This is a genomic window from Antrihabitans spumae (assembly GCF_043944905.1).
In the GTDB taxonomy this organism is placed as follows: domain Bacteria; phylum Actinomycetota; class Actinomycetes; order Mycobacteriales; family Mycobacteriaceae; genus Antrihabitans; species Antrihabitans spumae.
Genome location: NZ_JBIMSN010000042.1, coordinates 1 through 57,671, shown reverse-complemented (window position 1 = coordinate 57,671; position 57,671 = coordinate 1). Strand labels below are relative to the sequence as shown.

General features: G+C 65.2%; 50 protein-coding genes (1 of these 50 running past the window's edge). 16 read left to right on the top strand and 34 right to left on the bottom strand.

What is annotated here, in order from left to right; all coding sequences use genetic code 11:
- Positions 1–261 carry the end of an ArsR/SmtB family transcription factor gene (locus ACHIRB_RS10205; RefSeq protein ID WP_395123544.1) on the top strand. The gene continues 501 nt to the left of window position 1, outside the view, so 261 of the gene's 762 nt are visible here — the last part of the coding sequence; its start codon lies beyond the left edge, outside the window; the stop codon is at positions 259–261.
- A 5-nt stretch (positions 262–266) separates the two neighbouring features.
- Here ACHIRB_RS10205 and dnaE read toward each other — a convergent pair whose 3' ends face one another.
- Together dnaE and rarD are read right to left on the bottom strand one after the other, a co-directional pair.
- Positions 267–3,803, bottom strand: coding sequence for a DNA polymerase III subunit alpha (gene dnaE, locus ACHIRB_RS10200; protein WP_395123543.1), 3,537 nt, complete (start codon positions 3,801–3,803; stop codon positions 267–269).
- An 85-nt stretch (positions 3,804–3,888) separates the two neighbouring features.
- Entirely contained in the window at positions 3,889–4,725 is an 837-nt protein-coding gene (rarD, locus tag ACHIRB_RS10195) for an EamA family transporter RarD (RefSeq protein WP_395116942.1), read from the bottom strand.
- A gap of 157 nt (positions 4,726–4,882) precedes the next feature.
- Here rarD and ACHIRB_RS10190 point away from each other — a divergent pair, with 157 nt between their 5' ends.
- Positions 4,883–7,291 (top strand): cation-translocating P-type ATPase, encoded by a 2,409-nt coding sequence (locus tag ACHIRB_RS10190; protein ID WP_395116805.1) that lies wholly within the window; start codon positions 4,883–4,885, stop codon positions 7,289–7,291.
- 8 nt (positions 7,292–7,299) lie between these two features.
- On the opposite strand, the gene ACHIRB_RS10185 is transcribed toward ACHIRB_RS10190, so the two are convergent.
- The 3 genes from ACHIRB_RS10185 to lspA are packed head-to-tail and all read right to left on the bottom strand — an operon-like array spanning position 7,300 to position 9,505.
- Positions 7,300–7,938: a hypothetical protein gene (locus tag ACHIRB_RS10185; RefSeq protein ID WP_395116807.1), complete on the bottom strand. Its 639-nt coding sequence runs from the start codon at positions 7,936–7,938 to the stop codon at positions 7,300–7,302.
- 13 nt (positions 7,939–7,951) lie between these two features.
- Complete coding sequence (locus tag ACHIRB_RS10180) at positions 7,952–8,878, bottom strand: RluA family pseudouridine synthase (protein WP_395123542.1); 927 nt, start codon at positions 8,876–8,878, stop codon at positions 7,952–7,954.
- Positions 8,879–9,505, bottom strand: a complete 627-nt coding sequence (gene lspA, locus ACHIRB_RS10175; protein ID WP_395116811.1) for a signal peptidase II — start codon at positions 9,503–9,505, stop codon at positions 8,879–8,881.
- Between the two features lie 34 nt (positions 9,506–9,539).
- Between lspA and ACHIRB_RS10170 the strand changes: the two genes are divergently transcribed.
- Positions 9,540–10,469, top strand: a complete 930-nt coding sequence (locus tag ACHIRB_RS10170; protein WP_395116813.1) for a hypothetical protein — start codon at positions 9,540–9,542, stop codon at positions 10,467–10,469.
- A 2-nt stretch (positions 10,470–10,471) separates the two neighbouring features.
- Positions 10,472–11,203, top strand: coding sequence for a sensor domain-containing protein (locus ACHIRB_RS10165; RefSeq protein ID WP_395116815.1), 732 nt, complete (start codon positions 10,472–10,474; stop codon positions 11,201–11,203).
- Between the two features lie 67 nt (positions 11,204–11,270).
- Here the strand turns inward: ACHIRB_RS10165 and ACHIRB_RS10160 are convergent, their stop codons facing one another.
- The 4 genes from ACHIRB_RS10160 to ACHIRB_RS10145 all read right to left on the bottom strand — a co-directional run bounded on the left by ACHIRB_RS10160 (position 11,271) and on the right by ACHIRB_RS10145 (position 14,197).
- Positions 11,271–11,762 (bottom strand): WKL family lipoprotein, encoded by a 492-nt coding sequence (locus tag ACHIRB_RS10160; protein WP_395116817.1) that lies wholly within the window; start codon positions 11,760–11,762, stop codon positions 11,271–11,273.
- Between the two features lie 92 nt (positions 11,763–11,854).
- Positions 11,855–12,400 carry a WKL family lipoprotein gene (locus ACHIRB_RS10155; protein WP_395116819.1) on the bottom strand — a complete coding sequence of 182 codons (546 nt, stop codon included), beginning with the start codon at positions 12,398–12,400 and terminating at the stop codon, positions 11,855–11,857.
- Between the two features lie 67 nt (positions 12,401–12,467).
- The gene (locus ACHIRB_RS10150; protein WP_465254666.1) at positions 12,468–13,841 is read right to left on the bottom strand and encodes a DNA polymerase IV; all 1,374 of its coding nucleotides are present in this window, start codon (positions 13,839–13,841) and stop codon (positions 12,468–12,470) included.
- On the bottom strand, positions 13,838–14,197 hold the full coding sequence (locus tag ACHIRB_RS10145; protein ID WP_395123541.1) for a TfoX/Sxy family protein: 360 nt from the start codon (positions 14,195–14,197) through the stop codon (positions 13,838–13,840). Before ACHIRB_RS10145 ends, ACHIRB_RS10150 begins: the two co-directional genes overlap by 4 nt.
- Positions 14,198–14,329: 132 nt before the next feature.
- Between ACHIRB_RS10145 and ACHIRB_RS10140 the strand changes: the two genes are divergently transcribed.
- Positions 14,330–15,229, top strand: coding sequence for a TIGR03619 family F420-dependent LLM class oxidoreductase (locus ACHIRB_RS10140; protein WP_395123540.1), 900 nt, complete (start codon positions 14,330–14,332; stop codon positions 15,227–15,229).
- On the opposite strand, the gene ileS is transcribed toward ACHIRB_RS10140, so the two are convergent.
- The 20 genes from ileS to mraZ form a co-directional block, all read right to left on the bottom strand.
- On the bottom strand, positions 15,226–18,408 hold the full coding sequence (ileS, locus tag ACHIRB_RS10135) for an isoleucine--tRNA ligase (RefSeq protein WP_395116825.1): 3,183 nt from the start codon (positions 18,406–18,408) through the stop codon (positions 15,226–15,228). The genes ACHIRB_RS10140 and ileS overlap by 4 nt on opposite strands.
- Positions 18,409–18,635: 227 nt before the next feature.
- A complete protein-coding gene (locus ACHIRB_RS10130; protein WP_395123538.1) occupies positions 18,636–18,893 on the bottom strand; it encodes a hypothetical protein in 258 nt (85 codons plus the stop codon).
- 46 nt (positions 18,894–18,939) lie between these two features.
- Positions 18,940–19,782: a DivIVA-like cell division protein Wag31 gene (gene wag31, locus ACHIRB_RS10125; RefSeq protein WP_199706798.1), complete on the bottom strand. Its 843-nt coding sequence runs from the start codon at positions 19,780–19,782 to the stop codon at positions 18,940–18,942.
- Positions 19,783–19,949: 167 nt separating this feature from the next.
- Positions 19,950–20,231, bottom strand: a complete 282-nt coding sequence (locus ACHIRB_RS10120) for a YggT family protein (RefSeq protein WP_395116829.1) — start codon at positions 20,229–20,231, stop codon at positions 19,950–19,952.
- A 111-nt stretch (positions 20,232–20,342) separates the two neighbouring features.
- The gene (locus ACHIRB_RS10115) at positions 20,343–20,981 is read right to left on the bottom strand and encodes a cell division protein SepF (RefSeq protein WP_395116831.1); all 639 of its coding nucleotides are present in this window, start codon (positions 20,979–20,981) and stop codon (positions 20,343–20,345) included.
- Positions 20,982–21,070: 89 nt separating this feature from the next.
- Positions 21,071–21,790 (bottom strand): YggS family pyridoxal phosphate-dependent enzyme, encoded by a 720-nt coding sequence (locus ACHIRB_RS10110; RefSeq protein ID WP_395123537.1) that lies wholly within the window; start codon positions 21,788–21,790, stop codon positions 21,071–21,073.
- Positions 21,787–22,512, bottom strand: a complete 726-nt coding sequence (gene pgeF, locus ACHIRB_RS10105) for a peptidoglycan editing factor PgeF (RefSeq protein ID WP_395116835.1) — start codon at positions 22,510–22,512, stop codon at positions 21,787–21,789. Before pgeF ends, ACHIRB_RS10110 begins: the two co-directional genes overlap by 4 nt.
- A 78-nt stretch (positions 22,513–22,590) precedes the next feature.
- A complete protein-coding gene (gene ftsZ, locus ACHIRB_RS10100; protein WP_199706803.1) occupies positions 22,591–23,763 on the bottom strand; it encodes a cell division protein FtsZ in 1,173 nt (390 codons plus the stop codon).
- Between the two features lie 276 nt (positions 23,764–24,039).
- The gene (locus ACHIRB_RS10095) at positions 24,040–24,675 is read right to left on the bottom strand and encodes a cell division protein FtsQ/DivIB (protein WP_395123646.1); all 636 of its coding nucleotides are present in this window, start codon (positions 24,673–24,675) and stop codon (positions 24,040–24,042) included.
- A 134-nt stretch (positions 24,676–24,809) separates the two neighbouring features.
- Positions 24,810–26,327: a UDP-N-acetylmuramate--L-alanine ligase gene (murC, locus tag ACHIRB_RS10090; protein WP_395123536.1), complete on the bottom strand. Its 1,518-nt coding sequence runs from the start codon at positions 26,325–26,327 to the stop codon at positions 24,810–24,812.
- Positions 26,324–27,499 carry an undecaprenyldiphospho-muramoylpentapeptide beta-N-acetylglucosaminyltransferase gene (murG, locus tag ACHIRB_RS10085; protein ID WP_395123535.1) on the bottom strand — a complete coding sequence of 392 codons (1,176 nt, stop codon included), beginning with the start codon at positions 27,497–27,499 and terminating at the stop codon, positions 26,324–26,326. Before murG ends, murC begins: the two co-directional genes overlap by 4 nt.
- On the bottom strand, positions 27,496–28,956 hold the full coding sequence (gene ftsW, locus ACHIRB_RS10080; RefSeq protein WP_395123534.1) for a putative lipid II flippase FtsW: 1,461 nt from the start codon (positions 28,954–28,956) through the stop codon (positions 27,496–27,498). The genes murG and ftsW overlap by 4 nt, the downstream gene beginning before the upstream one ends.
- Positions 28,953–30,434 (bottom strand): UDP-N-acetylmuramoyl-L-alanine--D-glutamate ligase, encoded by a 1,482-nt coding sequence (murD, locus tag ACHIRB_RS10075; RefSeq protein WP_395116843.1) that lies wholly within the window; start codon positions 30,432–30,434, stop codon positions 28,953–28,955. Before murD ends, ftsW begins: the two co-directional genes overlap by 4 nt.
- Positions 30,427–31,506 (bottom strand): phospho-N-acetylmuramoyl-pentapeptide-transferase, encoded by a 1,080-nt coding sequence (mraY, locus tag ACHIRB_RS10070; RefSeq protein WP_199706807.1) that lies wholly within the window; start codon positions 31,504–31,506, stop codon positions 30,427–30,429. The genes murD and mraY overlap by 8 nt, the downstream gene beginning before the upstream one ends.
- Positions 31,507–33,000: a UDP-N-acetylmuramoyl-tripeptide--D-alanyl-D-alanine ligase gene (locus ACHIRB_RS10065; protein WP_395116845.1), complete on the bottom strand. Its 1,494-nt coding sequence runs from the start codon at positions 32,998–33,000 to the stop codon at positions 31,507–31,509.
- Positions 32,997–34,583 (bottom strand): UDP-N-acetylmuramoyl-L-alanyl-D-glutamate--2,6-diaminopimelate ligase, encoded by a 1,587-nt coding sequence (locus ACHIRB_RS10060; RefSeq protein ID WP_395116847.1) that lies wholly within the window; start codon positions 34,581–34,583, stop codon positions 32,997–32,999. The genes ACHIRB_RS10065 and ACHIRB_RS10060 overlap by 4 nt, the downstream gene beginning before the upstream one ends.
- A gap of 154 nt (positions 34,584–34,737) precedes the next feature.
- Positions 34,738–36,522: a peptidoglycan D,D-transpeptidase FtsI family protein gene (locus ACHIRB_RS10055; RefSeq protein ID WP_395123645.1), complete on the bottom strand. Its 1,785-nt coding sequence runs from the start codon at positions 36,520–36,522 to the stop codon at positions 34,738–34,740.
- 158 nt (positions 36,523–36,680) lie between these two features.
- Positions 36,681–37,526, bottom strand: a complete 846-nt coding sequence (ftsL, locus tag ACHIRB_RS10050; protein ID WP_395127684.1) for a cell division protein FtsL — start codon at positions 37,524–37,526, stop codon at positions 36,681–36,683.
- A complete protein-coding gene (gene rsmH / locus ACHIRB_RS10045) occupies positions 37,523–38,488 on the bottom strand; it encodes a 16S rRNA (cytosine(1402)-N(4))-methyltransferase RsmH (protein WP_395123644.1) in 966 nt (321 codons plus the stop codon). The genes ftsL and rsmH overlap by 4 nt, the downstream gene beginning before the upstream one ends.
- 245 nt (positions 38,489–38,733) lie before the next feature.
- Positions 38,734–39,165 carry a division/cell wall cluster transcriptional repressor MraZ gene (gene mraZ, locus ACHIRB_RS10040; RefSeq protein WP_199706811.1) on the bottom strand — a complete coding sequence of 144 codons (432 nt, stop codon included), beginning with the start codon at positions 39,163–39,165 and terminating at the stop codon, positions 38,734–38,736.
- A gap of 182 nt (positions 39,166–39,347) precedes the next feature.
- Between mraZ and ACHIRB_RS10035 the strand changes: the two genes are divergently transcribed.
- Positions 39,348–39,680 (top strand): hypothetical protein, encoded by a 333-nt coding sequence (locus ACHIRB_RS10035; protein ID WP_395127683.1) that lies wholly within the window; start codon positions 39,348–39,350, stop codon positions 39,678–39,680.
- 150 nt (positions 39,681–39,830) lie between these two features.
- On the opposite strand, the gene ACHIRB_RS10030 is transcribed toward ACHIRB_RS10035, so the two are convergent.
- Positions 39,831–40,268 carry a DUF3040 domain-containing protein gene (locus tag ACHIRB_RS10030; RefSeq protein ID WP_395116851.1) on the bottom strand — a complete coding sequence of 146 codons (438 nt, stop codon included), beginning with the start codon at positions 40,266–40,268 and terminating at the stop codon, positions 39,831–39,833.
- Between the two features lie 263 nt (positions 40,269–40,531).
- Positions 40,532–40,990: an SAV_6107 family HEPN domain-containing protein gene (locus tag ACHIRB_RS10025; RefSeq protein WP_395116853.1), complete on the bottom strand. Its 459-nt coding sequence runs from the start codon at positions 40,988–40,990 to the stop codon at positions 40,532–40,534.
- 192 nt (positions 40,991–41,182) lie between these two features.
- Here ACHIRB_RS10025 and ACHIRB_RS10020 point away from each other — a divergent pair, with 192 nt between their 5' ends.
- The 5 genes from ACHIRB_RS10020 to ACHIRB_RS10000 all read left to right on the top strand — a co-directional run bounded on the left by ACHIRB_RS10020 (position 41,183) and on the right by ACHIRB_RS10000 (position 46,231).
- Positions 41,183–41,845 carry a GNAT family N-acetyltransferase gene (locus ACHIRB_RS10020; RefSeq protein ID WP_395116952.1) on the top strand — a complete coding sequence of 221 codons (663 nt, stop codon included), beginning with the start codon at positions 41,183–41,185 and terminating at the stop codon, positions 41,843–41,845.
- The gene (locus ACHIRB_RS10015) at positions 41,842–43,404 is read left to right on the top strand and encodes a phytoene desaturase family protein (protein WP_395116855.1); all 1,563 of its coding nucleotides are present in this window, start codon (positions 41,842–41,844) and stop codon (positions 43,402–43,404) included. Before ACHIRB_RS10020 ends, ACHIRB_RS10015 begins: the two co-directional genes overlap by 4 nt.
- Positions 43,401–44,228: a carotenoid biosynthesis protein gene (locus ACHIRB_RS10010; protein ID WP_395123533.1), complete on the top strand. Its 828-nt coding sequence runs from the start codon at positions 43,401–43,403 to the stop codon at positions 44,226–44,228. The genes ACHIRB_RS10015 and ACHIRB_RS10010 overlap by 4 nt, the downstream gene beginning before the upstream one ends.
- Positions 44,229–44,303: 75 nt before the next feature.
- The gene (locus ACHIRB_RS10005) at positions 44,304–45,089 is read left to right on the top strand and encodes an LppM family (lipo)protein (protein WP_233529933.1); all 786 of its coding nucleotides are present in this window, start codon (positions 44,304–44,306) and stop codon (positions 45,087–45,089) included.
- Positions 45,086–46,231 carry a glycosyltransferase family 2 protein gene (locus ACHIRB_RS10000; protein WP_395116859.1) on the top strand — a complete coding sequence of 382 codons (1,146 nt, stop codon included), beginning with the start codon at positions 45,086–45,088 and terminating at the stop codon, positions 46,229–46,231. The genes ACHIRB_RS10005 and ACHIRB_RS10000 overlap by 4 nt, the downstream gene beginning before the upstream one ends.
- Here the strand turns inward: ACHIRB_RS10000 and ACHIRB_RS09995 are convergent.
- A complete protein-coding gene (locus ACHIRB_RS09995) occupies positions 46,205–47,173 on the bottom strand; it encodes a methylenetetrahydrofolate reductase (protein WP_199706816.1) in 969 nt (322 codons plus the stop codon). The genes ACHIRB_RS10000 and ACHIRB_RS09995 overlap by 27 nt on opposite strands.
- A gap of 68 nt (positions 47,174–47,241) precedes the next feature.
- On the opposite strand from ACHIRB_RS09995, the gene ACHIRB_RS09990 reads away from it, so the two are divergent.
- The 3 genes from ACHIRB_RS09990 (at position 47,242) to ACHIRB_RS09980 (ending at position 51,133) form a co-directional block, all read left to right on the top strand.
- Positions 47,242–48,399 carry a polyprenyl synthetase family protein gene (locus tag ACHIRB_RS09990; protein WP_395116861.1) on the top strand — a complete coding sequence of 386 codons (1,158 nt, stop codon included), beginning with the start codon at positions 47,242–47,244 and terminating at the stop codon, positions 48,397–48,399.
- Between the two features lie 125 nt (positions 48,400–48,524).
- Positions 48,525–50,174 carry an alpha-(1->6)-mannopyranosyltransferase A gene (locus ACHIRB_RS09985; protein WP_395116863.1) on the top strand — a complete coding sequence of 550 codons (1,650 nt, stop codon included), beginning with the start codon at positions 48,525–48,527 and terminating at the stop codon, positions 50,172–50,174.
- Positions 50,171–51,133: a phytoene/squalene synthase family protein gene (locus ACHIRB_RS09980; protein ID WP_395116865.1), complete on the top strand. Its 963-nt coding sequence runs from the start codon at positions 50,171–50,173 to the stop codon at positions 51,131–51,133. Before ACHIRB_RS09985 ends, ACHIRB_RS09980 begins: the two co-directional genes overlap by 4 nt.
- 31 nt (positions 51,134–51,164) lie before the next feature.
- On the opposite strand, the gene ACHIRB_RS09975 is transcribed toward ACHIRB_RS09980, so the two are convergent.
- The gene (locus ACHIRB_RS09975; RefSeq protein WP_199706819.1) at positions 51,165–51,533 is read right to left on the bottom strand and encodes an Rv2175c family DNA-binding protein; all 369 of its coding nucleotides are present in this window, start codon (positions 51,531–51,533) and stop codon (positions 51,165–51,167) included.
- A 60-nt stretch (positions 51,534–51,593) separates the two neighbouring features.
- Complete coding sequence (locus tag ACHIRB_RS09970; protein WP_395123532.1) at positions 51,594–54,548, bottom strand: type II toxin-antitoxin system Rv0910 family toxin; 2,955 nt, start codon at positions 54,546–54,548, stop codon at positions 51,594–51,596.
- A 108-nt stretch (positions 54,549–54,656) separates the two neighbouring features.
- Between ACHIRB_RS09970 and ACHIRB_RS09965 the strand changes: the two genes are divergently transcribed.
- Complete coding sequence (locus ACHIRB_RS09965; protein ID WP_395116869.1) at positions 54,657–55,313, top strand: TetR/AcrR family transcriptional regulator; 657 nt, start codon at positions 54,657–54,659, stop codon at positions 55,311–55,313.
- Positions 55,314–55,500: 187 nt separating this feature from the next.
- On the top strand, positions 55,501–57,600 hold the full coding sequence (gene pknB / locus ACHIRB_RS09960; RefSeq protein WP_395123643.1) for a Stk1 family PASTA domain-containing Ser/Thr kinase: 2,100 nt from the start codon (positions 55,501–55,503) through the stop codon (positions 57,598–57,600).
- Positions 57,601–57,671: the final 71 nt, after the last annotated feature.

Genomic DNA, 57,671 nt, shown 5'->3' with positions numbered 1-57,671 from the left:
TACGAACTCGCGGCGTCGGGACGACGTTTCCTCAGCGATGTCGGCATCGAATTGCCCAATGGGCCAAGGCCGGCGCTGCGGTACTGCATCGACTGGACCGAGCAGCGGCACCACCTCGCAGGCGGTCTCGGCGCTGCGGTGTTGGGCCGCTTCACCTCAGCTCGGTGGATCGAGCGGCCACCACGCGGGCGCGCGGTGATTGTCACCGAGCACGGCCGTACCGCGCTGGCCAACTGCTTCGGTATCGACTGGTCCGACTAGTCGGCTCACACCGGCAAGCAACCTGGTCCGAGTAGCGCTTTCAGATCACCCATCAACGCCGACGACGGCGTGACGCGATAGCTGTCGTCCACCTTCAACATGGTGGTCTTGTTGTTGCTGACCAAACGCAGGTGCACGTCAGCCGTGCCGGGATGGCTCGCCAGAATGCTCTTCAGTGCGCGCACCTTGTCCTCGGTGCAGACCCTCGTCGGAATGCTGACCGCAACCGGCTTCGCCACGCCGACCGACGAAAGGTCCGGCACCGCAAGGTCGTTCGCGATGAGTGAGATCCGGTCGTCGCGTACCGACACTCGCGCCTTCACCAGGACGACGGAGTCTTCGCTGATATCCATGCCGTACACGGCGTAGGCCTGCGGGAAGAACAGCACCTCGATGCTGCCGACCAGATCCTCGATCTGCGCGGACGCCCACGCCAGACCGTTTTTGTTGATCCGCCTGTTGACCGAAGCAAGAATGCCGCCGACGACCACCTGGGTGCCGTCCTTGATGTCACCTTCGAGAATCGCCGCGATCTGAGTGTCCGACTGCGCCGCGAGTACGTGTTCGACGCCGTTGAGCGGATGGCCGGAAACGTAGAGGCCGAGCATCTCGCGTTCCAGGGCAAGACGATGTTTCGTCTCCCACTCTTCGTCAGGGACCTTGACGTTGAAGACGGACGAGATGGATTCGTCGGCACCCTCGCCACCGAACAGGTCGAACTGGCCGATCGCTTCGGCCTTCTTCGTACCCATCACGGCGTCGATCGCATCCGCGTGCACGAGCAACAGGCCCTTGCGCGGATGGCCGAGTGAGTCGAAACCGCCTGCCTTGATCAACGACTCGGTGACCTTCTTGTTGCAGGCCGTCGCGTCGATCTTGTTCAGATAGTCGGAGAAGTCGGTGAAGGCCGACTTCTCCTTGCGCGCTTCGATGATCGCGGCGACCACGTTGGACCCGACGTTGCGCACCGCGCCGAGCCCGAACCTGATGTCGGTACCGACCGACGCAAAGTTGTGCTCGGACTCGTTGACGTCCGGCGGCAGCACCGAGATGGCGAGCCTACGGCAGTCGGCCAGGTACATGGCCGCCTTGTCCTTGTCGTCGCCGACGCTGGTCAGCAGGCCTGCCATGTACTCGGCGGTGTAATTCGCCTTCAGATAGGCGGTCCAGTACGAGACAAGGCCGTAGCCGGCGGCGTGCGACTTGTTGAATGCGTACCCCGCGAACGGGAGGATCGTGTCCCACAGCGCCTTGACGGCCTTCTCGGAGAAGCCGTTCGCGACCATGCCGGCATGGAAGCCCTTGTACTCCGCTTCGAGTACCTCGAGCTTCTTCTTGCCCATGGCCTTGCGGAGCGCATCGGCCTTACCCATCGAGTAGCCGGCGACCTTCTGGGCGATGAACATGATCTGCTCTTGGTAGACGATCAAGCCGTAGGTGTCGCCGAGGATGTCCTTCAGCGGTTCTTCGAGCTCCGGATGGATCGGGGTGATCGGCTGCCGCCCGTTCTTGCGGTCGGCGTAGTCGTTGTGCGCGTTCATGCCCATCGGGCCGGGCCGGTACAGCGCGATGACGGCGATGACGTCGGCGAAAGTGGTCGGGCCCATCCTGCGCAGCAGGTCCCGCATGGGTCCGCCTTCGAGCTGGAACACACCCAACGTGTCACCGCGCGAAAGCAATTCGTAGGTCGCCGGGTCATCGAGCGGCAGGTTGTCCAGGACGATGTCGATGCCGCGGTTCGCCTTGATGTTGACGATCGCGTCGCCCATGATCGTCAAGTTCCGCAGGCCGAGGAAGTCCATCTTCAGCAGGCCGATGGCCTCGCACGACGGATAGTCCCAGCCGGTGATGATCGCGCCGTCCTGCGCGCGCTTCCACAGCGGAATCGCATCTACCAGCGGCTCGGACGACATGATCACCGCGCACGCGTGCACACCCGCGTTTCGGATCAGCCCTTCGAGTCCGCGTGCCGTCTTGTAGATCTTCGCGACATCGGGATTGGAATCGATGAGCGCGCGAACCTCGACGGCTTCCTTGTACCGCTCGTGCGTCGGGTCGGTGATACCTGCGACCGAGATGTCCTTGGCCATGATCGGCGGCGGCAGTGCCTTGGTGATCTGATCCGCGATCGCAAACCCTGGCTGGCCGAACTGAACTCGCGCGGAGTCCTTGATCGCAGCCTTGGTCTTGATGGTGCCGAACGTGATGACCTGGGCGACCTTGTCGCTGCCCCACTTCTCGGTCGCGTAGCGGACCATCTCGCCGCGGCGGCGGTCGTCGAAGTCGATATCGATATCGGGTGCGGACGGACGTTCCGGGTTGAGGAACCGCTCGAAGAGCAGCCCGTACGGAATGGGATCGATGTTGGTGATGCCCAGCGAGTAGGCGACCAGCGAGCCTGCGGCCGAACCACGACCGGGCCCGACGTGGATGCCGACCTCCCTCGCGTGCGACACGAGGTCGCCGACGACGAGGAAGTACGCCGGGAAACCCTTCTGCTTGATGACGTCGAGCTCGAAGTAGGCGCGCGTGTAGTACTCGTCGGGCACACCGTCCGGGAAGCGTCTGGCCAGGCCGCGGTCGACTTCCTTACGCAGCCAAGAGTTCTGGTCTTCGCCGTCTGGCACCGGGAACACCGGCATCCGGTCGCGGAACTCCCACACGTCCTTGTAGGACTCGACGCGCTCGGCGATCAACAGTGTCGAATCACAGGCACCGGGCACCTGGTCGTCCCACAGCGCGCGCATCTCGGCCGCGGACTTGAGGTAGTAACCGTCGCCGTCGAACTTGAAGCGCGTCGGGTCCGACAGCGTCTTGCCGGTCTGGATGCAGAGCAGCGCCTCGTGGTTCTCGGCGGCTTCCTTGGTGACGTAATGGCAGTCGTTGGTCGCGAGCGGCGGAATCTCCAGCGTCTTGCCGATCTCGAGCAGTCCCTCACGAACCCGCCGTTCGATCGAAAGCCCGTGATCCATCAGTTCCAGGAAGAAGTTCTCCTTCCCGAAAATTTCCTGCCACTTGGCCGCGGCCTCGAGCGCCTCACGGTCGTGGCCGAGCCGCAGCCGGGTCTGCACCTCACCCGACGGGCAACCGGTCGTGGCGATGATCCCCTCGGCATGCTCGGCGATGATCTCCTCGTCCATCCGCGCCCACTTGCCGAGCTGACCTTCCAGCGAGGCCCGCGACGACAGCTTGAACAGGTTGCGCAGGCCGGTCGCGTTGGCGGCGACCATCGTCATGTGGGTGTAGGAGCCACTGCCGGACACGTCGTCGGACTTCTGACTGCGATCGCCCCACAGGATGCGTTTGGTGTCGAAGCGCGACGCCGGTGCAATGTAGGCCTCGATGCCGATGATCGGCTTGATGTCGTGCTTGATGGCCGAGTTGTAGAACTCCGACGCGCCGTACATGTTGCCGTGGTCGGTCATGCCGACCGCGTTCATTCCCAGCCGCTGCGCCTCTTCGAAAAGTGGCGAAATCTTGGCCGCACCGTCGAGCATCGAGTACTCGGTGTGGTTGTGCAGATGAACGAACGAGTCAGCCAACGGGAGGCCTTTCGGGTTTGGAGTCCTTGCGAGTCTAGGCGGGTGGACCGACACGTCGACGAGGCGCGCTGGCACGTGACAACTGTTACGGATGTGGCCTACGAGACCGCCTCACCCGCCACACCATGTCGGTCGTGAACACCACGAGCGCAATCCAGATCAGCCCGAAACCGATCCACCGCGAACCGGGCATGTCCTCACCGACAACGGCTACGCCCCAAGCCATCTGGAGTGCGGGCGTCAGATATTGCAGGATCCCCATCGTGACCAGCGGCAGCCGTTGGGCAGCTGCGCCGAAGAACAGCAGCGGCAACGTGGTCACCGGTCCGCAGACCAGCAACAGCAGCAGCTGACCGACGTTGTCGTCGACCGTCGCGGTGCCGATGACGAACAGATAGCCGATGTAGGCGAGAGCGAAAGGCGCCGCAACCAGACCTTCCGCGGTCAGACTGCGCAGCGGATCGAGCGGGACGACCTTCTTGACCAGACCGTACGTCGCGAAGCTGCAGGCAAGGACCAGCGCGATATAGGGCGGGTGGCCGTAATCGATCGTCAACACGATCACCGCGACACCGGCCAGCACCAACGCGACGATCTGCGCGGGGTCGAGTCGCTCCCGGAAGATCACGACACCGAGCAACACACTCACGAGCGGGTTTATGAAGTAGCCGAGCGCACACTGCACGACCTGTTCGGACGTGACGCCGTACACGTAGACACCCCAGTTGATCGCGATCGCGGCCGATGCGGCGGCGACCAGCAGCCAGACTCGTGGCGCTATCCCCCGCAGCCGCCCCAACCGGCCGAGGACGGCAAGAACGATCAGCATCACGGCGAGCGTCCACAGAATGCGGTGCGCGAGGATCTCGATCGGCCCTGCGAACGCAAGCAAACCGAAGAACGCGGGGAACAGGCCCCACATGAAGTAGGCACCCGCTCCGAATGCGAGACCCGACTGCGACGGCTGCTGCTCGCTCGTCGGAGTCGGTTTCACTCGAACGAGGGTAGCCACCGCATCCGAGTGCAGCCGAGTCGGAGTCCGGGCACCACGGCCGACCGCGAACGCCTACCCTTTTCGCATGTCGATCGCCACACACGTACCGCTGAGCAGCGGACTCACCTCGGCCGAAGTCGAAGATCGGCGTGCCAAGGGGCTGTCCAACGACGTACCCGACCGCGCGAGCCGCTCGGTCAAGGACATCATCCGCGCCAACGTGTTCACTCGAATCAACGCAATCCTCGGCGTGCTGTTCATCCTCGTCGTCGCGACCGGTTCGATCATCGACGGCATGTTCGGTTTGCTTATCGTGGCGAACAGCAGCATCGGCATCATCCAGGAGACCCGAGCCAAACGGACTCTCGACAAGCTCGCGATCGTCAGTCAGGCCAAGCCCATCGTGCGCCGAGACGGCAAGGCGCATGCGGTATCACCTAAAGAGGTCGTTCTCGACGACATCATCGAACTCGGACCCGGCGATCAGATCGTCGTCGACGGTACGGTGGGAGAATCCTCCAGCCTCGAGATCGACGAGTCGCTGCTCACCGGCGAGGCCGACCCCGTTCACAAGGTCGTCGACGCGGAAGTGCTCTCCGGCAGTTACGTCGTCGCGGGCAGCGGCGCGTATCGCGCAACGAAAGTCGGCCGCGACGCCTACGCCGCGAAGCTGGCGGACGAGGCGAGCAAGTTCACGCTCGTGCATTCGGAGTTGCAGTCCGGCATCAACAAGATCCTCAAATTCATTACCTACCTGATGATTCCGGCCGGCGCGCTGATCATCTACAACCAGCTGTTCTCCAGCGGTCAGTCCTGGCGTCCCGCCGTCAACGGCATGGTCGCCGCTCTCGTGCCTATGGTCCCCGAAGGCCTCGTGCTGATGACGTCGATCGCCTTCGCGGTCGGCGTCGTTCGCCTCGGCCAGCGCCAGTGCCTCGTCCAGGAATTGCCGGCGATCGAAGGCCTCGCCCGTGTCGACGTCGTCTGTGCCGACAAGACCGGAACGCTGACCGAGAACGGCATGCGACTCTCGGAACTGCAGCGCGTCGAGGGAGCCGAATCCGAAGAGACACTGCAGCAGGCACTCGCGTCGATGGCCGCCGACGATCCGCGTCCCAATGCGAGCGTTCAGGCTCTGGCCGAAGCCTTTCCGGACAAGCCCGGTTGGGTCGAGAGCGGCGTTGCGCCGTTCTCGTCGGCGAAGAAGTGGAGCGGACTCTCCTACGGCGACAACGGCAATTGGCTGCTCGGCGCACCGGACATCCTGCTCGATCCCGACAGCGACATGGCCCGTAACGCCGAAAGCATCGGCTCGGCGGGATTGCGCGTCCTGCTTCTCGGCAGCAGCGACCGACCCGTCGACGCACCAGACGCACCAGGCGTCGTCACCCCGCAGGCACTGGTCGTGCTCGAGCAGCGGGTCCGCCCTGACGCCAGGGACACGTTGGATTACTTTGCCAGCCAGAATGTTTCGGTGAAGGTGATCTCAGGCGACAACGCGGTGTCGGTCGGTGCGGTCGCAGGGTCGCTCGGGCTACCCGGTGGCGACCGACCGATCGACGCTCGCCAATTGCCCTCCGAGCGTGAGCAACTCGCTGCGACGCTCGAAGAATCGACGACCTTCGGCAGGGTTCGGCCCGACCAGAAACGCGAAATGGTTGCGGCACTGCAGTCGCGCGGCCACACGGTCGCGATGACCGGTGACGGCGTAAACGACGTCCTTGCTCTCAAAGACGCCGATATCGGCGTCTCGATGGGATCGGGTAGCCCGGCGACGAGGGCGGTCGCTCAGATCGTGTTGTTGGACAACAAGTTCGCGACGCTCCCCTACGTCGTCGCCGAAGGTCGTCGGGTGATCGGCAACATCGAGCGTGTCTCGAATCTGTTCCTCACCAAAACCGTGTATTCGGTCCTGCTCGCGTTCCTGATCGGTCTGGCCGGCGTGGTGTCGCAGATCTTCGGTTTCGATCCTGTCCCCTACCCGTTCCTGCCACGGCACGTCACGATCGCAGCGTGGTTCACGATCGGCATCCCGGCATTCATCCTGTCGCTCGCCCCGAACAACGAACGCGCTCGTACCGGATTCGTTCCGCGGGTCATGCGGTTGGCGATCCCGTCCGGCATCGTCATCGGCATCGCGACCTTCGTCTCCTACCTGATCGCGTACGCGGGACCCGATGCGACCGACGAGCAGGTGGTCCAGGCAGGCACGGCCGCTCTGATCACCCTGATCATGATCGCTGTGTGGGTGCTGGCCATCGTCGCGCGGCCGTACAACTGGTGGAAGATCGTGTTGATCGCGGGTTCGGTGGCCGGGTACCTGATCCTGTTCGCACTGCCGTTCACCCGAACGTTCTTCAAGCTCGATCCGACCAACGTCGACGTGACGGTGGCCGCGCTGATCATCGGCGCGATCGGCATGGTGCTCGTCGAGATCGCGTCCCGGATCGGGGTTCGGATGGCGAGCGCCAACGACGCCGACACGGACGACTAAGCGGGCGACTAGGCGGGCGGAATTTCGCCGTCGTCGGGGACCGGACCGACGACATCCGTCTGTTCGGGCAGCAGCGGGACGACCGCGAAACGGCCGAACACGGCGTCCGCGGGCAACGCTTCGACAGCGCGAACACCGTTGCGCTGCGCTAATTCGGTCAGTTGGTGCGGCGTACCCCGAACCGTGAGTCCGACAACGCAGGCGCACCCCTCTTCAAGCCTCGCGCCGGACACCCGATCGACACGGGTGCCGCGGTCGTCGCGTGCCGGCGTCGACAGGAGTTGCGAGGCAGCCGATTTCGCCGACTCGAGCACCGCGGCGCTGCTGTCGGGCACATCGATGACGACCAGCCGAGTCTGGACCCGCGCGATCGGCACTCGATGCAGCACCTGCGAGATCCGCACGTTGCCCGCCACCTGCACTGCCGCTTCTGGTCTCAGTTCCGTAGTGAACGAGACGAGGGCATACCGCGGCTCCCCCGTTTCGCCGAGTGTCCCGCGCGCCCGCTCCAGATAGGCGTCGACCTGCTCACCCTGATCCGGACCGAGACGGTCTGTCGCAATCGAGGCGTCGTTGGGCTTACTCGCAATGCCAGCAAGCAGAACGACGGCAACCAACGCGACCACAGCGCCCGCTAGGAGCGCCAACGATCGGAACCGGTCACGCACCACGAAGAACGGCAAGCGCAGCCGCTAGATCCGCCGGATATTCGCTGGTGATCTCGACCCAACGTCCGTCGCTCGGGTGCGCGAAACCGAGCGATTTCGCATGCAGCCACTGCCGTTCGAGGCCGAGGCGCTGCGCAAGTTTCGGATCGGCACCGTAGGTGATGTCGCCGCAGCAAGGATGCCGGATCGCCGAGAAATGCACTCTGATCTGGTGGGTGCGACCGGTCTCGAGATGGATGTCGAGCAGGCTGGCAGCCTGGAACGCCTCGATCGTGTCGTAGTGCGTGACGCTGGGCTTGCCGTCAGCGGTCACCGCGAACTTCCAGTCGTTGCTGCGCGACCGACCGATCGGGGCGTCGATGGTGCCACTGCTCGGATCCGGATGACCCTGCACGAGAGCGTGATACCGCTTCTCGATCGTTCGCTCCTTGAAGGCGCGCTTGAGCACCGTGTACGCCCGCTCGGATTGTGCGACGACCATGACACCCGACGTACCGACGTCCAACCGCTGCACGATGCCCTGGCGTTCGTGCGCGCCCGACGTAGAGATGCGGAAGCCTGCAGCGACGAGTCCACCGATGACCGTCGGACCCGTCCACCCGACGCCGGTGTGTGCCGCGACGCCGACCGGTTTGTCCACGGCGACGATGTCGTCGTCCGCGTACAGAATCGTCAAGCCCTCGACGGGCTCGGCGTCGATCGTCAATTCGCGCTTGGGTTCGGGCAAGGCGACTTCGAGCCAACTGCCGCCGCCGAGGCGATCGGACTTCGCAACCGGCGCGCCGTCGACGAGGACCGCACCCTCTTCGGCCATCGTCGCAACCGCTGTTCGTGACAGACCGAGCAGGCGCGCAAGGCCGGCATCCACCCGCATGCCGTCCAGTCCGTCCGGAACCGGCATGGACCTACTTTCACCCATTTAGCTGTCCTCGCTACGGGCGTTCGACGACGTTCGAGTGCCGTCCGGTTCGAACCCGAACAGCGTCAGCCCGACAAGCAGGATCGCGCCGCAGACGATCGCCGAATCGGCGACGTTGAAAACGGGCCACCACCCGACGGACACGAAGTCGACGACATGGCCGCGCAGCGGTCCCGGCGAACGGAAGAATCTGTCGATGAGGTTGCCGAGTGCACCGCCGAGCACCATGCCCAGGCCGATCGCCCACCACAGCGACCGCATCTTTCGACCGATCCGTACAACTCCGATGACGACAGCGACAGCGACGAGGGTCAGCACCCAGGTCCACGCCGTCGCCATGGAAAACGCCGCGCCTGGGTTGCGGACCAACGTCAACGTCACGACGTCGCCGATGATCCGGACCGGTTTCTGCGGGTCGATATTCGCAACCGCGAGGACCTTGGTGAGGAGGTCGAGAGCCAGCAACACACCAGCGATCGTGAGCAGCAGCGGCAGCCGCAGCTTGCCCTTCGGTGCGGCCGTAGGTGTCGATTCGGGCGACTCGGACACCGAGCCGGCCGGTTCGGCTGGAGTGTCTCGAGCGGGCACAGCCGGGACGTCTTCGCCGGCTCGTCGATCTTGTGTCACCTGACCATCATCCCTCACCGCGTAACCTGGTCGAGTGACGGTGTTGTCGTACCCGGTCCGGTCCAGCATCTTTGCGCTGGCCGCGACGCTCAGCCTCAGTTCTTTCGTCTCTGGATGCAGCGAGAGCGCAGACTCGCCCGCGCCCGAAGCAGAATCCACCCAAGCGGTCAAAAACGAAGTGACTGTGCCTATTTCGGCGGTCACAGTGGCCTTGGTCGACCCGGGCGACGGTCCGCACGAAGTTCTCGCGCCACACCCGGCAATGGGTGCAACGCAGCAGGTGACGTTGCGCACGACCAACCGAATTCGCCAGCAGATCAACAATCAGGCCGACCAGGAACTCTCCTCACCCGCGCTGACCATTCCGCTCACGGCGGCGGCGGACGAGCACGGCGCGCGGCTGACCATCGGCAAAGTCACGACACCCGACGCCAAGCTATCGGGCGGACTGGGACCAGCCGAGGGCTCGCACGCCGGTTTCACCGTCAACCCGCGCGGAGCCATCACGTCGCTACGCCTGAGCCCGCCCGCCGACGCCACCGATGCCGTTCGCTCGGCAATCGAGCAGGCGTTCTATCAAGCCGTCTACAGCGCGGTCGTGTTCCCCGACGAACCCATCGGCGTCGGCGCGGTATGGACGATGCAGCAGCAGGTGTCCGGCGGCGTGACGCTCGACCAGATCACGACGGCGCGACTCGCAGAACGCGACGGTAATCGCGTCGTCGTGACCGTCGACGTCATGCAGAAGCCGAAGTCCGAGATCTGGAACCTGCCCAACGACGCCGGAATGCTGACCGTCGAGGACTTCGTCATGAAAGGCAGTGGCACCGTGACGATGGATCTCGGCCTTCCGTTACCTGTCGACGGCTTGATCAGCCTCGGGGGTGACCAGACCTACGCCGATCCGGAGACCTTGACGCGGCTCAAGCAGTCCACCGGCAGCACCGTCCAGTGGGGCGGTTAGGCGTGCGCGCTGCACACTCCATGGCCGTGTGCGCCGCCGTATCCGTTGTTCTCGTCGGCTGCTCCGACGACCAACCCACGCCGTCGCAGACGGTCGACTCGCTCGGTGCGGTGGTTGCCGCTCCGACTGCAATCACGGCGCCGCCGATCACCGATTCGGCGGCACTGCGGGCACTGCTGCTGACGCGCGCCGACCTGCCACCAGGCTTCTCGCCCCTCGCCGACCCCACGATCGATCTCGGACTACCTCCGGCACCCGACGGACCGGACAAGGCTCGCACCGACCCTGCACAGTGCTCGGCGGTACTCGAGCCACTCGCCGCACAGCGGACGGGCGCGACCGCCGACGGCGCCGCCAGGTTCGCAGGTCCGGATTTCACCAGCATCGACGTCGACGCCGCGAGTTACTCGATCGACGCCGCGGCCGATGCGTTCACGCGAGTGCAGCAGACCCTGCGCGAGTGCGCGAGCTACAGCGGTACCGACGCCGACGGGGTTGCTGTCGACTACCGGATCGGTGCCCTCGATCAGCCGACGAGCGGCGACGCGTCGACGGCGTTTCGCATCCTCACCGAAAGTGACGGCATCACGCTGACCACCGATGCTGTGCTCACCATCGTCGGCTCGACGGTCGTCCAGTTGACCGCCTCGGGTCAGGAGCCCATCGATCCGGCGGTCCTCACCGGTCTCGTTGCGCGGCAGGTCGATCGATTGCGGACCCCGCCCCAGACGTGACACGGCGGGAGGGTCACCTTCACGTCGCCAGACAGCGTCTGGGTGCCCCTCACTCCGCTGTTCGGGCTCAGGCGCAGGCCGGCGATTGCTGCCCTAGATTTCCGAGCACTGCACAGACCCAGTCCTTCTTCAGCTTCCATCGGCCGTCCTCGGGAACGAAGTCGACGGTGATGACGTTCGGCTGACCGCTGATGGTGAGCGTGCCGGTTGCCTGCAGTTCGTTGGTGCCGAACGGCTCGACGCTCTCGATCGAGGCTGTGACGTTCGCGGCCCGCGCGGCCTCGACGAACTGGTTCACAAGTCCCGGATCAGCTTCGGCGCCCTGGACCTGTCCGACCTTCTCCTCGACCGGAACCGCTGGATCGAGCGCACGCTGGAACTGAGCATTCAGCTCTTCCGGCGTCGGCTGCGGGGGCAGGTCCGCAGCCCGCGTCGGTTCCGGAGTCGTCACACCCGTCGGCGGTGGATTCTCCGTAGGGTCGGAACCACAGGCCGTCATGGTGAGTGCGCCGACGATCGCCACGGCGGCAATCAGTACGCGGGAGGTGCTGCGCTGCATCAACTCAGGGTCCTTACCTTCGGGTGGTCGTCGGCAACACAAATGGCCGGCACCTCGGGGGTACCGGCCATTCGAGCAAGACTGTCTATCGATCAGGCGCAGGCGGGCGAAGGCTGCTGCAGGTTGGTCAGCAGCGTGCAGACCCATTCCTTCTTGAGCTTCCACTTGCCGTCTTCGGCGACGAAGTCGACGGTGATGTCGCCAGGCTGACCGTTGATCGAGAACGTGCCCGCCGCCTGCAGTTCGTCGGTACCGAGCGGCTCGACCTTGGTGATGGTCACCGTGGCGCCGGCATTACGCGCTGCTTCGACGAACTGACCGACCAGAGCCGGATCAGCCTCGGCGCCCTGGACCTGGTCGACCTTCTCCTCGACCGGGACGGCAGGATCGAGTGCACGCTGGAACTGTGCGTTCAACTCTTCCGGTGTCGGCTGGGCGGGCAGGTTCGCGTCACGCGAACCGGCACTTGCCGAGGTCGTAGCCGCTGCCGCCGCCGATGTGGTGGTGGGTGAGTCGGCACTCTTGTCGTCGGAGCCACACGCGGTCATCGTGATCGCGCCGACGATCGCCATACCGGCGATCAGTGCGCGGCTGGTGCTGCGAAGCTTCAACTGCTCGTCCTTACGTTTCGAGGTCATCTGTTCTGTCCCACTATTGCAGCTACGGCCGAGTAGGCCCGTGCTGCCGGAAGCACCCAGGCTACCTTCACCGGAGGCTGTCCAGCGGATCCGCCCTGGCCAGCAGCGCGTCGCCGCCAGGAAACGTCCTGGTCGAGCCGGGTCCGGTCGACCGGGTCTCGAACCGCACCGTTACTACTCCGTGACCGGCTCCCTGCACCCAGCCGTGCCCGAACTCCGGATGAGAGACGTCGATACCCGGGTGCCACACGGGCGTCTGCGGTCCGTCGGTCGCTGGGTCCGACGCCGCGGCTGGCTCGGAAGACTCCTCCTGCTGATCCTCGGCTGCGATCACACTTTCGACACCCGACGTTTCCAGTTCGGGGAACAGCGAACCCTGTCGAAAGGTGGACAACCCGCCGAAGCCGACGCCGACGAGCCGAACCGGTCCGAGTTCGATCGGGTCGATCACCGAACGCTGTGCCGCGCCGATCAGGGGTGGCTTTTCCGTTGTGGCGTACGGCAAGGTGATCGACCTGGTGATGATGGTCATGTCGGATCGCTTGAGTTTGAGCACGACCGTTCGCGCCGCACGGCCGTCTTCGAGCAGTCGATCGTGTGCGTGCGAGGCGATGCTGTCGACCGCAGAGCGTAGGTCGGCGAGCGTCACGATGTCGGTGGCAAACGTGGTCTCGGCGCTGATCTGCTTCGCCTCGGCACGCTCGGACACCGTCCGATCGTCGACTCCGTTCGCGAGGCGATGCAACGCGGTCCCCACTGCGTTGCCGAGAATCGACGCGGCCTCCGATTCGGGCATTGCCGCGAACCCACCGATCGTCTCGACGCCGAGCTTGCGCAACTTCGCCTCGGCGACAGGACCTATCCCCCACAGCTTGCGGACCGGAAGTGCTGCAAGCAGTTGGTCCTGTTCGGCGGGCGAGACCACTCGCACCCCGTCCGGTTTCGCAAGGCCCGACGCAATTTTCGCGACCTGCTTGCCAGTCCCAGCACCGATCGACGCGACGAGTCCGGTCTCGGTGCGAACGAGGGTCCGCAGCTGTTCACAGAACTGCCACACCTCGGCGGCGGTGGCACCGGCCAACTCGACGGGCTCGCCGAAGGCCTCGTCCATCGACAGCTGTTCCAGTACCGGCATCCGCTTGCGCAGAGCATCGAACACCTGCTTGCTGACCGCGGAATAGACGCTGTGCCGAGGCGGCAGCACAACCGCGGCTGCACCGACCATCCGCCGCGCCTGATGCATCGGCATCGCCGACCGTGCGCCGAACACCCGTGCCTCGTAACTCGCACCCGCGACCACGCCGCGACCACCCGCACCACCGACGAGCACGGGTCGGCCACGCAAGGTGGGTCGCGTCAGCTGCTCGACGGAGGCGAAGAACGCGTCCATGTCGAGGTGCAACACCCAGCGGCGGCTACGGGTCGGATCGAGTTCGGTCACCTCGTCGTCGGTGGCTTCTTCGGTGCGGGCTTCTTCTTCGCGGTTTTGGGTTTGGGTACAGGCAGGACATCAGCGGTCCGTTGCACGAATTCGTGTAGCCACTCGGTGTCGGCCAGTTTGTCGTCCGGCACCGCGTAGTAGTCCTTCGAACCCGGGTAGGCGGGAGCGAGATAGGTTGCGTCGGAATACTCTTCGGCGATGTCGGTCGGTTTGACGAACAGCGTGTCGTCGCAGACGAACGCAACGATCTTGTCGTCGCAATACAGCCCGTACTCGCCGAACATCGCCCTGGTGCGAACGTCGAGCGGCTCCAACTGTTCGAGGAGATACGCGATCGTCTCCTTGCTCGTACTCATGAGAGTGCAACCTACGCGCAGACCCCGACAATCGATCGAATCCACCCGAGCGAATATGCCACCGGTACCGCTATGCGGGCCGGATGCGACATTCGCTCCGACTCCGACGGACCGCTGCAGCATCATGTAGGCGTGGACATCGGATTCGCACTACCCGTCTCGGGATCCTGGGCTACGCCCGACAACGTCGTCGAGATCGCCGAGACCGCCGAAAGACTCGGCTATACGACGTTGTGGACCTATCAGCGCCTGCTCTATCCGGAGGGCACCAAGCTGTCGTCGGTGTACGAGAGCGTGCTCGATCCCGTCACGGTCCTCGGTTTCGCGGCCGCTGTGACGACGAGAATCCGGCTCGGCACCGCGATCGTCAATCTGCCGTTCCAGTCGCCCGCGGTGCTCGGTAAGCAGTTCGCAACACTCGACGTGTTGTCCAAGGGCCGGCTGGAGGCAGGCCTCGGACTCGGTTGGGCGCAGGAGGAATTCACGGCGGCAGATGCCGAGTACACCCGAAGGGGCGCACGCGGTGACGAGTTCATCGCAGCGATCCGCGCCGTCTGGGGTCCCGATCCCGTTGAATTCGACGGGGACTTCTACACGATTCCGCGCTCGAAGATCCTGCCGAAACCGGTCCAGCAGCCGCATCCGCCGATCTTCCTCGGCGGCATCGCCAAGCCGGCGCTCGATCGGACCGGCCGACTTGCCGACGGCTGGATCAGCAGCAGCGGGGCGGACCTCTCGACGCTCGCCGACCCCATCGAGCGGGTCAAGAGCGCGGCACGTGCGGCGGGCCGCGACCCGGACGCATTGCGCTTCGTCTGCCGCGGCGTCATCCGCGACACCAACCGCAACGGTCCGCTCACCGGGACCCCCGAGCAGATCCGAGCAGACCTGCCCGACCATGCCGCGCAGGGGATGACCGAAACCTTCCTCGATCTCAACTTCGATCCGACGATCGGCAACCCTCGGGCGGACCCGGCCGAATCGATGCGCCGGGCCCGCGAGATTCTGGAAGGACTGGCTCCGACCGGCTAACCCTTGTCGATCACGATCCGAACGCGGGTACCCGACGCCAGGTCGAGTACCGACTCACCGGGGTCGACTGCAGCGAACTCGAGTTGCGTGGCTAGCACTTCGCCCGCGATCAGTTCGCGGTGCGTCTGTGCCCAGTGCGCGAACTCCTCCGGCACAGCGAGGGTGACGAGGATGCGATCGGACACGTCGAGGTCGAGTGTCTTGCGCGCCTCCTGCAGTTCACGGATCAGATCTCGCGCCCAGCCCTCGGCTTCGAGTTCTTCGGTCACGACCGAGTTCAACACGACGAGGCCTGCGTTACCCGGCAGTGCCGCAGTCGATTCGGGCTCAGCGGCAACAAGGCGCTGCGTGTACTCCTCGGGAAGCAACTCGATACCGGCGGCACGAACGACGCCGTCGGAATCTTCCGCCCAATCCCCCGCCTTGACGGCCTTGATCACCGACTGCACGTCTTTGCCGAGCCGAGGCCCGGCAGCGCGCGCGTTGACGACGAGTTCGAACCGACCGTGTGAATCGACGTCGGTGGTGAGGTCGACCTTCTTGACGTTGACTTCGTCGGCGATGATCTCGACGAACGGCGCCAATCGTTCGGCGTCGGCTGCCGCGACCGTAACTTCCGACAGCGGCAGACGAACACGAAGATTCTGCGCCTTCCGCAGACTCGACACCGTGGAGCACACCAGCCGGACCTCGTCCATCGCGTCCACGAGTTCCTGATCGGCCGGAAGCTCTTCCGCCGCAGGCCAATCGGCAAGATGCACCGAACGACCTCCGGTCAGACCCCGCCAGACGACCTCCGAGATCAGCGGCAAAAGCGGTGCGGCCAATCTGGTGACGACCTCAAGCACGGTGTGCAGCGTGTCGATCGCGTCGCGATCTTCACTCCAGAACCGCGAACGCGACCGCCGCACATACCAATTGGTCAGCGCGTCACAGAACCAGCGCAGCTCGTCGCAGGCTCCGGCGATGTCGTAGGTCTCGAGTGCATTCGTCATCGCGTCCCGGGTCGCCGCCAACTTGGCGAGGATGTAGCGGTCGAGGACGTGCGTCGAATCCGTACGCGACACACCGGGTTTCGATGCGTACAGCTGCAGGAACGTCCAGGCGTTCCACAGCGGCCGCAGCGCTTGCCCCGCACCCTCGCGGATGCCGCGCTCGGTCACAACGAGGTTGCCACCACGCAGGATCGGCGACGCCATCAGGAACCAACGCATCGCGTCGGAACCGTCGCGGTCGAAGACCTCGTTGACGTTCGGGTAGTTGCCCTTCGACTTGCTCATCTTCAAGCCGTCTTCGCCGAGCACGATGCCATGCGCCGCAACGGTTTTGAATGCAGGACGATCGAAAAGAGCGGTCGCGAGCACGTGCAGCGTGTAGAACCAGCCACGCGTCTGCCCGTTGTATTCGACGATGAAGTCACCCGGGTAGTGCGTCTCGAACCAGTCGGTGTTCTCGAACGGATAGTGCACCTGCGCATACGGCATCGAACCCGACTCGAACCAGCAGTCGAGCACCTCGGGGACACGACGCATCGTCGAGCGACCGGTCGGATCGTCCGGATTCGGACGCGTCAGGTCGTCGATCATCGGGCGATGCAGATCGTCGGGACGCACGCCGAAGTCACGTTCCAACTCGTCGAGCGAGCCGTAGACGTCCAGCCGCGGATAGGCAGGATCGTCGGACGTCCACACCGGGATCGGACTGCCCCAGTAGCGATTTCGGCTGATGTTCCAGTCCCGCGCGCCTTCGAGCCACTTGCCGAACTGACCGTCTCTGATGTGTTCGGGCACCCAGGTGATCTGCTGGTTCAGCTCGACCATCCGGTCGCGGAACTTGGTCACGGCGACGAACCACGAGGGCACCGCCATGTAGATCAGCGGCTCACCCGAACGCCAACTGTGCGGGTAGGAGTGCTCGATCGTCTCGTGGCGCAGCATCTTTCCCGCAGCCTTGAGGTCCTTGATGATGTTCGGATTCGCGTCGAAGACCATCTGGCCCTCGTACGGCGGCACCAACGCGGTGAACTTTCCGCCGGCATCCAGCGGTTGGACAATCTCGATGCCGTTGGCCGTCGCGACGTCCATGTCCTCTTCACCGAAAGCCGGTGCGAGGTGGACGATGCCGGTACCCGAATCGGTCGTGACGTAGTCGGCGGCAAGCACGCGGTGTGCGTTCTCGTGGCCTTTGCCCGCACGGTAGAAGAAGTCGAACGGCGGCGTGTAGGTCAGGCCGACCAGTTCGCTGCCCTTGTGCTCGGATACAACCTCCGGAGCTTCGCCCAACTCCCGCGCGTAGTGCGCGACACGCTCTTTGGCAAGCACGTACCGCTTGCCGTCGGCAGCGGATACCTGGACGTAGTCCGTATCGGGGTGGACCGCGATGGCTAGGTTGGACGGCAACGTCCACGGCGTCGTCGTCCAGATGACAGCGTTCGCACCGTCCAGGACTGACCCCGGTGCGTTCAGCGGCATCTCGACCGTCACGGCCGGGTCTTGGCGCATCTTGTACGCGTCGTCGAGCCTGGTCTCTTGATTCGAGAGTGGCGTCTGCTCGTACCAGCTGTAGGGCAGCACGCGGAAGCCCTGGTAGATCAGGCCTTTGTCCCACAGCGCCTTGAACGCCCACATGACCGATTCCATAAAATCGACATCGAGCGTCTTGTAGTCGTTGTCGAAATCGACCCACCGCGCTTGACGCGTCACGTAGTCGCGCCACTCGCCGGTGTACTTGAGGACCGAGGCCTTGCACGCAGCATTGAAGTCGGCGAGGCCCATGTCGTCGATCTGGGACTTGTCGGTGATGCCGAGCTGCTTCTCGGCCTCGATTTCGGCCGGAAGTCCGTGACAATCCCACCCGAAGCGACGCTCGACCTTGTTTCCGCGCATGGTCTGGAAGCGCGGAACGAGGTCTTTGACGTAGCCGGTCAGCAGGTGACCGTAGTGTGGCAAACCATTGGCGAACGGGGGTCCGTCGTAGAAAACGAACTCCGGACTGTCGCTTCGATGCTCCACGCTCGCCCGAAACGTACCGTCCGCTTCCCACGCAGCGAGCACCTGACGCTCGAGATCGGAGAACGCGACGCTGCCTGCAGCCGTACCACCGGACAGGTCGACGCGGGGATAAGAGGTGTTCTGATCGTCCGAAGACGTGTTGTCCGAAGACGTGTTGTCCGAAGACACTGCGGGCTCCCTACGTGCCGTGTTCTGGCACGGGGACGATGTCGGCGCAGTGTGCGCCGGTACCGCGGTACCACCCCGCTTGCCCCGACGAGCTGAGTCGAGGCCTCTCTCGTGAGCTGTGTCGGGCTCACCCGTTCGGTTCTACTGAGCCGGAATCGGCCGTTCTTCCGAAGACTCCCCGGTGATGGCCGGATCTACGCCTACAACAAGTGCGTGATGAAACGATACTAACCGAGCGGCGGTTGTGAATGCCTGCCCTTTTTTCGGCGGTCGGGCGCAGGTTTGGTCAGATCGACCGCCCCTGCTCCGCTCGACACGGTCCCGTCGGCGCTGCTACGCGTGGTGAGCGCACTCGCAAGGAGCAACAGTGCCCCGACTACGCAGGCGGCGATGCATCCCCACGCCCACACGACGGATCCGGTCATCAACGAAACGATCAACAACCCGAATCCGACGGCGGCGAGAACAAGCGTCAGAACCAGCACGCCACACCCCGTGCAGAGCTAGCGGCAGCAGCGACCACCGAAGCGGCTACTTGCTCCCCTTGGCGAAGGACGCCTGGCTGTGGTTGCTCGACGTGCCGTCCTGGCCGAACGCCTCGCCACCGTCGACCGGAATGGCCGACCCACGATTGTCGAGCTCTTCGAGCTGTGATTCGAGGTAGGACTTCAGGCGGACCCGGTATTCCCGTTCGAACGTCTTCAACTGCTCGATTCGGCCTTCGAGGACCGTGCGCTGCTGGTTGATCGTCGCCATGATCTCGGTGTGCTTGCGCTCGGCGTCGGCCTGCAGCGCGTCGGCTTTCTCCTTTGCCTGACGCAGCTGGGTCTCGGACCGGGTCTGCGCGTCGGCGAGGAGGGCTTCCGACTTCTGACGTGCATCGGAAATCATCGCCTCCGAACGCGACCGTGCGTCGGTGACCAGGCGCTCGGAGTTGGTCCGGGCATTACCCAGCAACTGCTCCGACTCGGTCTTCGCGTCGTTGGTGAGGCGGTCGGCCATTTCCTGTGCGAGGCCGAGCACCTTGGCGGCCTGCATGCTTGCATCGCCGGTGGCCGGGGCTGCCGGCGCGGCGGATGCAATCGGTGCAGGTACCGGTGCGGGTGCCGGAGCTGGGGCTTTCGCCGTCTCGACGACCCGTGCGGCGGGTGCGGGCGGAGCGGACTTGTTGCCGCGGCCCTTCTTGGAATCGGAAAGCTCGGCATCGAGTTCGCCAACCCGCTGGCGCAGGTCTGCGTTCTCCTCGATGAGACGGGACAGCTCCTGCTCTACCAGGTCGAGGAAGGCATCGACTTCGTCTTCGTTGTATCCGCGCTTACCGATGGGCGGCTTGCTGAACGCAACGTTGTGCACATCAGCTGGTGTCAGCGGCATGGAAGGATCCCTTCACGCGTCATTTGTCGGTCTAGCAAGCATTCAGTTATAGCGCACTTCGCTTTGATATCAACCATCACACTGTAACTGGCGTCCATTCTGTCACACCTGACCCGCGGGTTGCGTCTGTCTCGACACAATCGACATCAGACCGAGCTCACTCGACATCAGACCGACCTCTCGACGATGGACATGAGGATGAAGACGACGAACAGCAAGACCATTATCGAGAGGTCGAGCCGGATCCCGCCGAGGTTGATCGGTGGGATCACTCGCCGAAGAAGTTTTACGGGCGGATCGGTGACCGTGAAGATTGCTTCGAGAAGCACAACCACGATCCCGGTCGGATGCCAGTCACGGGCAAAAGATCGAATGAATTCGACGATGATGCGACCGATCAGCAGCAACCAGAAGATGAAGAGCGCGAAGTAGATCACACTGAGGGCCACGACAACACTCTGCCTGAGTTTCCCTCATCGATCAAAATGGCCGACCCCGCACAGCACTCCCCCGACACGTTTCCCACCACGATCCCCCCGATCGACCCCCGGTTGTCACACCTAGGACTGGTTGTAGAAGCCGGTTTCGGCGATGCGCTTGCGCTCTTCTGCCGACACATCGATGTCTGCGGGTGAGAGCAGGAACACTTTGGTTGCCACTTTGTCGAATGAACCACGCAGCGCGAACGCGAGCCCGGCAGCGAAGTCGACAAGACGCTTCGCATCGGCATTGCTCATCTCGACGAGGTCCATGATGACCGGCGTTCCATCGCGGAATCGTTCGCCGATCGTGCGTGCCTCGCCGTAGTCACGCGGCCGAAGCGTCGTGATCTTCGACAGCGGTCCGCCGTCGTCGAACAACGGCGTGCGACGCGGTTCGACGCGAGCTTCCATCTGGGTGTCGATTGCAAGCGCACCGCGCGTTGCGCCACGAGAGATAGGAGCGGGGCCGCGAGCGGAAAGCGGCTCGAGCCGCGGGCCGCGCCGGGCGGGCTCGTAGGCGGCGGGCACATCGTCGTAGTCGTCGCGGCGTGCTGGTGCGTAGCCGGAGCGCGGTGCCGGGTCGGCGTAGTCGACGTCGTAGGACTCCCGAACCCGAGCGGGTCGGCGCGCCGGACCCGGCTCGTCGAGATAGTCGTCTTCATAGTCCTCGAGCGGAACCATGCCGAAGTAAGCCTTGAACTTGTGCAGGGTGCTCATTGATCGACCTTCCTTGGCACGGCTGGCCTTGGGGTATTTCAGGTGATACGCATGGGATCGAAATGTGTTTCAGGTGTTACTGATGGGGTTCAATTTATCGGCCGGGTACCTAACAACGCGGTACCGACACGCACGCAGGTCGATCCGTGTTCGATCGCAATTTCCAAATCACCCGACATGCCCGCAGATAGCTGCGTGGCGCCGGGATGGCTTTGCAGCACACGAGATTGCAACTCCTGCAGAGTTGCGAACGAACGGCCCGGCTCCGCGCCGACCGGAGGTATCGCCATCAGACCGGTCAGCTCCAGGTGTTCCGCGTTCGCCACCTGATCGGCAAGCTCCATCAGGTCCGCCGCGCTCACACCGCCGCGATCGGGATCGTCGTCGAGACTGACCTGCAACAGCACTCCTGGCGCGACGGCACGCTCACCGGCGGCAAGTGCGGCACCGGATGCCTTGTCCAACGCGCGGACCAGTTTGGCGTTGTCGACCGAATGGATTGCGTAGGCCCAGCCTGCAACTGCCCGCGCCTTGTTGCGCTGCAACCGCCCGATCATGTGCCAACGAACTGCGTGATCGTCCGTGGCACTCGCAAGCGCTGCAACTTTTGCCGTCGCCTCCTGCTCGCGAGACTCACCGAATTCCCGTGCGCCCAGCCGATACAGAATCTCCACATCCGAGACGGGGAAGAATTTGGTGACCGGTAGGAGCACAACCTCGTCCCTGCGCCGACCACCACTGCTGCAGGCGGCGGCGACGCGGCTCTCGAGCCGCTCGAATGCCGAAGCGAGTTCGGTCTCGCGGCTCATCTGCTGGTTTGCATCCAAATCACGCCTGCGATTCTCCCGGTGGGTGCTTCGCGCCGATGACTGAACAGAGCGCGGTCCTCGATCGTGCACCGCGGATCCTCCGCGACGCCGGCGATACCAGCGTCGAGCAACTGCCGTCGGATTCCGGCACGCAGGTCGAGACCCGGTGTACCTCTCACCGTCTTGGTCCGGCTGCCGGGGAGATGGCGTTCGACATCGGCAGCCATGGCGGCGGGTACTTCGTATTGCCGACCGCTCGCGGCCGGACCGAAAAACGCACCGATTCTGCTCAGTTGTGCGCCCTGTTCGACCATGACGTCGAGAACCCGCGGGACGATACCGATCCGGGCTCCGACCCGACCGGCGTGCACAGCCGCGATGACACCCGCCTCGTCGTCGGAGAGCAGTATCGGCACGCAATCCGCTGTCAGAACGACCAATCCGAGATCGGTCGCGGTCGTGACGAGCGCATCCGTCGCCGGAATCGGCTCGGCGGAGGGGCCGTCGACGACAGTGATGTTGCGACTGTGGATCTGTTCCATCCAGACGAGCCGATCCGGCCCGAGCCCGATCTCCGTGGCCAGCCGCTCCCGGTTCCTGGCTACTGCTGTGGGGTCGTCACCGACATGGTCCCCCAAATTGAACGAGTCGTACGGTGGGGCCGAAACCCCACCCGTACGACTCGTGACGACCCTGCGTGTGCGCCGAACGACTTGTGTCACACCGTAACTCTGTGTCACCGCGTGTCCGCCCGTCAAACTGCGTCCGTGTTCCGGACTTTATCTCCCGGACACTTTCGATCAGCGACGCATGAAGTCCGGTACGTCGACATCGTCTTCGACGTCGACGGCAGCAGCGGACCGTTGCGCAGAGTGCGCGGGTGCTCCGTTGCTCACCGACCGTGCCGGCTCGCGGTCCCGGTAGTGTGCGCCGTTTCCGTTCGATTGACCGATCTCGCCTGCGCGAGCAGACCCGATCGGCTGCGTCCGAGCAGCGGGTGCAGCTTCGACCGGACGTCGTGCCGGTGCTCCCGATTCGAATCCGGCAGCGATGACGGTCACCCGTACCTCGTCGCCGAGCGAATCGTCGATCACCGTTCCGAAGATGATGTTGGCTTCGATGTGCGCGGCTTCCTGCACGAGGGATGCGGCCTCGTTGATCTCGAACAGTCCGAGATCGGAACCACCGGCAATGGAGAGCAGCACACCTTGGGCGCCTTCCATGGACGCTTCGAGCAGCGGGGAGTTGATCGCCGATTCGGCAGCCTTCACCGCGCGACCGTCACCACGTGCCGAACCGATACCCATCAAGGCACTGCCTGCACCCGACATCACGCTCTTGACGTCGGCGAAGTCGACGTTGATCAAGCCAGGTGTCGTGATCAGGTCGGTGATGCCCTGCACGCCGTTGAGCAGCACTTCGTCTGCCGAACGGAACGCATCCATCAGACTGACGGCCGCGTCACCGAGCTGCAGGAGCCGGTCGTTCGGAATGACGATCAGGGTGTCGCACGATTCGCGCAGCGATGCGATGCCGTGTTCGGCCTGCCCGCCGCGCCGCTTGCCCTCGAAAGAGAACGGGCGGGTGACGACGCCGATGGTGAGTGCGCCGAGCTTGCGTGCGATGCTCGCGACAACAGGAGCACCACCTGTTCCGGTGCCACCACCCTCGCCTGCGGTGACGAAGACCATGTCGGCGCCCTTGAGCACCTCTTCGATCTCGTCCTTGTGGTCTTCTGCGGCCTTACGGCCGACGTCGGGATCGGCGCCTGCGCCGAGACCTCGAGTCAGTTCACGGCCGACGTCCAATTTGACGTCGGCGTCGCTCATCAGCAGAGCTTGCGCGTCAGTGTTGACGGCAATGAACTCAACTCCCTTGAGTCCCTGCTCGATCATGCGGTTGACGGCGTTGACGCCGCCGCCGCCGATGCCTACGACTTTGATTACGGCGAGGTAGTTATGCGGGGGCGTCATGGGCTCTCGCCTTCCTTCGATCGCAAAGATTGTGTTCGCCTGTCGGCGTGGCCTACTTCAACCGAGTTGCCCGTAAACCCTAAACCTCAACCACAGGTTCAACGTTATGTCAAGTACTCGATTAGGGGCAAACGCTATGCACCGGCACACCGATCCGCACGCAGGCGCGCCGTGTCGGGCGCGGATTCTTTTACTTCTGCCACCTGTGCCATCGCCCATCGGGTACAGCAGGGCCGCGCATCCGAGCGAAACAGGCCTACTGCAACGTGTTTCGCGTCACCGAACGGTCGGCAGGTCCGGACTCGACACGTCGTAGATTCGACCCGGCTGCGTGAGCAAGGGCAGCGCGATGTCGGATTTGCGCTGCGAATCGTCTTGACTCCCCCACACGATCACCCGACCGTCGAGCAGGTTGAGCGTGATGTCCGAGATCGACGTTGCCACCACTTCCCCGACCTGCAGTCGCAACGGCGGCGGCGTGGCAGCGAGAACAGCGAGGACCGCCTGGGTCGTCGGGTCGCCTGCACCTGGATTGTCGACCTTCAACCTCGGCACACCAGGCGGCGGCGGCTCGATCGCATAGTCGACACCGGTCGCGTCGAGCAGGTGCGTTCCCTGCGGGGAATCGAAGAACACGATCGGCGCACGCTCGGTGACCGTCACCCGAACGGTCGACGGATACACCCGCTGCACGCGGACCGAAGCCACCTTCGGCAACTGCGCGACACGTCGGGCCGCGGCATTCGTATCCACCCGTAGCAACGGTCTGCCGTCGTCGATCGCAAGAGCGGCAAGGACCTGCTCTTCGGGTATCGACAGCAGTCCCTGCACCGAGGTCTCGCGCACCGACATGATCGGCGTGAACCAGCCGCCGACGACAACGGCAACCGCGACGACAACGACGCCGACGATCGTCCACACCGCGGGCTTGCCGATCCGCCGCGTCGACCTCGGTTCGGCTGCCTCGTCTCGTCGACGACCGGTCCGTCGATTCGAACCGCGAGTCGAATTCCGCGCCGAGTTCCGAGACGATGTAGGCGAAGAACTCAACGTCGCTGCCGCCCGTTTTGCGGACGGGACCGGAGACCATCGAGGATCTGCGTTCCGAGCATCGTCACGTCGCCGGCACCCATCGTGATGATGACATCACCTGGCTGGCTCAGCCCGGCAACCTGACGACCGACTCGAGACATGTCCGGCTGATAGTGCACCGGCTTCGTCACCGAGCGAGCGACGAGCGCCCCGTTGACGCCTGGCAGCGGCTCTTCCCGCGCACCGTAGACATCGAGCACGACGACCTCGTCGGCCAGGTCGAGCGCGGCAGCAAAGTCTTCGGCGAAAGTTGCTGTGCGACTGTACAAATGAGGCTGGAAGACCACGATGACGTTGCCGCGCCGAGAGCGTGCGCCGTCCTTCGCCTCCTGTGCAACCAGTTCCGCTGCCGCACCGAGCACCGCGCGGACCTCGGTCGGGTGGTGGGCGTAATCGTCGAATACGCGCACACCACCTTCGCGGCCCGTGAACTGGAAGCGTCGGTGCACACCGGCGAATCCGGCCAGCCCTTCGAGGATCTCGCCGATATCGGCGCCTGCCTCGCGTGCCGCGAGCAACGAAGCAAGTGCGTTGAGCGCCATGTGTTTACCCGGCACGGCAAGTCGAAGCGTCCGAGGGCTCGTTTCGCCTGCAAGCAGGAACTGCGCAACTCCGCCGACATCACGCGGCTCCCAGCCGTGCAACTCGACTCCGACCTCGACGCCGTCGATCTGCGCCGCGCCGACCGATCCGTAGCCGATCACCCGGACACCTGGCAGCTTGCGTGCGGAGACCCGCCCCGCCAAGGCCGCGGAACCTGGATCGTCGAGACAGGCGACGAGGACTCCCCCGTCGCCCAGTCGTGCCGCGAAATCGTCGAACACCTGGACGTATGCCTCGGTGGAACCGAAATGATCGAGATGATCGGACTCGACGTTGGTGACGACGATGACATTGGGGTCGTACTGCAGCAGCGAACCATCGCTCTCGTCCGCCTCGGCGACGAAGATGTCACCCGTGCCGTGATGAGCGTTCGTTCCCGCTTCGTTGAGTTCGCCGCCGACCGCGAACGACGGATCGAAACCGCAGTGCTGCAACGCAACAACGAGCATCGAGGTCGTCGACGTCTTGCCGTGTGTCCCCGAAACCAGCAGCGTCCGATGACCCTGCATCAGCGCGGCGAGCACCTTCGGGCGCAGCACCACGGGGATACCGCGCACCCGGGCTTCGACGAGTTCCGGATTGTCCTTCGGGATCGCGGCATGGGTGGTGACCACAACGGTCGGGCCGCCGGGTAGCAGATCCAGCGCACTCCCGTCGTGACCGATCCGGACAACAGCGCCACGCGCACGCAACGCGAGCACCCCACGGCTTTCCTTCGCATCGGAACCCGATACGAGTCCGCCGCGAGCGAGGAGAATGCGGGCGATACCGGACATGCCTGCGCCGCCGATACCGACCATGTGCACACGCTGGAGTTCCTCGGGCAGTACCGAGGGATCCTGTGTCGTCGGGTCGTGAGAATCCGTCATCGTCTTGCTTCCTCCAAAACGATTCGCGCGACTTCGATTGCGGCATCGCGGTGCCCGGCGTCGGCTGCAGCCCTGCCCATCTGCAGCAGTCGCTCACGGTCACGCAACATCGGGATCACCTGATTCACCACATAGTCGGGATCGAAATCCGCGTCGGCGACAATCCTTCCACCACCCTGGGCGACGACGGGCTTCGCGTTGAGTTCTTGTTCGCCGTTTCCGTGTGGAAGCGGCACGTAGACGGCCGGTAGCCCCACGGCGGACACCTCCGCAACGGTCATCGCGCCGGACCTGCAGATCGCCGCATCGGCAGCCGCATAGGCGAGATCCATCCGCGTCAGATACGGAACGGCGATGTAGAGCGCGTCGGAGCCGGAGTTCGGGTCCGGTTCGGGCAACTCGATGGTGTTCTTCGGTCCGTGCGCGTGCAGTACCGACACACCCGCGGCGACGAGCGCTTTCGCGGCACCGGACACACCTTCGTTCAGCGAACGTGCACCCTGGGAACCGCCGAACACCAAAAGAACGGGCCCCTCGGCGGGGAGCCCGAAGTGCGCCCGCGCACCGGCTCGAAAGGCTTCACGATCGAGTCCGGTTATCGAGGATCGAACCGGGATACCCACCAATTCCGCTTCGCTGCGACCGCGGGCGTGGATGCCCGAATCCGGCACGGCTGCGAGGACACGTGCGGCGCGCCTGGCACCGATCTTGTTGGCGATGCCTGCCTTCGCATTCGCCTCGTGCACGACGATCGGCACAGCTCGGCGGCGTCGACCGACACCTTTGCCTCCCGCGAGATAGGCGGGCAGCGCCACGTAGCCGCCGAAGCCGACGATGACGTCGGCGTCGAGCCTGTCGATGATCTCGCGGGTTGCTTTGACCGAAGCACGAACGCGCGCAGGCAATTTGGCAAGGTCGAGTGTCGGTTTACGTGGCAGGGGCACCGGCGGAATCAGCTCGAGCGGATAGCCGCGCTCGGGCACGAGGGTTGTTTCGAGCCCACGCGACGTGCCGAGTGCTGTGACCCTGATCGACGGATCGAGCCGGTGCAGTGCGTCCGCGACGGCGAGCGCAGGCTCGATGTGCCCAGCTGTACCCCCGCCCGCGACGATCACCGAAATGGCAGTTCCGTCCGGTCGACCGTCTCGAGAAACCAGTGGGTCCGAGCTCACCTGTCGAATCCTCGCTCTCCATTGCGCTGCCTCGGCTGCCGCCGAGGATCTCGCGCCTCCACCGGGCGACCTCGCCGCGGCATATCGTTTCGCATCTCTCGCTTACGTGCGGCTTTGACCGCAGCCCGACGGGCTGCCTCGGCACGCGCAGCCTCAGCCTTGCTCGGCGAATACGCCTCGGGCTTGGGTAAACGTACCAACCGCGCGAATCGCCCTTCCTGTCCCGCATGCAGTGCAGCGATGGCCTCGGGTTCGTGCCGAGCCGCGTTCGCGATGATGCCGAACATCAGCAGCGTAATCGCCAGCGACGAACCACCCGCCGACACCAGCGGCAACTGCAGCCCGGTTACCGGCAGCAATCCGACGACGTAGCCCATGTTGATCACTGCCTGGGCTGTGATCCACGACGTGGCTGCCGCGGTCAGCAAACGGAGGAACGGATCAGCGGACCGCATCGCGATACGCAGGCCCGTATAGACGAACAGGGCGAAGAGGCCGATCACCAGCGCGCACCCGATGAAGCCGAGTTCTTCGCCGATGATCGCGAAGATGAAGTCGTTGTGCGAGTTCGGTAGATAACTCCACTTGGCACGGCTCTGGCCGAGGCCGCGACCGAGGATGCCGCCGTCGGCGAGTGAGTACAGCGCCTGCCGCGCCTGATAGCCGGTGCCCTGCGGATCGTTGTCCGTGCCGAGCCAACCGGTGACTCGCGCGGAGCGGTAGCCGGCCGAGAGTGCGAGGACAACTGCCGCGGCCGCACCCGACGCCATGATCGCGGCGAAGACCCTGACCGGTAGCCCACCGAACCACAGCAGGGCGGCGAGCACGATGCCGAGCGCGATCGTCGTGGAGAGGTTCGGCTGCAGCACAACCAGCCCACAGACGATCAAACCTGCAGGCACGAGCGGAATGACGATGTCCTTGAGGCTCGCGTTCTCCGACCGCCGCGACGCGAGCAGATGGGCGCCCCACAGCGCGAAGGTGACCTTGGCGATCTCGGAGGGCTGCACCGAAATACTGCCGATCATGAACCAGCGGCGCGCGCCCTGTACCTCGACACCGATACCCGGAATCAGTACGAGCACAAGCATGATCACCGAGATCACGAACGCCGGGAACGACAGTTTCCGCAGCGTCCTGATCGGCATTCGCAGCGCGATGTAGAAGAGGACCGCGCCGAGCACCGCGTACATGGCCTGCTGGTTGAACAGTGCGTAGGCCGATCCGCCGCCTGCATACGACTCGACGCTCGACGCCGAAAGGACCATCACCAGACCGAGCACCGTCAGCAGCGTCGCGATCGTCACGATCAGGTGGAACGACGCAAGCGGTCGCTGCAACCACGTGCCGAAACGGGTCCGCGGTTGGGGCTGCCGGTCCGCGCGGGCGGTACTCGTCCTGTCGGGCTTTCGACCAGCGGTCGGCGAACTCGGGCGAGCCGATTCGCGGATGCTCATCGGGGCAACCGTGAGATGTCGTCGGATTGCAGCGTTCGAACCGCGGCGGCGAAACTGTCGCCACGTTGTCCGTAGTTGTCGAACATGTCGAGAGACGCCGCGGCCGGTGCGAGCAGAACGGTGTCACCGGGTCGCGCCAAACGTGCTGCCTGCCGGACCGCTTCGGCCATCACGGCATCGGAATCGACCGTCGAATCCACGGTTCTGGTCACATCAGCCACATCGGTCACTACTGCATCGTCTCGCGCACGCACCCCGACCACGGGCACATCTGGCGCGTGTCGCGCCAAAGCCTCTGCGATCTGCGCCGCATCCCGTCCGATCAGCACCGCGCCGACGAGCCGATCCGCGACCTCGCGCACGAGGTCATCGACCTGGGCGCCCTTCAACAAACCGCCCGCGACCCAGACGACGCTCGGGTGGGCCAAAATCGACGAACGAGCCGCATGTGGGTTCGTTGCCTTCGAATCGTCGACGAACGAGACCTCGGAAAGCTCCCGCACACGCGCTGCACGATGTGGTCCGACGGTGAACGAGCGCAGCCCGCGGCGGACCGCTCCCGGCTCGATGCCGATCGACCGCGCAAGCGCCGCGGCCGCGAGCGCGTCCATCACACCGGCCGGTCCCGCAGGCGTGATCTCGGCGATCGGCGCAAGCACCTCGTCGTCACCGAAGGCACGGTCGAGCAGGTGACCGCCCCAGACGCCGAGTTCGTTCTGCTCCGGCTCACCGAGCCGAAATCCGACGGTGCGGCCTGCGGGCGAACCGGCCGCTAGCCCCGCGGCCACTGCGTCGTCGAGCCCGATGACGCCGACCTTGCCGGTCAGCGCCTGGCGTTTCGCGTCGACGTAACCGGCCATGCCACCGTGCCAGTCGAGGTGATCTTCGGCGATGTTGAGGACGACCCCGGCGTGGGGATGCACCGACGGCGCCCAGTACAGCTGAAACGACGACAGCTCGACGGCAAGCACTTCCGGACGCGGTTCGCTGCGCAACGCCGCCAACACGGGCAGGCCGATGTTTCCGCACGCTGCGTTCGGTATCCCCGCTGCGGTGAGGATCGATTCGAGCATCGACGTCGTCGTCGTCTTGCCGTTCGTCCCCGTCACGACGAGCCAACGCGTCGTCGGTCCGTAGAGCTGCGCCTGATCGACCCGCCAGGCGAATTCGACGTCGCCCCAGATCGGAATGTCACGCGCGGCAGCGGCGGAGAGAACCGGCGAATCAGGTCGCCAACCGGGACTGGTCACTACGAGCTCCACGCCGTCGAGACCACCGTCCTCCGTCAGCTCGTCGGCCGTTGCGAACGAGACGTGTCGCGCCTGTGCCTCGGCAGCAGCACTCGGACTGCCATCGCTCACCGTGATGTGGGCGCCGAGTTCACGCAGCGGCTCGATTAGCGCGCGCCCGGTGACACCCCACCCGGTGACGAGAACCCGCTTGCCCTGCAGAGAGTCGAGCGGGACCACCTCAGTCACCGACCGCCGACAGGTACTGGCTGTAGAAGAGGAACAGACCGATCGCCGACGCTATCGCAGCGAGCAACCAGAACCTGATGATCACCGTGGTTTCTGCCCAGCCCGCGAGTTCGAAGTGATGATGGAACGGGGCCATTCGGAAGACTCGTCTTCGCGACGACCTGAACACCGCGACCTGGATGACGACCGACGCCGCCTCGGCGACGAAGAGCGCGCCGATCACAACCATCAGCAGTTCGGTGCGCGAGGTAATCGACAGGCCTGCGAGCATGCCGCCGAGCGCGAGCGAGCCGGTATCCCCCATGAAGATCTTTGCGGGCGCGGCATTCCACCAGAGGAAGCCGACGCAGGCACCGGCACCGGCACCGCAGATCAGGGCGAGGTCGAGCGGATCGCGGACGTTGTAGCAGCCCTGATCCGGGGACGTCTCACACGCGTTGCGGTACTGCCAGAAGGTGATGATCACGTACGCGCCGAGCACGAGACCCATCGAACCGGCGGCCAGACCGTCGAGGCCGTCGGTGAGGTTGACGGCGTTCGACCAGGCGCTGATCATCGCGTAGCACCACAGGATGAACACCATCGCGCCCATCGAGACCGTCGTGATGTCGCGGACGTAGGACAGGTGTGTGCTGCCCGGCGTGAGACCGCTCGCACCACGGAACTGCAGTGCGAGGATGCCGAACGTGATCGCTGCTATGAACTGACCGACAAGTTTCGCCGTCTTGTTCAAGCCGAGGTTGCGTTGTTTGCGGATCTTGATCAGATCGTCGAGAAAGCCGACGCCACCGAGTGCCGTCGCAAGTCCGAGAACGAGCAGACCCGACGCCGACGGACCGTCCGCGTTGTAGCCGATACCGATCAGATGGGCGCCCAGGTAGCCCGCCCACAGAGCGGCAAGGATGGCGACGCCACCCATCGTCGGCGTCCCGCGCTTGCTCTGGTGACTCGCAGGTCCCTCGACCCGGATCTCCTGCCCGAAGCCCTGTTTCGAGAATGCCTTGATGAGCACGGGCGTCAGGAGAATCGAGACCGCGAGCGCGATCCCTGACGCGAAAAGGATCTGCCTCAATTAAGTCGCCTCCATGCTCGGTCGCAGCGTGGACAATAGCCGGTCTGCGATCACCCACAACCCGATCGACTGAGATGCTTTGACGAGCACCAGGTCACCTGCTTCGACTTCGGCTTCGAGAAGTTCGATTGCGGCGGCGATGTCGGGCACCAGCATCGACTCGTTGCCCCACGACCCTTCCATCACGGCACCCTGGTGCATGCCGTGGGAGGGTCGTGACGTTCCGATCACGACGAGCCTGTGCACATCGAGTCGGACGGCAAGTCGGCCGATCGCGTCGTGTTCGACGACCGTGTCCGGTCCGAGCTCGGCCATCTCACCGAGTACGGCCCAACTGCGCCGCGGCTTGGCGGGATCCGCACGAGCCATCGACACCAGCGCCTTCAGCGCGGCGCGCATCGAATCTGGGTTCGCGTTGTAGGAGTCGTTGATGACGGTGAGTCCGTCGGGCCTCGTCTGCACATCCATTCGGCGTGCCGACGCGGCGTGCGCCCCGGCGAGTGCTGTCGCGACCGTCAGGAGGTCGGCACCGCATTCGAGCGCAACCGCGGCGGCGGACAGCGCGTTGCCGACCTGATGCTCGCCGTGCACGGCGAGTGTCACCGGGATACGTCCCGCCGGCGCGACGAGATCGAACGATGCCCGTGCCTCGTCGTCGAGGACGATGTTCTCGGCGCGGACGGTCGCTCGCGCGTCCCTGCCGACCAGCACGACCCGTGCGGAGGTGCGGTCTGCCATAGCTGCCACCAGCTGATCGTCCGCGTTGAGAATCGCAACGCCGGTCGACGGAAGTGCTTCCGCCAGTTCGCCTTTGGTCGACGCTATGGCCTCGCGCGAACCGAACTCACCGAGGTGGGCGGTACCGACGTTCAGCACGACCCCGATCCGCGGCGGCGCCGTCGCAGCCAAGGTCGCGATATGACCGACGCCACGCGCCGAGAGTTCGAGAACGAGAAAGCGGGTGGATTCGTCGGCGCGTAGCGCGGTCCACGGGTGGCCGAGTTCGTTGTTGAACGACCCAGGCGGGGCGACGACAGGTCCGAGCGGGGCAAGCACCGCCGCCAGCAGGTCCTTCGTCGATGTCTTCCCCGACGATCCGGTTACCCCGACGACAGTAAGTCCGCCGTCGCTCAGCCGATCCACAACGGCCCGAGCAAGTTTCGCGAGCCCCGCCAAGACTGCCGCGCCCGATCCGTCGGTGTCGTGCTCGAGCGCCATCGCGTTCGTCTCGGTCTTCGCTTCCGGAGCGACGACGATCGCAGGCACGCCGACCGGGCGGGCCGCAAGCACGGCGACCGCTCCAGCGGCAACAGCAGCGGCAGCATGGTCGTGTCCGTCGACGCGCGCGCCGGGCAGTGCAAGAAACAGGCTGCCCTCGCCGATCTTCCTGGAGTCGAATTCGACTGTTCCTGTGACCCGTGCGGTCGGATCCGGAACGTCGTGCAGTGTGCCGCCGACAATCTCTGCGATCTCGGCCAACGTCAGCGCGATCACCGTCGGGTCCGATCGTCGATTGCGGCCGCGAGAATCTCGCGGTCGTCGAACGGATACTTCACGCCCTGTATCTCCTGACCTGTTTCATGACCTTTGCCCGCGATCAGCACGACATCGCCTGGTTGTGCCCACTCGACCGCAGCGGCAATCGCCGCCGCACGATCGGCGACGACGCGGACCTCACCACGCTGGGTCTCGGGCACCGCGAGCGCGCCCTCTTCGACGGCCGCACGGATGGCAGCGGGATCCTCGCCACGGGGATTGTCGTCGGTGATCACAAGCAGGTCGGACCACCGGGCACCGACGGCACCCATCAGCGGCCGTTTGCCCGCGTCTCGGTTACCGCCGGCACCGACAACCACGGCTATGCGGCCGTTGCTGTGCGCCCGCAACGTCGAGATGACGACCTCCAGCGCGGCCGGTTTGTGCGCGTAGTCGACGACCGCGAGAAATTCCTGGCCACGATCGACGCGTTCGACGCGCCCCGGGACATCGACCGTGCTCAACGCCTGGGCAACCAGTTCGGGGTTCGCGCCGGCGGCCGCACAGGTCGCAACGGCAAGAAGGGCGTTCGCGATGTTGTAGCGACCGGGCAACCGCAGTTCTGTCAGGATCGTCGCCGAGACGCCGTCCACCGCCGGAGCAACGATCTCGAAATGCTGACCCCCACCGACCGACGTGGCCTCGTTGCGCGCAGACCAATCGGCCTCGGCGGATTTGCTTGCCACCGTGACGACGTCTGGTCCGGCGACCTGCGCCATTCGCGCACCCCACTCGTCGTCCACACACACAACCGCGTGGCGCGCACGCACTGCCGAGCCTTCGGCGAACAGCCGAGCCTTCGCGGCGAAGTAGTCCTCGAAATCCTTGTGGAAATCCAGATGGTCCTGCGACAGGTTGGTGAACGACCCGATGTCGAACCGAGTGCCGTCGACGCGGCCGAGCGACAGTGCGTGGCTCGACACCTCCATCACGACGCTGTCGATGCCCTGCTCGACCATCGCGGCGAACATCGCATGCAGTTGTGGTGCTTCCGGGGTCGTCAGCGCGCTCGGAACCCGATGACCGTCGATACGCGTCTCGATCGTTCCGATCAACCCCGGCCGATGCCCGACCGCACGCAGACCTGCTTCGACGAGGTACGCGGTCGTCGTCTTGCCGGACGTTCCAGTGATCCCGATGACCGTCATCCGCTCAGACGGCCGTCCGTAGATCGTGGACGACAACTCACCGAGGACGCTCCGCGGTCGGTCTGCGACAACTATCGGAACAGCTCGCGAAATGTCGGCGTTCGCCCGCAGCAACTCGGCACCTGCGTCGTCGGTCAACACCGCGACAGCACCCGCGGCGAGCGCGGCGGCAGCAAACTCGGCACCGTGTGTGTGGGCTCCGGGAAGCGCGGCGAAGAGGTCGCCCGCTGCGATCGCCTGGGCGCGAAGCTCGACGCCGGTCACCTCTACGCTCGCGTCCATACCCGGGTCGAGCAATGTGACCCGCGGTATCGCGCTGATCAGCTGTGCGATCGGCGTCGACGGAGGGTCGACGGGGCGGAGCGGAGGTTGCGAGCGTGATTGCGCGGGCACCGTGCTCCTCTCGAAGTGTGCCGGGCACGCCCGACTGGTCGACTGGTCAGGTTACCGGCGGTGACGTTCCCGCGTGAATTCCTGGCCGTATTGAGACTGTTGCCATCGTCACGCCACAGGGTCGCGACAGGTCGATCGGAGGCGTCGACACAGCTCAGCTGGCTTGCAGCACGAGCGGCTGGCCTGGATCCGGAGACAACGGCACGCTGTCACGCTGCAGCAGCCACGACGCAATGTTGTGGAACAGCGGTGCCGCGGACTGGCCACCGCCACCGTCGACACCACGCACCGGGGCGTCGAGCATGATCCCGACCACATAACGCGGATTGTCTGCTGGTGCCAGACCCGCGAAGGTGATCCAGTACTCGGACTGGGAGTAACACTTGCACTTCGGATCGACCTTCTGCGCGGTCCCGGTCTTGCCCGCGACCTGATAGCCCTCGATCCCCGCTGATGCGCCTGTCCCCTGCTGGACCCCCATCGGGTCGCGCTGGGTGACCGCCCGGAACATGTTGCGCAGCGTGGCAGCCGTCTGCTCGCTGACTACCCGAATTCCTTCGGGTGCCTGCTCCTCGGTGCGGTCGCCGTCGGAGTCGACCTTCGCGCGCACGATGCGTGGCGGGACTCGCACGCCGTCGTTCGCGACCGCCTGGAACATCGCGGTCATCTGCAGCAATGTCATCGAAAGACCCTGCCCGATAGGCAAGTTCGCGAATGTCGAACCGGACCACTGTTCGCGGCTCGGCACATAGCCCGCACTCTCGCCAGGCAATCCGACATCGGTGCGCTGGCCGAGCCCGAACTTCGTCAACATGTCCGCAAACCGAGTCTCACCGACACGTTGCGCAAGCATCAGCGTTCCGACGTTGGACGACTTACCGAAGATTCCGGTCGTCGTATACGGCTCGACGCCGTGCTCCCACGCGTCGCTCACGGTAGTGCCCGACATCCTGATGCTGCCCGGAACCTGAAGCACCTCATCAGGATTGGTGACGCCGTACTCGATTGCCGCCGCAGCGGTGACGATCTTGTTGACCGAGCCCGGCTCGAACGGTGACGTCACCGACAGGTTGCCCATCTCGGCGTTCTTGTTGTTGCCGACGCCTTTGGACGGATCGAAGGTCGCGTCGTTCGACATCGCAAGCACTTCGCCGGTAACGGAGTCGAGCACGACCGCCGACGCGTTCTGCGCACCGGAGAGGTCCTTCGCCTGCTGGACCTGCTGTTGCACGTAGTACTGCAGGTCGGCGTCGATCGTCAGCTCGACACCCGAACCGTTGACCGCCGGTTGTTTGTCCCGCCAACTGCCGGGAATCACAGCGCCGTCGGAGCCACGGTCGTAAGTTTCGGAACCGTTGGTGCCTGCCAGCGAGGAGTCGAGCGAGGATTCCAAACCGAGCAGACCGTGCCCGTCCCACCCCGTCGCGCCGACGATGTTCGCGGCGAGCGACCCGCCCGGGTACTCACGGATGTCCTGACGCTCCAAGCCGACCTCAGGAAACTTCTCCGAAATCTCCGTTGCCACAGCGGGATCGACGCCACGCGCCAAATACACGAACGACTCGGAACTCTTCAGACTCGCAAGCACGTCCTTTTCGACCAAACCGAGCTTGTCGTGCACCAACTTTGCGATCGCCTTCAGGCGATCGTCGACCTGCGGCGCGGTCGGATCCTTCTCGTGAGCCTTGGTCAGCTCGTCGCGGACCCGAGTTGGCTGAAACGTCAACGCTTTTGCCTGCATCGTGAATGCGATCGGCTTGCCGTTGCGGTCGGTGATCGCTCCGCGCGTCGCCGGATCGACGAGTGTGGTGGTCCGCTGGTCGGCCGCCTGAGCCGACAACTCCGCCGCCGAGAAGCCCTGCACCCACAACAGTTGCACAGCCGCAATTCCCAAGGCCAAGAACATAACTGTGCGGCCGACCCCGAATCGATAGCGCATGGCCGACTGCTTCTTGGACCGGTTGCCTGCCTGTCTGTTCGTGGACACCGGGCGCGCTGCGGTCACCCTGCCGAGGTTGGCACGACGGTCGGCGGTTCGACGGGGGTCGGTCGCCCTACGGTCGCCGGCCGAGCGTGGCGAGCGATGCGGCGGGCGACTCACCGCGGCCCCGCATCGGCGGGCTGCGGAGTGATCGTCATGGGTACCAATTGTTCACCCTGGGCTTGTACCTGAGGACTATTCGGAGTCTGCGGCGTGGCGCGTACCGGGGGTGCCGTGCCAGGTGGAGTTGCTGCGGGCGGTGTCGACGCGGGAGGTGCCGTCGCGACAGGCGTGCGGTTGGGCACGGTCGGTACGCCGGGACGCACCTGCGTCGCACCCGGTGCCGGGGCGTTGAGCAGCGGAGCGGGCGCACCCTGAGCGGGTGCAGGCGTTCCGACTACGAGGACGCCGCCGTCCGGTGCGACAACAAGTTTCGCCGGGTCCTTCGCGGGAATCATGCCGAGGTCGCGCGCCTTTGCAGCGAGCTCGGGTGGCGAGTCGTTGCTCTGCACTTCCTTCTGCAACGCGTCACGTTCCTGCGCGAGCTTCTGGTTCGCTTCACGTGCGGCACTGAGCTGATAGCTGTCTTCGGCCGCCCGTGTCGTCAGCAGGAGCGTCATCATCAGACCGACGGACAGCATGCCGATAATGGTCGCCACGAACGGAATTCGCGCCGCGAACGCGTTCGATCGCTTGGGGAGCACGCCGGTTGCCACGTCGTCACCGAGTACGGCGACGGCGCGCTGCTGGCGGCGTTCGTATGCGCGGGAGGCAGCACTCGACCGACCGCCCGAAGCGTCGGCCTTCTTGCCGCCGCCGCGCTTCGCCAGCACGCCGGAGCCCGACTTGTCCTGCTTCGCAAGACCTTTGCGATCCACGCCTGTTGCCTCGTCCCGCGACTTCGTGCTTCGAGACTTCGCTTTTCGAGAATCGGTCCCTCTAGCTGCAGTTCCAACGCTCATGCCGCCGACCTCCTGGCAATCCGTTCCGCAGCACGCATGCGCACCGGAGCCGATCTCGGGTTTTCGTCTATTTCTTGTTCGGTTGCCCGTTCCGCGCCGCGGGTCAGCAGTGCGAATTCGGGTCCCATACCTGGCAGTTCGACCGGCAGACCGGCGGGTGTTCGTGAGACGACCCGTGGCGCAAGGGCCTGTTTGACCACGCGGTCCTCCAGTGATTGGTAGGACATGAAAACGACTCGACCGCCGACCCTCAGCGAATCGAGGGCTGCGGGTATCGCTGCCTGCAACGAATCGAGTTCGCCGTTCACCTCGACGCGCAGAGCTTGAAAAGTGCGCTTGGCAGGGTGACCACCCGTGCGACGGGTCGCGGCTGGAATCGCGTCGTATAGCAGTTCGACGAGCGCCGCACTCGTGGTGAACGGCGTCTCCTTGCGGCGGCGCAGCACCTCCGAGGCGATGCGGCCTGCGAAACGTTCCTCGCCGTAGGTCTTGAGTACCCGTGCCAGGTCGCCGTGACCGTAGGTGTTGAGGATGTCGGCGGCAGTTTGTCCGGTCGTCGGGTCCATCCGCATGTCGAGCGGAGCGTCTATCGAGTACGCGAAGCCACGGTCGGCCTCGTCGAGTTGCATCGACGAGACACCGAGATCGAAGAGAATCGCACTGACCGACTCGGTCGGCGGGAGACCCGCCTGGTCCAAAGCGTCGACGATACCGTCATAGGTGCTGTGCACCAACGTGATTCGATCCCGAAAGGGAGCCAGTCGAGCGGCAGCCAAGTCGAGCGCTGCTGGATCGCGATCGAGCCCGACGAGGCGCAGTTTGGGATAGCTACGGAGAAAATGTTCCGAATGTCCGCCGAGGCCGAGGGTGGCGTCGATCAGAACGGCTCCGTCGACATCTATACCGTCGACGCGCAACGCCGGTCCGAGAAGGTCGTCCGCGCGGTGCAGGAGTACCGGGATGTGCCGCGTGTTGCGGGATGCATCGCCGGCTGTGTCGGATTCGGTCGGGCTACCCGCATTCTCGTCCCCCTCCACGTCGCGGTCCACCTTGTCCTCCGGGTCGTGCACGCTGACTGTCGGCCGCTACGTTGGGGGGCGAATGCTTCGGGGTCCCTGTCCGATTGGGGAACCTGGCGCTGGGGAAGTGCGTCAGGGTCCCGGTCGGGCAGAGGCCTCGCGGCACTCGCCTTCGGGTCGTAGGCGGGCTACAGGATCCCGCCGAGCGACTCGTGGATTCCTTGCGAGTAGTTCTCTTCGCTGCGCGCGGTGTATTCCTCCCACGCTGCTTTGTCCCAGATCTCGAGGAAGTCGAACGAACCCGAGACAACACAGTCCTTCGTCAGGCCTGCGTAGGTCCGGTGAGCAGACGACAACGTGATCCGACCTTGCGCGTCGGGATGCTGCTCATCTGTTCCCGATGCCAGGTTGCGAACGAACGCGCGAGCATCCGGATCGCTACGAGGTGCTGCCGAGGCTCGCTTTGCGAGTTCCATGAACTTGTCGCGCGGGTAGACGGCGAGGCTGTGATCTTGCCCTTTTGTCACCATCAACCCTCCTGCCAACTCGTCACGGAACTTTGCGGGCAACGTAAGCCGCCCCTTGTCGTCGAGCTTTGGCGTGTAGGTACCGAGAAACACTCGACACCTCCCACTGGATCACCACGGCTCTCCGCTGAGCACCACATTACCCCACTTTCCCCCACATTCAATGACCACTAGAGAGTTTCTTCTTGGGCGCGGCCACAAACATGCAGTTCAGTCGGCATAAGCCCAGGTAACTTCGGAATTTGCTCGTTGGTGTCAGCGCGTCACATGGAGCCGTGGGACAGGCAGATATCGGGCCCGAGGCGGCCGAAAACAGCGTTCGGGTGGGATTAGTGGTGCTCGATGCGCCCGGTGGGGCGAAGTGGAGGAGCGGGTGGGGCAAAGTGGGGGCAGGCCGTGAAATCGGTGCCGCGGACGGGGCGAGGGTGCCCCTCACGCCGTCGGCCAGGGTCGAAGGACCCCTGACGCCACCGGCACCGGCCGCCGCCACCGCCACGACCACCGCCACCGCCACCGCCACCGCCACCGCGGAGCGAATGGCACATTGGTGCCCCTATGCGGGACCGATGCCACATCCGCTCCGCAATTTCCGCCGGCCGACGGCGTGAGGGGTCCTCTCCCTCCGCTGGCCGGGGTCGAAGGACCCCTGACGCCACCGTGCAGCTGACGTGAACCCGACGCACAAAAGGCGCCGCACCTTTCGGTACGACGCCGTTATGCGTTGCTATGGCAGAGAGGTGGACCCGAAGGTCCGATTCCTACTCTTGTTCGAATCTGCGGCGGAAACGGTCTTCCATCCGGGACGCGAAGCCACCGGATTTGCGAGACCCTCGCGCCTTGCCAGGACCGGAGGGTTTGGATCCGCCTCCCCCGGTGCCGGTAGACGTATCGGAACCGCCGTTCGGTTGGGCCTTGCCCGATCCACCGAGCAGAAGCAACACTCCTGCTCCGAACATCACCAGGAAACCAACCAGGCTGATGATCGGGAAGTTGCCCGGCCGCAAAATCGGCAGAGCTACGCCAGTGACGAGTAGTACGAGACCTAGGGCGAACAGAGCGATTGCTTGCAGACGACGGCGACTTGTCGCCGCTCGCATCCGACCAGCTTTCACGGTCGACGCAAACTTGGGATCCTCAGCATAGAGCGCGCTCTCGATCTGATCGAGCATGCGCTGCTCGTGCTCGGAGAGTGGCACGGTACCTCCCCCGGCACTAGAAACTGTCGACGTCTGTGTGCAAAGACGACGAATAGCCGACTTTCGCGGCTACCTGTTCACCATGATACGAGGTGAATCTACGTGGGACCACCTACTCGGCAAACGACATGTCAAGAATTGACGCACCAGACCGGCAGGTATCCAATTCGGACACCCTCTCCGAAGCCGGCGCAAACCCGTTATCAGCACGTCGAGCGGCCTTCATCGGCTCGTCACGACCCCGAAACATCCCAAGAATCTGATCAAGCAGAAACTTCGGTGTCCCAGTCCGGTGCCGGGCGTAGCCGTCCTCCGTCGCCGACCGCGTCCTCGACGTCGTGCAAAAAGGCGCCGACGCGGGTGTAGAAGTCGTCCGCCTCGGCAACTGTGACCTCACGCGAGAGACCTGCTTCCAACGCAGCCCTCGTCGCGGAGTGATCGGCAAAGTAATCGGCCCACATCACGAACTCCGGGGCTGCACGAGCCATCAGGACCCAGGCGCTGCGCGACCGCTCGCGGGTCGGCTTGGCCGGCGCGCTGCCGGCGAGCAGCGCAGCAGCACCGCGAAGCGCAGCGAGATAGGCAACCTGGAAGCGCTCTCTCGGATCGTCTTCGCCGACTGCGTCCATCAACAGGCGATCAGCACGCTCCAGCAGGACCCGCGGACCTCGCGTGTTCCCGGGACCGTGAGTTAGCTTGGTCCGAGCAATCTGACCAGCCATGTCAATGACCTCCTCGCTATCGGCCGGACGATTAAGAACCGTTCGCCCGTCGATCCGGCGAAACCCGCTTCCCACGGGCATTCGCCGGATCAACGGCGTCGAACATTCATTCGACGGTTTGAATATAGATCGACCCACCGACAAGTTCGCCAATCGACAAGTCGCCGACAGAAAAGGGTGAGGGCAGTGGAGATCGACCCCGCCATCAACCCAGCGGACACTCCCGTCGTCGTCGATCTGTCCGCAGCCGACGTGCGAGCCAGACTGCGCGAAGCCTTGGCGATCTACGTCGCAGCCATGGAGTACCCACGCGGAACCGAGCACCATCGCGCACCGATGTGGGCCGAACATATTTCGCGGCCGGGGTGGCGTGCTGTCGGTGCAATACTCGCCGACCCGAACTCGCATGCGAATCGAGACTCACCACTGGTCGCCGTTGCGTACGGCTACCGCGGCGCACCGCATCAGTGGTGGCATCAACAGGTCCACGACGGCATGCGCCGATTCGGCTGGACGGAAGAAGCCACTCTCGCGATGCTGTCGAGTTATTTCGAACTCACCGAACTGCACGTCCACCCCGCCGCGCAGGGACACGGTCTCGGCGAGGCCATGTTGCGACGACTCCTCGACGACCGCACCGAACGAACGGCATTGCTCTCCACTCCGGAGGTCGACGGCGAGAGCAACCGCGCCTGGCGGCTGTACCGCAGACTCGGCTTCACCGACGTCGTCAGGCAGTTCACCTTCACCGGCGACAGCAGGCCGTTCGCTGTGCTCGGCAGGCCGCTGCCGTTGCACCTGGCTGCGCGCACGCTGCGGACGCCACTGACGACCGATCCGGCACCGCCGTTGTGATCGATGTCGTCGTCGTCGGCTCGGGACACAACGCTCTCGTCGCCGCGTGTTATCTGGCCGAAGCAGGTTGGTCCGTCGAGGTGCTCGAACGCGACACCGTCTTCGGCGGCGCCGTATCGACGGTGGAACGCTTTCCTGGACACCGCGTCGATCGGGGCTCGTCGGCGCACATCATGATCCGGCACACCGGCATCCTCGACGAGCTCGACCTGGACGCACACGGCCTGCGCTACGTCGATTGCGATCCATGGGCCTTCGCGCCTGCCGGTGTCGACGGCGCTCCCCCGATCGTCTTCCACCGCGACCTCGACCGCACCTGCGAATCGATCCGTGCCGCCTGCGGAACGAGCGATGCCGAGAACTACCGCAGCTTCACCGCCGACTGGGCACCACGAAGCGCTCGGGTGATGCGCGCATTCGGCGGACCGCCGACCGGCCCGAAACTACTGCGCTCGTTCTGGGGACTCGACGTCGGACCGAGCCCGAGCGAACTCTCCCGCCAGTTTCTCACCTCGGGAAATGCGTTGCTGGACGCTACTTTTCGCAGCGAGCGACTCAAAGCCGCACTCGCCTGGTTCGGCGCCCAGTCCGGACCGCCGATGTCGGAGCCGGGTACGGCACCGATGGTCGGGTTCACGGCTCTGATGCACACACTGCCGCCAGGAAGGGCGGTCGGTGGCAGCGGCGCACTGACCGAGGCACTTGCGGCGAAGCTGCAGTCGGACGGCGGCACCATCGTCGGCGGTGACGCCGTCGTCGCACTGCGCCACGCTCGCGACGGTTGGCACGCCGAGACCGCGAACGGACGTTCCGTTCACGCCCGTCGTGTGGTCGCGGGGTGTCACATCTCGACGACCCTCGACCTGCTCGAACGCGGCGGCCACGACCCGACGGTTCTCGACAGTTGGCGCAGACGTATCCGCGTCGGGCCGGGGATCGGCATGGTCGTTCGACTGGCAACAAATGCGCTCCCTCGCTACTCCGGCGCCGACTCCGTCGCGGAATCGACGTCGGGCCTAGGGCTCCTCGTCGCCGACCGAAGTCAGTTGCACCTCGCACACGGCGCCACCCTGGCAGGGGAATTACCCCCTCGCCCAGCTGTTCTGGCGATGAGCTTCAGCGGCATCGACCCGTCGGTCTGCCCTCCGGGCCAGCACCAGGTGTCACTGTGGTCGCAATGGCATCCCTACGCGCCGAGCGGTGGCCGGAACTGGGACGACCTCGCCGAAAGCGAAGCCGACCGGATCGTTGCCGAGGTCGACGCTGTCGCACCGGGATTCGCGGCATCCGTGCTCGACCGGCACGTCCAGACACCGAAGGACCTGGAACGCGAGATGGGCTTGCTCGGGGGCAACATCATGCATCTCGACATGTCGCTCGATCAGATGATGATGTGGCGACCGATCCCCGAGCTCTCGGGACATCGCGTTCCCGGTGCGAGGGGCCTCTACCTGACGGGAGCGTCCACGCACCCCGGCGGTGGGGTGAGCGGGGCGAGCGGTCGGACAGCAGCACGACTTGCGCTGTCCGACGCACGACTACCGTGGCGGCGGAGATGACACTCACACAGCGAATTCCGACCGGTCTGGCGGTGGCGACAATTGCCGCGCAGATCGCGTACCCGCTGACCGACGGCGACGTACGAGATCGGGTGACGATGGCAGTCGTCGCACTGTTCGCTTCGACGTGCCTCAGTCACGCCGTGCTCGTGCGTGGCACCGCGTGGACCCTCGGCTTCCTGCTCTGCACGGGCGGACTCGGGCTTGCGGTCGAAATGCTCGGCACAGCAACCGGTTTCCCGTTCGGCCCATACGACTACGCCGTCGGCCGGCTCGGCAACACGGTCGGCGGCGTCCCCCTCGCGGTCGCGTTGGCCTGGACGGCAGGGATCTACACGGTCTGGACCGTCGCTACGATACTGTTCCGCCGCAACGGATTACAAATTGTCGCGACCGGCTTCGGCGCGGTCGGCTGGGACCTCTATCTCGACCCGCAGATGGTTGCCGACGGCCAGTGGACCTGGCACTCCGAGATGGCTGGCCTACCGGGACTCGGACACATACCCGTCACCAACTATCTGGGCTGGTTCGCTGTCGCCGTCACGATGGCATTTGCGATCTCACGGCTCCCCCGCTCCGACGTCCCGGACGTCCCCGACCGAATGCTTGCGGTGCCAATCGCACTGTTCGTGTGGACCTGGCTCGGCTCCGCGCTCGCTCACGCGGTGTTTCTGTCCGCACCGGAACTGCGCTTCTCCGCGATCTACGGCCTTGTCGTCATGGGTGTGCTCGGCGTCCCGCTGCTGGCACGTATCGCGCCCGAGGTCGCAGCTCGAGTTACCAGCTATGCCGAACTACGAGACCGCGCACCCAAGAATCGCTGATCGCCGCCGGTCGGAGCAGTTCGGGCGAATGTCGGGCGAATGTCGATGACGCGACGACGGCGCTCGGATGGCAGGATGACCTCTGTGCCGCTGACTTCGAGGGACTCCACACGCGGCCGCGTACGTCGCGTCGCCGCTCTGACCATGCTCGCGCTGCTCGTTCCGCTGCTTGCGGGCTGCCTGCGCGTCCAGGTCTCGATGGGCGTTTCCGCCGACGATCGCGTGTCCGGCCAGATCGTCGCCGCGACGGTGCCGAAAGACGAAGCCGACAAGGGTCCGCAGCTGGAACCGCCGGAGTCACTCGAATCGAAAGTCCGTGTGCAGGAGTACAAGCAGGACGGCTACGTCGGCAGCCAGGCCTTCTTCCAGGGACTGTCGTTCGGCGACGTGCAGCAGCTCGGTCTGATGTCGGATCAGAGCGCGGGTGCGTTCCAGTTGCAGCTGCAGCGCAGTGGCGACCTCGTGACATTGACCGGCAAGGTCGACCTGAAGTCCGTTCCAGCACAGGGCACCGACGTGCAGTTCACCATCGCCTTTCCCGCCCGCGTCGCAACGACGAACGGCACGAGGGAAAACGACTCGATCGTCTCGTGGAAGCTGCCACCCGGTGAGGTGACGACGATCCGCGCAGAGGTCAGATACTCGGATCCGAACACCCGCAGCTTCGCAGGCTGGGCGGGAATCGTCGGCGGCGCGACACTCGGCGTTGCCGCGATCATCGCCGCGCTCGCCTACGTCACCCGCGATCCGAGGCCTAGGCCGGGCGGCGGCGGTGCCGCCGCGGGCGGCCTCTCGTTGCCGGGCAAGCTCTCGGGCAAGCTGGGCGGCCGCAAGAAGGAAGAGCAGACCGAAGACGCGTGAGGGTAGCGCGGCTCGGCACAGTTCTCGCCGTCGCCGGAGCGACGGTCGCCGTGTTCAACCGGTGCACCGTCGGGCAACTGCGTTCCGGGCGAACGAGGTCGGAGCCTGTGACGGTGTGCGTGCCCGCCCGCAACGAAGCACAGCGCCTACCGGAACTGATCGGTGATCTGCGCGCACAGACCGGTGTCGCTGCGTTACGCGTGCTGATTCTCGACGACAACTCCACCGACGACACCTACGCCGCCGCTGTTGCCGCGATCGACGGCGACACCCGATTCGCACTGCATCGCAGCGAAGCAGACCCCGCACCCGGCTGGACGGGCAAGGCGGCAGCGTGCTCGACACTCGCCGACCTCGCCGAGACCTCCCCGGGTCCCGATGCAGGCACCATCGTGTTTCTCGACGCCGACGTCCGGCTCGAACCCGGCGCGCTCGCCGCAGCCGTCGACGAATCGAAACGGTCCGGCGTTGCGCTGCTGACCGCGTGGCCTCGACAGGACGCGCTTACCCCGACCGAACGTTTGATTCAGCCGCTGCTGTGCTGGTCGTGGGCCTCGACGCTGCCGATCGCGCCGTCGCAGCGGTCCCTGCGTCCGTCGATGGCTGTGGCCTGTGGGCAGTTTTTGGTGTTCGATGCCGCGTCCTATCGCGCTGTCGGCGGCCACAGCGCCGTTGCCGCAAGCGTCACCGAGGATCTCGATCTGGCCCGCGCCGTACGCCGCGCCGGAATGCGAACCTCTGTCGTCGGGGCTGGTTCGCTTGCCCGCTGTCGGATGTATCGGACCTCCGACGATCTGGAGCAGGGCTACGAGCGCTGGCTGTGGACCGCATACGGTTCGGTGGCAGGCAGCGCCGCAGTCGGCGCCTACGCGGTGCTGGCGTACGTGATTCCGCCGCTCGCAGCGGTTTTCGGCAGCGAGCGCCGGTGGGGCCTGATCGGGTACACCGCCGCGGTCGCAGGCAGGGTTGCTGCCCGATCGACCGAAAGCGGCGGATCGACGACGGCTATGCCGGATGCCCTGCTACACCCGGTGTCGGTGCTGCTGTATCTGCGATTGACCTGGCGTTCGCACCGGTCGCGACGACGCGGCACCCTCGCCTGGAAGGGCAGGGCGCTAGACGTGGGTGACAGCGAGACCTAGGTTCGCCAGCACTTCGCTCGTCGCACGAGCGAAATTCAACGTGATGAAGTGCAGCGCCGGTGCGCCCTCGGCGATCAGACGCTCGCCCATCTTGGTGGCGACGTCGATGCCGACCTCACGTACGGCGGCCCGATTTTCCTCCGGCCCGTCGCCTGCGGCGGCAGCGAGCCGTGCCTCCAACGCCGGCGGAAGCACAGATCCGGACAACTCCACCATCTTGCGGACAGAGCGCAGCGATGTGATCGGCATCAACTCGGGAATGATCGGCTTGGCGGCCTGCTCGGCGTCGAGCAGTGCGACCCGATCACGCAACCGTAGGTAGTGCTCTACGTCGAAGAACATCTGGGTTATCGAATACTCAGCGCCCGCACGCAGTTTCGAGACCAGGAACTTGGTGTCGTGCGCGAGGTCGGGCGAACGATGGTGACCCTCGGGGAACGACGCGACGCCGACATGGAAGTCACCGAGATCACGCACCAGCCGAACCAGTTCGTCGGCATATTCGACGCCGTCGGGATGCTTGCACCACTCGCCCATCGGATCGCCGGGCGGGTCGCCGCGCAGCACGAGAATATTGCGAATGCCGCGGTCCGCGTATGCGCCGACCATCGATCGCAGCTCGTCGACACTGTGCGATACCGCGGTCAGGTGTGCGACCGGCAGCAGCGTCGTCTCCTCCGCAAGCTGGCCGGTGACGCGAACCGTTCTGTCGCGTGTCGATCCGCCCGCACCGTAGGTCATGGACACGAACGCCGGTTGCAGCCGCTCGAATTCCCGCACAGCTCGCCAGAGCCGCGCCTCTGCGGCAGCGTCTCGCGGTGGGGAGAATTCGACGGAGAACGGCACTCGGCCGCCCTCGTCGGTCCGCAGTCGGTCCACGATCGAAGGCGTTCGGGATACCCAGCCCGCGCTGTCGCGGCCCCGGACGGAATCGAATGTCACCGGGCAAGCATAGGTGAGCCAACTCGGAGAGCAGGTGTGGCCGGTCTCGTCGGTGCACCCCACTATGGTTGGGATGCACCCGCACCCGAGATCGCTCTCGGCCGATCTGGGAGGTACTTCTGTCCGCCGGAGTTGTCCCGATCTCGACCGAACCCGCAGAACTTTCCGCCGCATTCGAGTCGGCTCTGCGTGCATTCTTCGCGTCGCGGCGGGAGTTGGTCGATCCGGTCGGCGGCGATTTCGCAGCGGCGGTGCGCCACCTCGAAGAGTTCGTCCTGCGGGGCGGCAAACGTATTCGGCCGGCTTTCGCCTGGACCGGTTGGCTGGGTGCCGGTGGCGATCCGGCAGCCGACCCCGTCAACGCCTCCGGTGTTCTACAGGTCTGCGCGGCACTCGAACTCGTGCAGGCCTGCGCGCTGATTCACGACGACATCATCGATTCCTCGCACACCAGGCGCGGCTTCCCGACCGTTCACGTGACCTTCACCGATCGGCACACCTCGCACGGTTGGTCGGGTGAAGCTGCACAGTTCGGGTCCGCTGCCGCGATTCTGCTCGGCGATCTGGCGCTGGCCTGGGCGGACGACATGGTGCGTGAAGCGAAGCTCGATCCGGCAGCGGTCGCTCGGTTGGCTCCGGTCTGGTCGGCAATGCGCACCGAGGTCCTCGGCGGTCAGTTCCTCGACATCGCAGGTGAGGCGAGTGGCGACGAAAGTGTCGAGGCGGCGCTCCGCATCAATCGCTATAAAACCGCGTCGTACACGATCGAACGGCCACTGCACATCGGAGCGTTGCTCGCCGATGCCGACGCATCGCTCATCGAGGCATACCGGACCTTCGGCACCGACATAGGCATCGCGTTTCAGCTGCGCGACGACCTGCTCGGCGTCTTCGGCGACCCCTCGATCACCGGTAAACCGTCCGGCGACGACCTGCGCGAAGGCAAACGGACGGTGCTCTACGCCGTCGCCCTACAGCGCGCCGACGCGAGTGCGCCCGGTGCGGCGCAACGGCTGCGCGACGGGATCGGCACCGACCTTTCCGACGCCGCCGTCGACGACATCCGCAGGACGCTGATCGATCTCGGTGCTGTCGACGACGTCGAGCACCGGATCGGCACGCTCACCGCTCGCGCGCTCACCGCGCTGGACAGCAGCAGCGCGACGCCACAGGTCAAAGACCGCTTGCGAGCGATGGCGTTGGCGGCGACGGCGCGCAATTCCTGACCCGGCGCCCGGCCACCGCGAGGCAGAAGCGTGGTTTTCGCCCGCTAGCTACTAAACTCGGTACCCGACCGGACACTTCCACGGCCAATGCGGCCTGCGCACCTTCGAGGGAGGAAACACTGCAGATGTCCCTCCTCACCTCGCGCACCAGATTCTCCGCCGCGTCCCGCACGATGTCGCACTTCGTCCGCAGCCCAGAGGGGCATGCCGCGGTGCTCGGTTTCGTCGGCTCGCTCATGATCATGTTCGGCGGCTTCGGCGCAGGCAGTGTCCGCCGCCAGGATCCGCTGCTCGAATCGGCGCATCTGTCGTGGTTGCGCTACGGACACGGGCTGGCCTTGTCGACCGCATTCGTGTGGATCGGCGTCGTGTTGATGATCACCGCGTGGGTTCGGCTCGGGCGAGCGACGATCGCGGGTGGTGTCACCCTGAACGAACTGCGCGCCATCGTCCCGATGTGGATCGGACCACTGCTGCTCGCGGTGCCGATGTTCAGCCGCGACGCCTACTCCTACCTCGCTCAGGGCGCCCTGCTGCGGGACGGCTTCGACCCCTACGCCGTCGGTCCCGTTGCCAATCCCGGTGTCCTGCTGGACAACGTGAGCAACGTATGGACGACGACGACGGCTCCGTACGGTCCAATTTTTCTGCTGCTCGGCAAGGCGATCACCACGATCACCGGCGAGAACGTCGTCGCGGGCACCATGCTGTTGCGGCTGACGATGTTGCCCGGTCTTGCGCTGATGATGTGGGCGGTCCCCCACATCGCCCGCCACCTCGGCGGTAAGCCCGCTGTCGCACTGTGGCTCGCCGTCCTCAATCCCCTTGTGCTGATTCACCTCATCGGTGGCGTGCACAACGAGATGCTGATGGTCGGCCTGATGGCCGCAGGCATCGCGCTCGTCCTCGAGCATCACCACGTCGCAGGCATCGTCGTCGTCGCAGTCGGTGTCGCCATCAAGGCGACCGCGGGTATCGCGCTGCCGTTCCTGGTGTGGATCTGGATGGTGCACGAACGCGAGCGCCGCGCCGAACTCGCTGCGCGCAACGGTAGGACCGAGCCCGAACGGCACAGCGAGATCGGATTGTTCCTGCGAACGGCAAGCGCGGGGGTCGGTGTCTTCGCGGTCGTGTTCGTCGTCGCATCGGCGATCGCGGGCGTCGGAATCGGCTGGCTCACAGCGCTGTCCGGCTCCGCCAAGATCATCAACTGGCTGTCGCTGCCGACGATCATGGCGCACCTGGTGACGGTCGGAACGTCGTGGTTCGCCGATGTGCGGCTCGCGCCCGTTCTCGAGGTGACGCGGTTGATGTGCGCGATCGCGCTGCTCGTGATCCTCGTGTGGACCTGGTGGCGCTTCCGGCGCAGCGAACGCGAAGCGGTGATGGGCATCTTGATCGCGTTCGTCGCGATCGTCATCCTCTCCCCCGCCGCGCTGCCGTGGTACTACTCGTGGCCACTTGCGCTCGCGGCCGGATTCGCGCTCTCCACAACGACATTGATGATTCTGGTCGGGCTCTCGACCTGGCTCATGCTGGTATTCCAGCCGGACGGTTCGATCGGTCTCTACACGTTCCCGCACGTCGCCGCTGCAACCTTCGCAGCCATCGTCGCCGCGTTGTCGTTGCGTACGGTCGATCCCCTACGGCTACGCGCCACACCCGACGAGGTAGCCGGTCTCGACTCGAAGCCGGTTGTCCAAGCTGGAGACGTGCCACAGCAGCCCGCACCTGCGGACCGAGTACAACCATCGACGGATCGAGCCGGCAGATGACCACCACAACTCCGCAGCTCAGCGTCGAACTGGAAGCCGCCTACGACCTGTGCCGGGAGGTGGCGGTCGGCCACGGACGCACGTACTACCTTGCGACGCGGCTGCTACCTGCCGACCGGCGTCCCGGATTTCATTCGCTGTACGCGTTTGCGCGCACGATCGACGATCTGGTCGACGTCGAAGCGGGTTCGAGCCGTACCTGGGAGGAATGCGCCCGAGAGCTCGACCGGATCGAGGCACAGCTGCACGAGTTGATCACAGCGGACGATCAGAGCACGGTCGAGCTCGACCCCAACTGGCGACCGACCCTGCTCGCGTTCGCCGACACGATGGCTCGTTACGAAGTCGATCCCGACCACGTCTGGGGTTTTCTCGGCGCGATGCGGATGGATCTGCCTGGCACGGAACGCTTCCGAACGAGATACACGACGATGGCAGAGCTCCGCGAATACATGGACGCGTCCGCCGCGACGATCGGTATGCAACTGCTCGCGGTGCTCGGCGCCGTCGTGCCGCTCGAGGTGGCGCGACCCCGTGCTGCCGCGCTCGGCCAGGCGTTCCAGCTCACCAACTTCATCCGCGATGTCGGTGAAGATCTCCAGCGTGGGCGGCTGTACCTACCCGCTGACGAACTCGCGGTGTTCGGCGTCGACTACGACCTGTTGCTGCACTGCCAGCGGACCGCGACCACCGATCGTCGTGTTCGTAATGCGTTGGCACACTTCGCCGCGATCAATCGGTCGATCTACCGAACAGCCCGACCGGGTATCGACATGCTCGACCCGCAGGTCCGTCCGGCGATGCGCGCCGCGTACACCCTCTACGCCGACATCCTCGATCAGATCGAGAAAGCCGACTTCCGCGTGCTCGACCGCAGAGCCGTCGTTCCGAGGTCTCGCCGGTTCGCTGTCGCCGCGCCGGAGTTCGCGCGTGCGCTTGCCGCTCGACGCCTCGGCTGAGCCATCGTTACGGCGCTCGAAACCCGTTGCGCTAGAACGCCATCGCTTGCGCTCGGCGGATTATTTCGCGCGCTTGGTGCCCGCGAAGAGCCTGGGCGGGCGTGCCGGACAGGCTGTCGTCCTCGGTGAACAGCCACCGCAGCGTCTCAGCCTCGGAGTAGCCGCCGTCGCGAAGCACGGCGAGTAGACCGGGCAGGAACTTGACTATGGTGCCGTCGTCGTTGAAGAACGCATCGGGTACCCCGATGTAGCCGTCGCGCTTCACCGCGAGCAGTTGCCTGTCCCGCAGTAGCTGGTGGACCCGCGTCACCACGACGCCCAGATGTTTTGCCACGTCAGGAAGTTGCAGCAGCGAAACCGAGGCTGGCAGCACGTCGTCGCTGTATGGAATTGCACTCACGACGCATACGTTATCTGTTCACCCACCGTTCGTGGGAGTCCGATCCGCGGCAGGTCGCGCTCACCGCCCCCGCCACACCGGATTTCGCTTCTCTGCGAATGCGCGCACCCCTTCGGTTGCATCGTCGGAAAACAGTGCGGTGGCAGCGATCTCGGTCTGTTTGTCGAAGCCCTCGTCGTGGGTCCAGTCGGCTGACTCGTCGACGATCCGCTTGCTCGCGGCGAGGCTCAGCGGCGCGTTGACAGCAATCTGTTCGGCGAGTTCGAGCGCGACGTCGAGCGCTTTGCCGGGTTCGGCGAGCCGGTTGACCAACCCGAGATCGGCGAGCCTGGTTGCCTGCATCGGATCGCCGGTCAGAGCCAGTTCCATCGCGATGTTGCGCGGCAGTCGTTCTCGCAGCCGCATGACGCCGCCGCCCGCGGCCACGAGGCCGCGTTTCGGCTCGGGGATGCCGAACTGCGAGTTGTTCGCGGCGACGATCAGGTCGGCGGACAGAGCGAGTTCGCAACCGCCGGCGAGAGCGGGGCCCTCGACGGCGGCGATCAGGGGTTTGCTCGGCGGCTTGGCCGAGATACCGAGCGGCCCACGCTTCTCTGTGAGTGGATATTCTCCGCGCGCAGCGGCTTTGAGATCCATACCCGAGCAGAACGATCCGCCCGCGCCGGTGAGGATCGCGACGCGGGCGTCGGGATCGGCCTCGAACGCATCGATCGCACGTTCCAACGCCGTCGCAGTCGCGAGGTCGACGGCATTTCGGACATGCGGCCTGTTCAGCGTTATCACGGTGACGGCACCGCGGCGCTCGACCAGCACGGGTGCGGGCGGTGGCTCCGGCAGGTCGGTCGCGACCTTGGAATCGATCGTCAGTTCGTCCGAGGCGAGGACGGTCACGGGCAGACCGAGTGCATCACCGTCGACGAGTTCGGCGACTATCTCGGGCTGCGTCGTGCGCACGAGCACACGTTCGCCGCCCGGGGTGAGCACGCTGAGGATGCCGGCTTCGGGTCCACCGTCCCTGTCGAACGGGACCGTGTACGCCTCGACGACCGCTGGACCCCGATAGCCCGACCGTGCGGGGCGAGACGGCGGGTTGTCCACGATCGGCTGCAGATACCGGTAGTCCTGTTGGGGCGGAGTCGCGGAATAGATGCCGATCGCGTGTTTGGTGACGTACCAGCCGAGCGAGGTCGACAGCCCGAACGACGACGGATCCTCGCGTAGGCGCCCGACTAGCGTTGCAACGGCATGCGAACCGTAGTTGTTTCCTGGACCGCCGCCGAACGTGAGACCGCCGGTCACCGTCAGCGGGCGCGTCGGATCGTCGGCGTCGAGTCCGAGTTCGCGTGCGGCTATCTGCACCGCCGACGGGAAGCACGCGTAGAGGTCCACGTGCTTGACGTCGTCGATGCCGATTCCGCTGTGTCGCAACGCCGAAGCACCGATCGCGTTGATGGCAGGTGACGCAGCCAGTTCGGCGCGTTCGGAGACGAACCACTCGTCGTATGCCGACGCTCCCGCGTGCAGGAAGACCCATTTCTCCTGCGGCACACCGGCTGCCTCCGCGGCCGCGACGCTGCACAGGATGATGCCACTCGCCATGTCGACCTGGAGGTTCGCGCACAGCAGCTTGGTGTACGGGGCGGAGATCAAGCGATTCGACTCGGCAGGGGTCGCGATGGCGGCCGCATCGAATTCTTCCGGTTGCCAAGCATTTTCGTTTGCCGCAGCCACACTCGAGTACCGCGACCACAGTTCGGAGATTGCCTCGGTGTGTTCCTTCGGCGCCCGGCCGAGTACCCGCCTGTTCGAAGATTCGAGCAGGGCGTACATATAGATCGGCGCGCCGAGCCCGACCCGGGCCTCGGACTCGTTGTTGGCTGCCCTGTCGGTTCCGATGGTCGGGGCGGGAGTGACGTCGACTCCCTGTTCGGGCCAATGCAAGTCGACGCCGGTCTTCGCCGCGGCAGCGAGCGTTGCGCCTGCTTCGGCACCGGCGAGCAGAACGACGTCGAGTTCACCGTCCATTACGGCCTGCGCCGCACTGTTGATCATCACCTGCGCACCGTCACCGCCGAACGGGCTCGACTGTACGGAGGTGGCGCGGCGCGCGTCGAGTGCATCGGCAACCAGGGAACCCATGTCGCGGTATTGCCACGACGCGCTCGCAACGGAGTAGACCGCATCGGCCGACCGTAGTAGCGACTCCCCCGCGCCACTGTCCTTCCCTGCTCGTCGGAGCGCTTGAACAGCAAGGGCAGCAGGATCTTTCGAGAAAGCGGGCGCCCGCTGGGTGACTTGGCCGACGCCGACGATCACCGGGGTGTTCGGCGGGAGCGTTCGGCCCGATGCGTGATGGAGTACCGGTGCGCGACGTGCCCCTGGCGCCGAGATCGGACCTGCGGCAGCGATCGCGGCAGGTAGTTTGCCGAGCGACTCGGCCATCGCTTCGCCGAGACTACGAACGACCGACGCACCCATCGGCCCCTCGATGGGCTGCCCGGACAGTCCGGCGTCGAAGTAAACGGTCGTCGTGGCTCCCGCGGAACGAGTCGTGAGCCAGAACCCGACCGTCAGACCCATCGGCCCTGCGCCCTGCAATTCGACGACCGAGCCGTCGTTGCCTGCAACGGTCCACCGAATGTCGGCGGGAATGCCCATGAACTTGCCCTGTTGAACGAACGTCGCACCTGGATCGAGGGCGGTCGGCGGGTCGCCACGCCACCCGACGTGTGTCGTCAGCCATTCGCCGAACCGGTTGGGGTCGGCGAGATAGGCAGCCACCGAGTCGGCCGCAACTGGGACTTCGACGCTCGCGTGCGTCTGCCGTACGAAGTCGGCGACACCTGCGGGCGGGACGTAGTCACCGAGGTTTGCAGCCTGTGACTCCGCGGCGCCGAACAGACCGCCGACCAGGTCCGCGAGTATCCGCGGATCCTTGCGAACCGTCGCCGCGAGCTGCCCGGCTGCGCGCAAGCTCGCTCGAGCCTGCCGAACCGACCTGTCGATCCCACTCATGCAAACTCACCCAATCTTTTGTCATCGCGCCGTGTCATCGCCCCGTCATCGAACCAACGATTCTGCGACTATTAGACGGATATTAGTCTCACGTGTCAAAATCATCGAGTGACACGACCCGGCGCGCCGCTCCCCAGCCTGATGGGACGTGCCGTTGCGAGGGCACTCCTGACCGGCCCACAGGCAACAGAGGCCGACGCGCGAATCTTCGAAGCCACCATCGCCGTCCTGGCACGACGCGGCACCCGCGAAGCGACGATGGACGATGTGGCGGCCGAATCGGGAGTGAGCCGGGCGACACTGTTCCGCCGCTTCTCGGGCAAGGACGAACTGTTCGAGCGTGCGTTGACGAGAGAGATCGGGTTGCTGCTCGCCGGGCTCGCACAGCGCTTCGAGGTGATCACCGACCCGACCGAGCAGGTGATCGAAGGTTTTCTCGACTGCATGCGCCTCAACGACCACATCCTGTTCAAGACAACCGATCCCGAGCGACGTACCGACCTCGTAGACGCCCTCTGCCATGGCGATCCGTCCCCGATTGCCCTGGTGCACTACGCCGTTCGAAGCAATATCGCCAAGAATCAAGCCGCGGGAAAGATTCCGCCCGGGCTGCCCGACCTCCAGGCCGATGCCTTGATCCACATCTGCATCGGCTACCTGGCCGCACCGTCGGTCGCGATCGATCTGACCGACCCGGACGCCGTTCGAACTCTCGCGAGAGTCGCCATCGCGCCGATCCTCACCGGGGCGACCGTCGCGCAGTGACCGCGGGCCGACCGACAGTGTGGCCGACATCCTCTCGACCTCACCTGCCACGATGGCGGAGTCGAAGTAGATTCTCGCTACCATCGAGTACTGAGCCTGCGCCGACGGAGTGCAGCGAAAGCCTCCAGTGCAGGCTTGTCGAGATCGGAGGTGGGGCGTGAGTATCGACGGTCACTTGGTCGGCACGATGCTCGATCGCCGCTACCGCATCGATGCCCAGATCGCCCGCGGTGGCATGTCCACAGTGTTCCGTGGGCTCGATACTCGGCTCGATCGTCCGGTCGCGATCAAGGTGATGGATCCGAAGTTCGCCGCCGATCCCAAGTTTCTCAGCCGGTTCGAGTTCGAAGCCCGGGCTGTCGCGCGACTGAAGCACGTCGGCCTCGTCGCGGTGTACGACCAGGGCCTCGACGGCGAGCTCGCCTTCCTCGTCATGGAACTAGTCGAAGGCGGCACCCTGCGTGAACTGCTACGCGAACGCGGGCCGATGCCGCCGCATGCCGTCCGCGCGGTCGCCGAGCCGGTCCTCGACGCATTGGGCGTCGCACACGCGGCCGGACTCGTCCATCGCGACATCAAGCCGGAGAACGTACTCATCTCCGACACCGGCGAGGTCAAGCTCGCCGACTTCGGACTGGTCCGTGCCATCGCCGCCTCCAGCACGACGTCGAGCAGCGTGATTCTCGGCACCGCCGCCTACCTGTCCCCCGAGCAGGTCGCGACCGGTGTTGCCGATGCGCGCAGCGACGTCTACTCGATGGGTGTGCTCGTCTTCGAGATGCTCACGGGCGATACGCCGTTCACCGGCGACACCTCGCTGTCGATCGCCTATCAACGACTCCAGAACGACGTACCGAGCCCGAGCGATTTCATCGAAGGCGTCCCCGACGAGTTCGTCGACCTCGTTCTCGACGCGACGGCTCGCGAACCGGGCCATCGCTACGACAACGCCGCGGCGATGGCCTTCGCACTGCGGGGCATCGCCAGGACCCTGCAACTGCCCGACTACCGCGTGCCTGCGCCGCGGCGCTCGGCCGAGCATGCGAGCGCAGGGTTCGCTCTGCCACGGTCGGTGCACGAGCCGACGAAGCATCACGGTGACGCGCGATCGGCTCCCCCTCAGGTTGCTCCGCCCGCGCCACCCCCGGCCGCGGCACCGCCGGTCCGCCAGCATGCGCCGACAACGGCGATGGTCGATCCACTACGCGGCGCCACGACGGACCACGCGTTCCATCAATCGCACGGCACAACCGCGCAACCACACGTTCACCACACGAAAGTGGTCACGGCGGCCACACAGCGGCCACTCGAATTCCGACCACCCGAAAGCGGCTCGGCCAGTGGGGTCCCCGCACCTGCGGGTGGTTCCGGGTACCGCTTCCCCGAGCACGTCGACAATCGGCGGCGATCGCGCCGCACGATGATCGTGTGGCTGCTGATCGTGCTGTTCCTTGCACTTGCGGTCGGGTTCGGCGGCTGGTGGATGGGATCGGGCAAGTACACAGCCGTTCCAACCATCGACGGCCTCGATCGCGATGCCGCAACGACGGCATTGTCGGAAGCCGGGCTCGATCCGGTGATCCGAAATCAACATTCGGACACCGTGCCTCCTGACGCGATCATCGGCACAGACCCAGCCGCAGGCTCGCGGATCGCGCGCAATTCGACTGTGGCTCTTGTCGTTTCGGCCGGAAAGCCGGTCGTGCCACCGTTGTCGGCCACCGGCGAATCCGTCGAGGCCGTGCAGACGAAGATCCGCGAGGCGTCACTGACACCGATCGACGGCGGCGAGGCGTTCAGTAAAACAGCACCGATCGGCACGGTCGCGGCGCTCGATCCCGCTCCGGGAACGGTCGTCGCCGTCGACTCGCGGGTGAAGATCGTTCGCAGCAAAGGCGCACCGCCGGTGGAACTGCCCGATGTGCGAGGCCAGACAGCCGACGAGGCGCGCCGAAGCCTCGAAGCAGAAGGCATCCTGGTCCGCGATACCCAGACGAAATTCGACAACGGCACCGACGGTGGCGACGTGATCGCCACCGAGCCGAAAGCGGGCACCACCGTCCCGGTGGGTACCGAGGTCACGCTGATCGTCTCCGACGCCGTGAAGGTGCCGTCGCTGTCCGGCAAGTCGGTCAGCTCGGCACGCGACGAACTGACCGGCCTCGGACTGGAAATTCAGGTTCGCCAGGTAGCCCCGACCGACCGGTCCGTCGTCCTCACCCAATTCCCCTCCGGCGGAACGCGCGTGCAGCGCGGCAGCAGCGTCACAGTCGTTTCGTTGCCCTGAGGCCGCACGCGGCTCGTGAGTCCTTTCGGAGGGCGGGGAGGCTGTTGCTGAATCGCGCGTGGCGTTGAGGT

What these genes read in the sequence shown, in the direction of transcription:
- ACHIRB_RS10110 (WP_395123537.1), bottom strand. Translation starts at nt 21,790, where the DNA reads ATGAGCCGCGAGACCGAACTCGCTTCGGCATTCGAGCGGCTCGAGAGC.
- ACHIRB_RS10005 (WP_233529933.1), top strand. Translation starts at nt 44,304, where the DNA reads ATGACCTCTGTGCCGCTGACTTCGAGGGACTCCACACGCGGCCGCGTA.
- ACHIRB_RS09985 (WP_395116863.1), top strand. Translation starts at nt 48,525, where the DNA reads ATGTCCCTCCTCACCTCGCGCACCAGATTCTCCGCCGCGTCCCGCACG.
- ACHIRB_RS10055 (WP_395123645.1), bottom strand. Translation starts at nt 36,522, where the DNA reads ATGCGCTATCGATTCGGGGTCGGCCGCACAGTTATGTTCTTGGCCTTG.
- pknB (WP_395123643.1), top strand. Translation starts at nt 55,501, where the DNA reads ATGCTCGATCGCCGCTACCGCATCGATGCCCAGATCGCCCGCGGTGGC.
- ACHIRB_RS10010 (WP_395123533.1), top strand. Translation starts at nt 43,401, where the DNA reads ATGACACTCACACAGCGAATTCCGACCGGTCTGGCGGTGGCGACAATT.
- ACHIRB_RS09980 (WP_395116865.1), top strand. Translation starts at nt 50,171, where the DNA reads ATGACCACCACAACTCCGCAGCTCAGCGTCGAACTGGAAGCCGCCTAC.
- rarD (WP_395116942.1), bottom strand. Translation starts at nt 4,725, where the DNA reads ATGTGGGGCCTGTTCCCCGCGTTCTTCGGTTTGCTTGCGTTCGCAGGG.
- murC (WP_395123536.1), bottom strand. Translation starts at nt 26,327, where the DNA reads ATGACGGATTCTCACGACCCGACGACACAGGATCCCTCGGTACTGCCC.
- ACHIRB_RS10180 (WP_395123542.1), bottom strand. Translation starts at nt 8,878, where the DNA reads ATGGGTGAAAGTAGGTCCATGCCGGTTCCGGACGGACTGGACGGCATG.
- ACHIRB_RS09970 (WP_395123532.1), bottom strand. Translation starts at nt 54,548, where the DNA reads ATGAGTGGGATCGACAGGTCGGTTCGGCAGGCTCGAGCGAGCTTGCGC.
- ACHIRB_RS10145 (WP_395123541.1), bottom strand. Translation starts at nt 14,197, where the DNA reads ATGAGTACGAGCAAGGAGACGATCGCGTATCTCCTCGAACAGTTGGAG.
- ACHIRB_RS10155 (WP_395116819.1), bottom strand. Translation starts at nt 12,400, where the DNA reads ATGACCTCGAAACGTAAGGACGAGCAGTTGAAGCTTCGCAGCACCAGC.
- ACHIRB_RS10025 (WP_395116853.1), bottom strand. Translation starts at nt 40,990, where the DNA reads ATGGCTGGTCAGATTGCTCGGACCAAGCTAACTCACGGTCCCGGGAAC.
- ACHIRB_RS10190 (WP_395116805.1), top strand. Translation starts at nt 4,883, where the DNA reads ATGTCGATCGCCACACACGTACCGCTGAGCAGCGGACTCACCTCGGCC.
- wag31 (WP_199706798.1), bottom strand. Translation starts at nt 19,782, where the DNA reads ATGCCGCTGACACCAGCTGATGTGCACAACGTTGCGTTCAGCAAGCCG.
- ACHIRB_RS10115 (WP_395116831.1), bottom strand. Translation starts at nt 20,981, where the DNA reads ATGAGCACCCTGCACAAGTTCAAGGCTTACTTCGGCATGGTTCCGCTC.
- ACHIRB_RS10160 (WP_395116817.1), bottom strand. Translation starts at nt 11,762, where the DNA reads ATGCAGCGCAGCACCTCCCGCGTACTGATTGCCGCCGTGGCGATCGTC.
- ftsZ (WP_199706803.1), bottom strand. Translation starts at nt 23,763, where the DNA reads ATGACGCCCCCGCATAACTACCTCGCCGTAATCAAAGTCGTAGGCATC.
- ftsL (WP_395127684.1), bottom strand. Translation starts at nt 37,526, where the DNA reads ATGAGCGTTGGAACTGCAGCTAGAGGGACCGATTCTCGAAAAGCGAAG.
- ftsW (WP_395123534.1), bottom strand. Translation starts at nt 28,956, where the DNA reads ATGAGCATCCGCGAATCGGCTCGCCCGAGTTCGCCGACCGCTGGTCGA.